At 63.4% G+C, this 56868-nt stretch carries 52 protein-coding genes, 1 pseudogene and 1 riboswitch (2 of these 54 running past the window's edge); of the genes and pseudogenes, 38 read left to right on the top strand and 15 right to left on the bottom strand.

All coding sequences use genetic code 11. The features are described from left to right. A protein-coding gene (gene rcdA / locus NKI08_RS08410) for a protease adaptor protein RcdA (protein ID WP_352450833.1) crosses the window boundary here: on the top strand, nucleotides 1-519 show its 3' portion. Its footprint begins 9 nt before the window's first position; the window shows 519 of its 528 coding nt (coding positions 10-528); its start codon lies beyond the left edge, outside the window; it ends in the stop codon at nucleotides 517-519. 38 nt (nucleotides 520-557) lie between these two features. Here rcdA and NKI08_RS08405 read toward each other — a convergent pair whose 3' ends face one another. After that, nucleotides 558-875, bottom strand: a complete 318-nt coding sequence (locus NKI08_RS08405) for a winged helix-turn-helix transcriptional regulator (RefSeq protein ID WP_352450832.1) — start codon at nucleotides 873-875, stop codon at nucleotides 558-560. 192 nt (nucleotides 876-1067) lie between these two features. Here NKI08_RS08405 and NKI08_RS08400 point away from each other — a divergent pair, with 192 nt between their 5' ends. The 16 genes from NKI08_RS08400 to ftsH all read left to right on the top strand — a co-directional run bounded on the left by NKI08_RS08400 (nucleotide 1068) and on the right by ftsH (nucleotide 15702). Beyond that, the gene (locus tag NKI08_RS08400; RefSeq protein WP_352450831.1) at nucleotides 1068-1922 is read left to right on the top strand and encodes an SDR family oxidoreductase; all 855 of its coding nucleotides are present in this window, start codon (nucleotides 1068-1070) and stop codon (nucleotides 1920-1922) included. Between the two features lie 263 nt (nucleotides 1923-2185). Next, nucleotides 2186-2698: a crossover junction endodeoxyribonuclease RuvC gene (gene ruvC, locus NKI08_RS08395; RefSeq protein WP_352450830.1), complete on the top strand. Its 513-nt coding sequence runs from the start codon at nucleotides 2186-2188 to the stop codon at nucleotides 2696-2698. A gap of 56 nt (nucleotides 2699-2754) precedes the next feature. Next, entirely contained in the window at nucleotides 2755-3024 is a 270-nt protein-coding gene (locus tag NKI08_RS08390; RefSeq protein WP_352450829.1) for an AbrB/MazE/SpoVT family DNA-binding domain-containing protein, read from the top strand. Continuing rightward, complete coding sequence (locus tag NKI08_RS08385) at nucleotides 3002-3424, top strand: type II toxin-antitoxin system VapC family toxin (protein ID WP_023678002.1); 423 nt, start codon at nucleotides 3002-3004, stop codon at nucleotides 3422-3424. Before NKI08_RS08390 ends, NKI08_RS08385 begins: the two co-directional genes overlap by 23 nt. 13 nt (nucleotides 3425-3437) lie before the next feature. After that, entirely contained in the window at nucleotides 3438-4058 is a 621-nt protein-coding gene (gene ruvA, locus NKI08_RS08380; RefSeq protein ID WP_023678001.1) for a Holliday junction branch migration protein RuvA, read from the top strand. Between the two features lie 43 nt (nucleotides 4059-4101). Then, nucleotides 4102-5142: a Holliday junction branch migration DNA helicase RuvB gene (ruvB, locus tag NKI08_RS08375; protein WP_023677999.1), complete on the top strand. Its 1041-nt coding sequence runs from the start codon at nucleotides 4102-4104 to the stop codon at nucleotides 5140-5142. Nucleotides 5143-5269: 127 nt separating this feature from the next. After that, the gene (ybgC, locus tag NKI08_RS08370; RefSeq protein ID WP_352471199.1) at nucleotides 5270-5740 is read left to right on the top strand and encodes a tol-pal system-associated acyl-CoA thioesterase; all 471 of its coding nucleotides are present in this window, start codon (nucleotides 5270-5272) and stop codon (nucleotides 5738-5740) included. Nucleotides 5741-6035: 295 nt separating this feature from the next. Then, complete coding sequence (gene tolQ / locus NKI08_RS08365) at nucleotides 6036-6746, top strand: protein TolQ (protein ID WP_023677997.1); 711 nt, start codon at nucleotides 6036-6038, stop codon at nucleotides 6744-6746. A gap of 9 nt (nucleotides 6747-6755) precedes the next feature. Then, the gene (gene tolR, locus NKI08_RS08360) at nucleotides 6756-7214 is read left to right on the top strand and encodes a protein TolR (protein ID WP_352522864.1); all 459 of its coding nucleotides are present in this window, start codon (nucleotides 6756-6758) and stop codon (nucleotides 7212-7214) included. A 7-nt stretch (nucleotides 7215-7221) separates the two neighbouring features. Beyond that, a complete protein-coding gene (gene tolA, locus NKI08_RS08355) occupies nucleotides 7222-8379 on the top strand; it encodes a cell envelope integrity protein TolA (protein WP_352768348.1) in 1158 nt (385 codons plus the stop codon). A gap of 78 nt (nucleotides 8380-8457) precedes the next feature. Further along, on the top strand, nucleotides 8458-9729 hold the full coding sequence (gene tolB, locus NKI08_RS08350; protein WP_245274748.1) for a Tol-Pal system beta propeller repeat protein TolB: 1272 nt from the start codon (nucleotides 8458-8460) through the stop codon (nucleotides 9727-9729). A 58-nt stretch (nucleotides 9730-9787) separates the two neighbouring features. Further along, a complete protein-coding gene (locus tag NKI08_RS08345) occupies nucleotides 9788-10165 on the top strand; it encodes a four helix bundle protein (RefSeq protein WP_352768345.1) in 378 nt (125 codons plus the stop codon). Nucleotides 10166-10387: 222 nt separating this feature from the next. Continuing rightward, complete coding sequence (pal, locus tag NKI08_RS08340) at nucleotides 10388-10894, top strand: peptidoglycan-associated lipoprotein Pal (RefSeq protein ID WP_023677992.1); 507 nt, start codon at nucleotides 10388-10390, stop codon at nucleotides 10892-10894. A gap of 175 nt (nucleotides 10895-11069) precedes the next feature. Continuing rightward, nucleotides 11070-12179, top strand: a complete 1110-nt coding sequence (gene ybgF, locus NKI08_RS08335; protein WP_352589950.1) for a tol-pal system protein YbgF — start codon at nucleotides 11070-11072, stop codon at nucleotides 12177-12179. 54 nt (nucleotides 12180-12233) lie between these two features. Further along, on the top strand, nucleotides 12234-13670 hold the full coding sequence (gene tilS / locus NKI08_RS08330) for a tRNA lysidine(34) synthetase TilS (protein ID WP_352768340.1): 1437 nt from the start codon (nucleotides 12234-12236) through the stop codon (nucleotides 13668-13670). Nucleotides 13671-13776: 106 nt separating this feature from the next. Then, nucleotides 13777-15702: an ATP-dependent zinc metalloprotease FtsH gene (gene ftsH / locus NKI08_RS08325; RefSeq protein WP_023677989.1), complete on the top strand. Its 1926-nt coding sequence runs from the start codon at nucleotides 13777-13779 to the stop codon at nucleotides 15700-15702. A 529-nt stretch (nucleotides 15703-16231) separates the two neighbouring features. Here ftsH and NKI08_RS08320 read toward each other — a convergent pair. After that, nucleotides 16232-16894, bottom strand: a complete 663-nt coding sequence (locus NKI08_RS08320) for a hypothetical protein (RefSeq protein WP_502899573.1) — start codon at nucleotides 16892-16894, stop codon at nucleotides 16232-16234. 873 nt (nucleotides 16895-17767) lie between these two features. Here NKI08_RS08320 and glmM point away from each other — a divergent pair. From glmM to serA, 5 genes are all read left to right on the top strand, one after another. Then, a complete protein-coding gene (gene glmM, locus NKI08_RS08315; RefSeq protein ID WP_352768334.1) occupies nucleotides 17768-19120 on the top strand; it encodes a phosphoglucosamine mutase in 1353 nt (450 codons plus the stop codon). Between the two features lie 226 nt (nucleotides 19121-19346). Beyond that, nucleotides 19347-20186, top strand: coding sequence for an outer membrane protein (locus NKI08_RS08310; protein WP_352471192.1), 840 nt, complete (start codon nucleotides 19347-19349; stop codon nucleotides 20184-20186). Between the two features lie 234 nt (nucleotides 20187-20420). Continuing rightward, on the top strand, nucleotides 20421-21170 hold the full coding sequence (locus NKI08_RS08305) for an outer membrane protein (protein ID WP_352768330.1): 750 nt from the start codon (nucleotides 20421-20423) through the stop codon (nucleotides 21168-21170). Between the two features lie 182 nt (nucleotides 21171-21352). Further along, on the top strand, nucleotides 21353-22528 hold the full coding sequence (locus tag NKI08_RS08300; protein ID WP_352768327.1) for a phosphoserine transaminase: 1176 nt from the start codon (nucleotides 21353-21355) through the stop codon (nucleotides 22526-22528). Between the two features lie 181 nt (nucleotides 22529-22709). Beyond that, nucleotides 22710-24308, top strand: coding sequence for a phosphoglycerate dehydrogenase (serA, locus tag NKI08_RS08295; protein ID WP_352450817.1), 1599 nt, complete (start codon nucleotides 22710-22712; stop codon nucleotides 24306-24308). 59 nt (nucleotides 24309-24367) lie between these two features. Here serA and NKI08_RS08290 read toward each other — a convergent pair whose 3' ends face one another. After that, a complete protein-coding gene (locus NKI08_RS08290; RefSeq protein WP_352613407.1) occupies nucleotides 24368-25270 on the bottom strand; it encodes a DMT family transporter in 903 nt (300 codons plus the stop codon). Between the two features lie 321 nt (nucleotides 25271-25591). Here NKI08_RS08290 and NKI08_RS08285 point away from each other — a divergent pair, with 321 nt between their 5' ends. Together NKI08_RS08285 and NKI08_RS08280 are read left to right on the top strand one after the other, a co-directional pair. Further along, nucleotides 25592-26890, top strand: a complete 1299-nt coding sequence (locus NKI08_RS08285; RefSeq protein WP_023680654.1) for an adenylosuccinate synthase — start codon at nucleotides 25592-25594, stop codon at nucleotides 26888-26890. Between the two features lie 73 nt (nucleotides 26891-26963). Further along, nucleotides 26964-28649, top strand: a complete 1686-nt coding sequence (locus NKI08_RS08280; protein WP_352768323.1) for a hypothetical protein — start codon at nucleotides 26964-26966, stop codon at nucleotides 28647-28649. 31 nt (nucleotides 28650-28680) lie between these two features. Here NKI08_RS08280 and NKI08_RS08275 read toward each other — a convergent pair whose 3' ends face one another. The 4 genes from NKI08_RS08275 to NKI08_RS08260 form a co-directional block, all read right to left on the bottom strand. After that, nucleotides 28681-28980 carry a CcdB family protein gene (locus NKI08_RS08275; RefSeq protein WP_352450813.1) on the bottom strand — a complete coding sequence of 100 codons (300 nt, stop codon included), beginning with the start codon at nucleotides 28978-28980 and terminating at the stop codon, nucleotides 28681-28683. Beyond that, on the bottom strand, nucleotides 28980-29222 hold the full coding sequence (locus NKI08_RS08270) for a type II toxin-antitoxin system CcdA family antitoxin (RefSeq protein WP_254816484.1): 243 nt from the start codon (nucleotides 29220-29222) through the stop codon (nucleotides 28980-28982). The genes NKI08_RS08275 and NKI08_RS08270 overlap by 1 nt, the downstream gene beginning before the upstream one ends. 76 nt (nucleotides 29223-29298) lie before the next feature. Beyond that, the gene (locus NKI08_RS08265; RefSeq protein WP_352768320.1) at nucleotides 29299-31119 is read right to left on the bottom strand and encodes an ABC-F family ATP-binding cassette domain-containing protein; all 1821 of its coding nucleotides are present in this window, start codon (nucleotides 31117-31119) and stop codon (nucleotides 29299-29301) included. A gap of 15 nt (nucleotides 31120-31134) precedes the next feature. Further along, nucleotides 31135-31779, bottom strand: coding sequence for a thiamine diphosphokinase (locus tag NKI08_RS08260; protein ID WP_352489273.1), 645 nt, complete (start codon nucleotides 31777-31779; stop codon nucleotides 31135-31137). A 127-nt stretch (nucleotides 31780-31906) separates the two neighbouring features. After that, nucleotides 31907-32021: riboswitch (TPP riboswitch) on the top strand. A 43-nt stretch (nucleotides 32022-32064) separates the two neighbouring features. Here NKI08_RS08260 and thiB point away from each other — a divergent pair. The 4 genes from thiB to NKI08_RS08240 all read left to right on the top strand — a co-directional run bounded on the left by thiB (nucleotide 32065) and on the right by NKI08_RS08240 (nucleotide 37697). Continuing rightward, nucleotides 32065-33078, top strand: coding sequence for a thiamine ABC transporter substrate binding subunit (gene thiB / locus NKI08_RS08255; RefSeq protein WP_352768316.1), 1014 nt, complete (start codon nucleotides 32065-32067; stop codon nucleotides 33076-33078). Between the two features lie 488 nt (nucleotides 33079-33566). Beyond that, nucleotides 33567-35186: a thiamine/thiamine pyrophosphate ABC transporter permease gene (thiP, locus tag NKI08_RS08250; RefSeq protein ID WP_352768313.1), complete on the top strand. Its 1620-nt coding sequence runs from the start codon at nucleotides 33567-33569 to the stop codon at nucleotides 35184-35186. Beyond that, nucleotides 35183-35974 carry a thiamine ABC transporter ATP-binding protein gene (gene thiQ / locus NKI08_RS08245; protein ID WP_352768310.1) on the top strand — a complete coding sequence of 264 codons (792 nt, stop codon included), beginning with the start codon at nucleotides 35183-35185 and terminating at the stop codon, nucleotides 35972-35974. Before thiP ends, thiQ begins: the two co-directional genes overlap by 4 nt. A 253-nt stretch (nucleotides 35975-36227) precedes the next feature. Next, nucleotides 36228-37697: a M48 family metalloprotease gene (locus NKI08_RS08240; RefSeq protein WP_352683380.1), complete on the top strand. Its 1470-nt coding sequence runs from the start codon at nucleotides 36228-36230 to the stop codon at nucleotides 37695-37697. 13 nt (nucleotides 37698-37710) lie between these two features. Here NKI08_RS08240 and NKI08_RS08235 read toward each other — a convergent pair whose 3' ends face one another. Beyond that, a complete protein-coding gene (locus tag NKI08_RS08235) occupies nucleotides 37711-38568 on the bottom strand; it encodes an RNA polymerase factor sigma-32 (RefSeq protein WP_254816490.1) in 858 nt (285 codons plus the stop codon). 324 nt (nucleotides 38569-38892) lie between these two features. Here NKI08_RS08235 and NKI08_RS08230 point away from each other — a divergent pair, with 324 nt between their 5' ends. The 3 genes from NKI08_RS08230 (at nucleotide 38893) to NKI08_RS08220 (ending at nucleotide 41236) form a co-directional block, all read left to right on the top strand. Next, on the top strand, nucleotides 38893-39666 hold the full coding sequence (locus NKI08_RS08230; RefSeq protein WP_352768306.1) for an amino acid ABC transporter substrate-binding protein: 774 nt from the start codon (nucleotides 38893-38895) through the stop codon (nucleotides 39664-39666). Nucleotides 39667-39788: 122 nt separating this feature from the next. After that, nucleotides 39789-40469 carry an ABC transporter permease subunit gene (locus NKI08_RS08225; protein ID WP_352471183.1) on the top strand — a complete coding sequence of 227 codons (681 nt, stop codon included), beginning with the start codon at nucleotides 39789-39791 and terminating at the stop codon, nucleotides 40467-40469. Next, the gene (locus tag NKI08_RS08220; RefSeq protein ID WP_352768303.1) at nucleotides 40466-41236 is read left to right on the top strand and encodes an amino acid ABC transporter ATP-binding protein; all 771 of its coding nucleotides are present in this window, start codon (nucleotides 40466-40468) and stop codon (nucleotides 41234-41236) included. Before NKI08_RS08225 ends, NKI08_RS08220 begins: the two co-directional genes overlap by 4 nt. 81 nt (nucleotides 41237-41317) lie before the next feature. Here NKI08_RS08220 and NKI08_RS08215 read toward each other — a convergent pair whose 3' ends face one another. The 6 genes from NKI08_RS08215 to NKI08_RS08190 all read right to left on the bottom strand — a co-directional run bounded on the left by NKI08_RS08215 (nucleotide 41318) and on the right by NKI08_RS08190 (nucleotide 49308). Then, a complete protein-coding gene (locus NKI08_RS08215; RefSeq protein ID WP_006327799.1) occupies nucleotides 41318-41899 on the bottom strand; it encodes a CarD family transcriptional regulator in 582 nt (193 codons plus the stop codon). A gap of 369 nt (nucleotides 41900-42268) precedes the next feature. Next, nucleotides 42269-42607: a ferredoxin FdxA gene (gene fdxA, locus NKI08_RS08210; protein ID WP_292664799.1), complete on the bottom strand. Its 339-nt coding sequence runs from the start codon at nucleotides 42605-42607 to the stop codon at nucleotides 42269-42271. 148 nt (nucleotides 42608-42755) lie between these two features. Beyond that, the gene (locus NKI08_RS08205) at nucleotides 42756-43142 is read right to left on the bottom strand and encodes an RNA-binding S4 domain-containing protein (RefSeq protein WP_352489282.1); all 387 of its coding nucleotides are present in this window, start codon (nucleotides 43140-43142) and stop codon (nucleotides 42756-42758) included. Nucleotides 43143-43154: 12 nt separating this feature from the next. Beyond that, nucleotides 43155-46562, bottom strand: a complete 3408-nt coding sequence (locus tag NKI08_RS08200; RefSeq protein WP_352489283.1) for a helicase-related protein — start codon at nucleotides 46560-46562, stop codon at nucleotides 43155-43157. Between the two features lie 731 nt (nucleotides 46563-47293). Then, nucleotides 47294-48019, bottom strand: a complete 726-nt coding sequence (gene phbB / locus NKI08_RS08195; protein ID WP_352471181.1) for an acetoacetyl-CoA reductase — start codon at nucleotides 48017-48019, stop codon at nucleotides 47294-47296. Between the two features lie 104 nt (nucleotides 48020-48123). Beyond that, nucleotides 48124-49308: an acetyl-CoA C-acetyltransferase gene (locus NKI08_RS08190; RefSeq protein ID WP_352489284.1), complete on the bottom strand. Its 1185-nt coding sequence runs from the start codon at nucleotides 49306-49308 to the stop codon at nucleotides 48124-48126. Nucleotides 49309-49586: 278 nt separating this feature from the next. Here NKI08_RS08190 and phaR point away from each other — a divergent pair, with 278 nt between their 5' ends. Continuing rightward, nucleotides 49587-50195 carry a polyhydroxyalkanoate synthesis repressor PhaR gene (phaR, locus tag NKI08_RS08185; protein ID WP_023678449.1) on the top strand — a complete coding sequence of 203 codons (609 nt, stop codon included), beginning with the start codon at nucleotides 49587-49589 and terminating at the stop codon, nucleotides 50193-50195. 73 nt (nucleotides 50196-50268) lie between these two features. Here phaR and NKI08_RS08180 read toward each other — a convergent pair. After that, a pseudogene (locus tag NKI08_RS08180) lies at nucleotides 50269-51416 on the bottom strand (citrate synthase). 92 nt (nucleotides 51417-51508) lie between these two features. On the opposite strand from NKI08_RS08180, the gene NKI08_RS08175 reads away from it, so the two are divergent. From NKI08_RS08175 to NKI08_RS08150, 6 genes are all read left to right on the top strand, one after another. Further along, a complete protein-coding gene (locus NKI08_RS08175) occupies nucleotides 51509-52597 on the top strand; it encodes a citrate synthase/methylcitrate synthase (RefSeq protein ID WP_352489285.1) in 1089 nt (362 codons plus the stop codon). A gap of 184 nt (nucleotides 52598-52781) precedes the next feature. Beyond that, nucleotides 52782-53564, top strand: coding sequence for a 3-hydroxybutyrate dehydrogenase (locus NKI08_RS08170; RefSeq protein WP_352489286.1), 783 nt, complete (start codon nucleotides 52782-52784; stop codon nucleotides 53562-53564). Between the two features lie 26 nt (nucleotides 53565-53590). Continuing rightward, nucleotides 53591-54721 (top strand): patatin-like phospholipase family protein, encoded by a 1131-nt coding sequence (locus tag NKI08_RS08165; protein WP_352489442.1) that lies wholly within the window; start codon nucleotides 53591-53593, stop codon nucleotides 54719-54721. 16 nt (nucleotides 54722-54737) lie between these two features. Next, complete coding sequence (locus NKI08_RS08160; protein ID WP_352452504.1) at nucleotides 54738-54881, top strand: hypothetical protein; 144 nt, start codon at nucleotides 54738-54740, stop codon at nucleotides 54879-54881. Nucleotides 54882-55003: 122 nt separating this feature from the next. Beyond that, nucleotides 55004-56215: an efflux RND transporter periplasmic adaptor subunit gene (locus NKI08_RS08155; protein WP_352489287.1), complete on the top strand. Its 1212-nt coding sequence runs from the start codon at nucleotides 55004-55006 to the stop codon at nucleotides 56213-56215. 2 nt (nucleotides 56216-56217) lie between these two features. After that, nucleotides 56218-56868 carry the start of an efflux RND transporter permease subunit gene (locus NKI08_RS08150; RefSeq protein ID WP_352768293.1) on the top strand. 2526 nt of this gene lie beyond the right edge of the window, so 651 of the gene's 3177 nt are visible here — the first part of the coding sequence; its start codon is at nucleotides 56218-56220; its stop codon lies off the right edge, out of view.

The following is a 56868-nucleotide window of genomic DNA, read 5'->3' as shown; positions in this document are numbered from 1 at the left end:
CCTTCGAAGGCGAGCGCGAAAACCATCAAGCTGGCGGAGCGCCGGGTTTTCTCCCAATCCTTCAAGCCGCTCTATCAGGAAGGCATGGGCCTGGTCGAGCAGGCGGCCGAATATCTCGACGGCAAGGGCCGCGCCGAGGCCAAGAAGCTGTCGAGGCTGGCGGCGACGCTTTATGCGGCCGAATCGATGCGGCTGACCACCAGGCTGATGCAGGTCGCCTCGTGGCTGCTTTTGCAGCGGGCGGCGAATTCCGGCGAGATGACCCGCGATCAAGTGGCCTCAGAAAAATCCAAGGTGCGTCTCGACACTGCCTCGGCGCATGACGAGGCGCCCGGCTGGGCCGAGCTGCCGAAGGATTTCATCGACCTCGTCAACCGTTCGCTGCGGCTGCAGGCGTTGGTGCGCCGGATGGACGAGGAGATCTATGGCGGCCTTGCCGAGGTGCCGCCGTCGAGCCGTCGCCTCAATCCGGTCTCCGACCAGATCACGCTGCTCAACACGGCTTTCGCCCGCGGCTGAGAGACCGTTTCATAATTCTACTCCGGCGGCCATCTAGACTAACCGCGAAGGGACGGGCTCGCGATCATCAGGCGGGGAGAATCACGCAGCAGCAGGCGCGATCCGACCTCCACGATAGACCTGATCGCTGGGAGCAGCTCCTGCCCCAATGACGTCAGCTCATACTCCACGGTCGGCGGCGATGTCGGCATCACGTGGCGTGCGAGGACGCCACGCTCCTCGAGATCGCGCAACCTGGCGGTCAGCACCTTCGCCGAAATGGCTGGGATATCGCGGCGCAATTCGGAGAACCGGCGCGGGCCGTCGCTCAAGGACCAGAGCACCTCGGGTGTCCAGCACCCGCCAAGCAGCGCCATGCACCTCGACATGGGGCAGCCGGGAAGCGCCTTCACCTTCGTTCGCATCCTGAGGACCATGGCGCATCTTCCATGAGAGTTTCCAGTTGGTTACCGGAAAATGATGGTAACTACAAGATACGTGGTTTCCGATGGTAACGAGAGCCGCTATCTGAGGCTCTCAATCCATCCAACCACGAAATGGACAGAACGATGTACGCAATAACTGGAGCAACAGGACAGCTTGGCCGTCTCGTGATCGACGCACTGCTGAAGACAGTTCCGGCCAGCCGGATCGTTGCGGCGGTTCGTGATCCGGCAAAGGCCCGCGATCTTGTCCAACGCGGCGTAGTCGTGCGGGAGGCGGACTATAATCGTCCCGACACGCTCCCGATGGCGCTGGCCGGCATCGATAGACTGCTGCTGATTTCCTCGACCGAAGTCAGCGGCCGCTTGCCGCAGCATCGGTCAGTGATCAAGGCCGCCCAACGGGTGGGGGTTTCGCTGATCGCTTACACAAGCATGCTGCATGCGGACACGTCTCCCGCGAGGCTCGCGGTCGAACATCGGCAGACGGAGGAGGTCATCGCGGCCTCCGGCCTACCCGCCGTCATCCTGCGCAACGGCTGGTACACCGAGAACCATCTGATGGCGCTCCCGGCGGCTCTGGAGCACGGCGCCTTCATCGGCGCCGCAAATGAGGGGCGCTTCTCGTCCGCGGCGCGGCAGGATTATGCCGAGGCCGCGGCCGTGGTGCTGACGAGCGAGGATCAAGCAGGGAGGACTTACGAGCTCGCCGCGGACCAAGCCTTCACGCTCGCCGAGCTTGCGGCGAAGGTCTCGCGGCAATCGGGCAAGGCGATCGCCTACAACGATCTTGCCGGGGCGGCCTATGAGGGTGTGTTGACAGGCGCCGGGCTGCCCGCCGATCTCGCCGCTATCCTGGCCGATGCCGACATTGCAGCCTCACGCGGAGCGTTGTTCGATGACGGCGGCGCCATGAGCCGGCTGATCGGTCGACCGACAACGCCACTGGAGAGCGTCGTTGCGGCAGCATTGCGCGGTTGAAACCGAGACGGCTGTCACATCCGCCAAAGGATCAGAGGACCGTCTGTCGCTCGCGCCAACAGTTATTCAAACGACTAGACTAGCGCAGCTTTCTGCGCTTCCGGTGCTCGCGTACTTATGTACGCTCCGCTCCGGTCTCGAAAACCACGCTATCTGTCTCGCCAGAGCGAATTCTCAAACATTCTCTAAACCAGACTCGGTTGCTGTTTCTGGTTTGTTCACATTTCGCTGGCATCGCCGCTCGCCGGGGTTAAAGTTGACGGATGGGGGAAGCGATTCGCATCATCGGCATCGATCCAGGGCTGAGGCGCACCGGCTGGGGCATAGTCGAAAGCCTCGGCAATTCGCTGCGCTTCGTCGCTTCCGGCACGGTGCGGTCCGACGACAAGGCCGCGCTGGCGGTGCGTCTTTGCCAATTGCATGACGGGCTCGCCGAGATCCTGCATGCCGCGATGCCGCACGAGGCGGCGGTCGAGCAAACTTTCGTCAACAAGGACGCGGCGGCGACGCTGAAACTCGGCCAGGCACGCGGCATCGCCATGCTGGTGCCGGCGCGTGCCGGCCTTGTCGTTGCCGAATATGCGCCAAACGCCGTCAAAAAGGCGGTGATCGGCGTCGGCCATGGCGACAAGAAGCAGATCCACATGATGGTCAAGGTGCTGATGCCGAAGGCGACTTTCGACACCGACGACGCCGCCGATGCGCTGGCCATCGCCATCTGTCACGCGCATCACCGGCAGAGCATCGCCTACAGGATGGCGGCGCTGGCCGGATAAGTATGTTCTTGACTTGTTCTCCAGTGGGCAATAGGTAATACCAACGAGGTATTACCATGCGCGTTACCACCAAGGGCCAAGTGACCATCCCGAAGGAAATACGGGATCATCTCGGTATCGGCCCGGGCTCGGAGGTGGAGTTCGTCCCCACCGAGGACGGCGCTCGTGTCATAGCCGTCGACGAAAACATGTCGGAGGAGGAAGCCTCGCGCAGATTCAGCCAGATACTCGATCGTATGGCCGGTACGCTGGATCTGGGAGGCATGACGGCGGATGAATATGTGGAATGGCTGAGGGGCCCACGTGAAGATCTCGACATTGATTGACACAAATGTCTTGATCGACGTTTGGGGTCCTGCCGGACGGGAGACGAAATGGTCGGCATCCGCGATTACCGCATGCCGGCGCGACGGCGCACTCGTAATCAATGCAATCGTCTGGTCCGAGCTCGCGCCGTTGATTGCGACCGAACAGGCTCTTCGTCAAGCAGCCGACATGCTCAAGATGGATCGCGAATTTCTGCCGTGGGAAGCAGCCTTCCTCGCTGGTGTCACGCACTCGCGCTATCGCCGCGCCGGCGGCATTCGCGAACGAACCTTGCCGGATTTCTTTATTGGAGCCCATGCGGTTGTCGCTGGGCATCGCCTGCTGACGCGCAATGCTGCGCGCTATCGCGGCTATTTCCCGGACCTCGATATCATCTCTCCGGAAACCCACCCGGCATGATCGGCACGCTCAAATGATCGGCAAGCTAAAAGGCACGCTGGATGAGATCGACGAGGATTTCTGCATCGTCGACGTGCATGGCGTCGGCTATGTCGCCTACTGCTCGGCGCGCACGCTGGCGGCATTGCCGCGGCCGGGCGAGGCGGTCGTGCTGTTCATCGAGACCTATGTGCGCGAGGACATGCTGCGGCTCTATGGGTTCCAGTCGGTGCTGGAGCGCGAATGGTTCCGGCTGTTGATGAACAATGTGCAAGGCGTCGGCGCCAAGGTGGCGCTGGCCATCCTGTCGACTCTGGCGCCGGCCGATCTCGCCAATGCGATTGCGTTGCGCGATATCGCCATGGTCAGCCGTGCGCCGGGCGTCGGCAAGAAGGTGGCGGAGCGCATCGTCACCGAATTGAAGAACAAGGCGCCTGCCTATGCGGGCACTGCCTCCGGCACCATCGGCCTGAAGCAGGAGCTCGGCGAGGGCGTCGCCTCGGCGCCGATCACCGACGCCGTCTCGGCGCTGGTCAATCTCGGCTATTCGCGCGACACCGCCGCCAATGCGGTGGCGGCGGCGCTGAAGACGGCAGGCGAGGAGGCGGACGCCTCGAAGCTGATCCGCTTCGGGCTGAAGGAGCTGGCACGGTGAGACGTTGCTTGTCCCGTCCCTTGCCATATGCAAGGAAGGCGGCATGAGCCTTTCGCCACGCCTCATTGCTCCCGACAGACGCGGCGAGGACGCCGAGCAGACCTTGCGGCCGCAGACGCTCGGCGACTTCGTCGGCCAGGCGGCGGTGCGGGCCAATCTCAAAGTGTTCATCGAGGCCGCCAAGGGCCGCAGCGAAGCGCTCGACCATGTGCTGTTCGTCGGCCCGCCCGGCCTCGGCAAGACGACGCTGGCGCAGATCATGGCGCGCGAGCTCGGCGTCAATTTCCGCTCGACCTCGGGTCCGGTCATCGCCAAGGCCGGTGATCTCGCGGCGCTGCTCACCAACCTCGAAGACCGCGACGTGCTGTTCATCGACGAGATCCACCGGCTCAACCCGGCGGTCGAGGAAATCCTCTATCCGGCGATGGAGGATTTCCAGCTCGACCTGATCATCGGCGAGGGGCCGGCGGCGCGCTCGGTCAAGATCGACCTGGCCCGCTTCACGCTTGTCGCCGCCACCACCCGGCTCGGCCTTTTGACCAACCCGCTGCGCGACCGCTTCGGCATTCCGGTGCGGCTCAATTTCTACTCGGTCGAGGAACTCGAGCAGATCGTGCGGCGTGGCGCCCGCATCCTTGCCATGCCGCTCGGCGACGACGGTGCCTTGGAGATCGCCCGGCGGGCGCGCGGCACGCCGCGTATCGCCGGCCGGCTGTTGCGCCGGGTGCGCGACTTCGCCAGCGTTGCCGGCGACGGTCATGTCGACCGCAAGGTCGCCGACGAGGCGCTGACGCGGCTGGAGGTCGACGGGCTCGGCCTCGACGCGCTCGACCGCCGTTATCTGTCGATGATCGCCCGGAATTTCGGCGGCGGGCCGGTCGGCATCGAGACCATCGCGGCCGGGCTTTCCGAGCCACGCGATGCCATCGAGGACATCATCGAACCCTTTCTGATCCAGCAAGGCTTCATCATGCGTACCCCGCGCGGCCGCGTGCTGGCGGCCAATGCCTGGCGGCATCTCGGCCTCGACGCGCCAAAGGACCTGGCGCAGCAGCAGATCAGCCTGTTCCAGGAAGAACCCTAGGTTCCGCTGCTTATGGCTTCGGTGCTGGCAGTCCCCGGCCCAGCCCTCCAGGTCTTGATCATCGCCGGTCTATGCGCAAAACAGGTGTTGCTTGAAACAGGGCCTGTCGGGCCAAAAGGACAGCGCAATGGACGATCACGGTGAATCGGCATTGTCCGCCGGACTTTCCGGCGCGCTGACGGAATTCGGCCATCGACTGATGGCGCGGGTCTATTATGCCGACACCGATTTTTCCGGCGTCGTCTACCACGCGCGCTATCTCGAATTCTTCGAGCGCGGCCGGTCCGACTATCTGCGGCTGGCCGGCGTCCACCACACCGAGCTTGCCGACGGCAAGCATGGCGAGAAAATAGTCTGGGTGGTGCGGCGCATGGAGATCGATTTCCGCGGTTCGGCCCGCATGGATGACATCCTGACCATCGATACGCGCACCGAAGACATTTCCGGCGCCCGCATCGTCATGGCGCAGCAGTTGAAACGCGGCAGCGAAGTGCTGGTCGAGGCGCGGGTCGAAGCGGCGATCGTCGGCGAGAACGGCCGGCCGCGGCGCTTTCCCAAGGATTGGGTGGCAGCCTTCATGCCCGGAACGCGCAAATAAGAGTTCAGAGGCGGAAGATCCGGAGCTCCCGGTCGAGGCGAGGATCGCCGGGCTGGTCGTCGGGGCGCGGCAATGCGCCGCGCTGTACGTCCTAACCCATCCTTAACCATAACGGTCCATGAAGGGATTGGTTAAGATTGGAAGAATCCAAGCGCCTTCCTTTCACCAATATTTGCCCCGAAAAGGCCGCCAACGGTGCATTTGGGGTTATTCCGCAAGCTTAACGCGAACGGACCACAAGGGATGCCCATGGGCCAGCCGCCAGCCACGCCCCGAAAATCTTTAAGGACGTAACATGGAAAACATCGCTCTCGCCGAACCGGGCGCGCATTTATCGATTTGGGCCTTGTTCATGCAGGCCGGTTGGGTGGTCAAGCTGGTCATGATCGGGCTGCTTGGTGCCTCGATCTGGACCTGGGCGATCATCGTCGACAAGCTCGTCGCCTATGCCCGCATGCGGCTGGCGCTCAACCGCTTCGAACAGGTGTTCTGGTCGGGGCAGTCGCTGGAAGAGCTTTACCGCACGCTCGCCGACCGCAAGACGACCGGCATGAGCGCGATCTTCGTCGCCGCCATGCGCGAATGGAAGAAGAGCTTCGAGAAGGGCGCAAAATCGCCGCTCGGCCTGCAGACCCGCATCGACAAGGCTATGGATCTGGCGCTGACCCGCGAGATGGAAAAGCTGGAAGGGCGGCTCGGCTTCCTCGCCACCACCGGCTCGGCGGCGCCCTTCATCGGCCTGTTCGGCACCGTGATCGGCATCATGACCTCGTTCCAGGCGATCGCCGCTTCGAAGAACACCAGCCTGTCGGTGGTCGCGCCCGGCATCGCCGAAGCGCTGCTGGCGACGGCCATCGGCCTGCTCGCCGCCATCCCGGCCGTCATCGCCTACAACAAGCTGTCGTCCGACGCGAGCAAGATCGCGGTGCGCATGGAAGGGTTCGCGGATGAGTTCTCCGCCATACTCTCGCGCCAAATCGATGAAAAAGTCGCGCAGAAGGCCTGAGGGACGATCATGGGAATGTCCGTAAGCGCGGGTGGCGGAGGACGCGGCGGGCGCGGCCACAGGCGGCGCGGCCGCCATCACGCCTTGATATCGGAGATCAACGTCACGCCGATGGTCGACGTGATGCTGGTGCTGCTGATCATCTTCATGGTCGCGGCGCCGTTGCTGACGGTCGGCGTGCCGATCGACCTGCCGGATACCCAGGCCAAAGCGATGAACGCCGATACGCAGCCTATAACCGTGTCCATCAACTCGGCCGGTCAGATCTACCTCCAGGAAACCGAGATCCCGATCGAGGAGCTGGTGGCAAAGCTGCAGGCGATCTCGAAGACCGGCTATGACGAGCGCATTTTCATCAGGGGTGACAAGTCCACCGACTATGGCACTGCCATGAAGGTGATGGCCCGCATCTCGGCTGCTGGCTACAAGAATATCGGCCTGGTTTCACTGCAGGAACAGGATCAGTAGACGCAAGATGAGGACCGGCCTCACTACATCGGTGATCTTGCATACGGTGGCGATCGCCTTCGGGCTGTTCACGTTGTCCTCGCCGCCCGCGATGCCTGCGTCCGATGCGGAATCGGTGTCGGTCGAGATCGTGCCGATGGAAGCGACGGCACAGGTCCTGCAAGGCGACAAGAAAGCTGTAATGCACGACAAGCCGGCGCCGGTACCGACGCAGCGTCCCGACATCGTTCCCGATGCCCAGAAAGTCGGCGATAACAGCGTCGACACCGACAAGCCGCCGACACCTGAGCCCAAGCCCCAGCCAGTCGACATGACGGCGGCTCCACCACCCGCGCCGACGCCGGTCGAAAAGCCCAAGCCCGAGGACGTGCCGAAGCCGAAGGAAGAGCCGAAGCCTATTCCTGCTACGGAGGTGGCGCCGGTGCCGCAGCCGAAGGAAGAGGTCAAGCCCGAACCTGTCAAGCAGACCGAGCCCAAGCCGACGCCGGCCAAGGAGCCGACGCCCACGCCGCCGCAGGACAAGACTGCCGCGATCGATCCGCAGCCCGAGGTCAAGCCGGATGCCGTCGCCGAGGCGATTGCCAAGCAACCGCCAACCGAGGAGGCGCAGCTTCCCGACTCGGCGCCGGCACCCGAGGCTCGGCCAAAGCCGCAGCCGGCCCAGGCCGAGAGCGCGAAGGCACCGGAGCGCAAGGACGCCGACAAGCCGGTCAAGGAAGCCTCATCCAGGCCGAAATCGGACGACAAGCAATTCAACGCCGACGAGATTTCGGCTCTGCTTGACAAGCGGAAGCCGTCCGGCGGCGGCGCCAAGCGCTCGACCCAGCAGGCATCGCTCGGCGGCGAGAAGGATCAGGGCCAGAAGCTTTCGAAATCGGAGCAGGGGGCATTGGAGGCCCAGCTTGGTGGTTGCTGGACGCTTCCGGCAGGGCTCGAGGGTTCGGAGAATTTCGTCGTCGTGGTCCGGTTTAATCTGGACGCCTCCGGCAAGCTGGATGGCCGGCCGAGCGTTGAAAAGTCGAGCGGAAACCGCCCGTTTGACGAAAGTGCAGTGCGCGCGGTTCAGAAATGCGATGTGGCCGGCTTGCAGGTTCCGGCGGGCAAGCAAGACATCTGGTCCGACGTTCGGGTCACTTTTGACCCCAGGGAGATGCTCGGTCTTTAGGCCTGGCGCTCACAGAATCAGCGAAAGAAGCGAGAAGACATGAAATCCATCCTCAAGCCGCTCCTGACGATCGCAGCGATGGCGCTGGGTATGACCGTTGCTGTCACCCTGCCGGCGCGGGCGCTCGTTGAGCTCAACGTCAATAAGGGCAATGTCGAGCCGTTGCCGATCGCCATCACGGACTTCCAGGGCGGCGATGCGCTCGGCGCCGAGATTTCTGGCATCGTCAGTGCCGACCTGAAACGCTCCGGCCTGTTCGCGCCGATCGACAAAAGCGCTTTCATCGAAAAGATCTCGAACCCGGATGCCACGCCGCGCTTCGAAGACTGGAAGGTGATCAATGCGCAGGCGCTGGTCACCGGCAGTGTCGGCAAGGAGGCTGACGGCCGCATTCGCGCCCAGTATCGGTTGTGGGACACGTTTGCCGGCCAGCAGATGTCGGGCGAGCAGTTCTTCGCCAACGACGCCAATACCAGGCGCGTCGCCCATATCATCGCCGATGCGATCTACGAGCGGCTGACCGGCGAGAAGGGTTATTTCGACACGCGCGTCGTCTTCATCGACGAGTCCGGTGCCAAGAATGCGCGCAAGAAGCGGCTAGCCATCATGGACCAGGACGGCGCCAACGTCCGCTATCTCTCGAACGGCAAATCGATCGTGCTGACGCCGCGCTTCTCGCCGAACCGGCAGGAAATCACCTACATGTCCTATGAAAGCGGTCAGCCGCGGGTGTACCTGCTGCAGATCGAGACGGGGCAGCGCGAGCTGGTCGGCAATTTCCCCGGCATGACGTTTGCGCCGCGCTTTTCGCCGGACGGCCAGAAGGTGATCATGAGCCTGCTGCGCGATGACGGCAATTCCAACATCTTCGCCATGGATCTGAGAAGCCGCTCGACGACCAGGCTCACCAATTCGACCGCCATCGACACCTCACCGTCCTACTCGCCTGACGGCAGCAAGGTGGTGTTCACCTCGGATCGCGGCGGCCGCGCGCAGATCTATGTGATGGGCGCCGACGGCTCGGGCCAGACCCGCATCTCGTTTGGCGACGGCGTCTATTCGACGCCGGTGTGGTCGCCGCGCGGCGATCTCATCGCCTTCACCAAGCAGACCGGCGGCGAATTCCAGATCGGCGTCATGCGCACCGACGGTTCGGGTGAGCGCATCCTGTCCACCGGCTTTCAGCAGGAAGGGCCGACCTGGGCGCCCAACGGCCGGGTGCTGATGTTCTTCCGCGATTCCAATGGTGGACCAAAACTTGTTTCGGTCGATCTCACCGGCCGCAACGAACAGTCGATCCCGACGGCGAACTTCGCCTCGGATCCGGCCTGGTCGCCGCTGCTGGAGTGATGGAAGAAGAACTGAGGAATTGAAGAACTGACGAGTTGACGAGTTGAAGAACTGAAGAATGGAGAAGGCAGGGGTCTACATCGAGCACGCGAGGGATTTAGAAGTCTATAAGCGTGCCTATGCGGTTTCCCTTGGGGTACACAGAGCCACGCTTGCTTTTCCGAAAATGGAGCAATACGCGCTCGCCGATCAACTACGTCGTTCCAGCAAGGCGATCTGCGCCAATTTCGCCGAAGGCTTTGCCAAACAGACTCACTCCAAGCCCGAATTCGCACGCTTCATTTCGATGGCCATAGGATCATACAGTGAGGTGGAGACCTGGATTTCGTATGCGTTCGACCTCGAGTACATCACACAGGCGCAACGCGACGATTGGTTGCAATCCTATGCCCGCATCTACGGAATGCTGGTCAATCTCATAGAGAAGCTGAGGTGATCTCTTTCCTCAATTCCTCAGTTCTTCAGTTTCCTCAATTCCCTCTTTTTCATGTTTTGGCCGCATTTCCGCCTACGGTCCGCGCTCATTGTCGCCCCTCGGCAGAACGGTTGCGGACGGCAGCCGAAACCAAATTTTAACCGTGTTTCTTGAGCGTCGGTTAACCCAAACGTGGTTACTGGACGATCAATGAAATCACTCGAATTGCGAAGGAGAGGCGGCATGGGCCGTATCGCAGCACTTACCACAAACCCGGTCATGATCGCGCTGGTCGCGATGCTCGCGATCACCGGTTGCGCCTCGAAGAAGACGCCGAACAGCGCCGCCGATCTCGGCCTCAACGGCGCCGGCGCGGCAACGCCCGGATCGGCCCAGGACTTTACCGTCAACATCGGCGACCGCATCTTCTTCGACACCGATTCGTCCTCGATCCGCGCCGATGCGCAGACGACGCTGTCGCGCCAGGCGCAGTGGCTGAACCAGTACAAGCAGTATGCCATCGTCATCGAAGGCCATGCCGACGAGCGCGGCACGCGCGAATACAATCTGGCGCTCGGCGCCCGCCGTGCTGCCGCCACACGCGACTTCCTGGTCGCCAAGGGTGTTTCGGCGCAGCGCCTGAAGACCATTTCCTACGGCAAGGAGCGTCCGGTCGCGGTTTGCGACGACATCTCCTGCTGGTCGCAGAACCGCCGCGCCGTAACCACGCTGGGCGGCGCCGGTTCTTGATCGGCATAAATGCAACACTTGGTGCGAAAGGCGGCCAAAAGGCCGCCTTTTTCATATCTGCCCGCTCCAAACAAAATTTGGCCGAAGTCTCACGTCCTGTTAAGAGCCGAGGGCGCCTGGCAACTTCGGTTGGAAAGGGCGCGCAACAGGCTAACGGTTTCACGGCGAGAGGCACATGCATTTCAGATCGGTCTTGAGCGGCACGCTTGCGCTGCTGCTCGTATCAAGTATCGCGGCACTTGCTGACGGGGCAAACGGCACCGGGCAGTCATCGGAAAGCGGTTTTTCCTTCCACCTGCCGACGATCAAACTGCCCGGCATTTTCGGCGAAAAGAAAAAGCCGGATCAGGTTCAATTCGCGCAACAGGATGGTACCGGCACTCCGGCGCTGGAGGAACAGCTCCGGCAGATGAATGGCAAGATCGAGGAACTCAATTTCCAGGTCCTGCAGATGCAGGAGCAGATCCGCAAGCAGCAGGAAGACAACGAATTCCGCTTCCAGCAGCTGGAAGGCGGTCCGCAAGGCGCGCAGCAGCCGGCCGAGCAGAAGAAGTCCGAGGCCGCGCCCAGCAGCGACAGCCCCAACGGCGACAGTAACGTGGCGGAGGCGCCGGGGACGCCGGCTCCGGCCGATGCGGGCAAGGCGGCAGACGGCGACAAGAGCGTCGAGGACGTCATCGTCGAATCGCCCAACGGCGATCCCGGCAAGCTGATCCCCGGCGCGCCGCCCAAGACGTTCGGCACCATCACCGTCGACAAAAACGGCAATGTCGTCGAAGCCGATGGCAATGCGCAAGCGAATGCGCCGCAGCAGAATACGGCCCCAGCCAACGGCGCCAGCGCAGCCGGCAACAAGGCCGGTAAATCCGACGATACGGTGGTTGCGGCACTCCCGTCGACCAACGATCCGGAGGAGCTTTACCGCAACTCTTACCAGTTCATCCTGTCGGGCGACTACAGCACCGCCGAACAGGGCTTCCGCGACCATATCGCCCGTTTTCCCAAGGACGCCAAAGCAGCGGACGCGCATTACTGGCTTGGTGAATCGCTGCTCGGCCAGCAGAAATACCGCGATGCGGCCGAGACTTTCCTCGCTGCCAGCAAGGACTATCCCAAGGCCAAGAAGGCGCCAGACATGCTGCTGAAGCTCGGCGTTTCACTGGTCGGGCTGAAGCAGCGCGACGTGGCCTGTGCCACTTTCAGCGAGATCGGCAAGCGCTACCCCGATATTTCCGGCGCGCTCAAGGAGCGGGTCAAGCAGGAAAGGGCACTCGCGGCGTGCTAGTTTTTCCGTTGCGTGTCGTTGCCGCAAAACCAGGCCCACGCTTGGGCGACATGCATGACGCTCGACAGCGAGCCTGACCTTTCGGATTTTTCGCGGATCGACTTTTCCAACGGCGCTGTTGCGGCCGTGTCCGGCGGCAGCGACTCGACCGCCCTTCTCCTCCTCCTCAAAGCCCATCTCGATCGTAACGCCCCGGCAACGAAATTGCTGGCGGTAACGATCGATCATCAATTGCGGCCGCAAGCGGCAGCGGAAGCGCAAGCCGTGGCCAGGCTGTGCGCGGCGCGCGGCATTGCCCATCGCATCCTCGCCTGGTCGGGGCACAAACCATCGACCGGCCTGCCCGCCGCCGCGCGCGAGGCGCGCTACCGGCTGCTCGCCGAGGCCGCCGAAGCGGCAGGCATCGGCCTGATCCTGACCGGCCACACCGCCGACGACCAGGCCGAGACCGTGCTGATGCGGCAAGCACGTGACGACGGGCCAGGTGAGGAAAGGCCGCGCGACGAAGCGCGGGGCCTTGCCGGCATGGCGCCGGCAACCCTCTACGAGTGGCGGCACTGGATCGTGCGGCCGCTGCTCGGCGTAAGGCGTGCTGAGCTGCGCGAATTCCTGCGGCGTGAACAGGTTGCCTGGATCGAAGATCCGACCAATGCCGACACCGCTTTCGAGCGGCCGCGCGTCCGCGCAGCACTTGTTGAAGGCGACGATGCGCCTCGCATGGCTGAAGCTATGGCGCTGGCCAGAAAGGCGGCGGTCGAGCGTGAGCAGCTGGGACATCGCGCGGCCATGCTGATCCGCAGCTTGGCCTCCAGGCCGGCCGCCGGCCTCGTCCGGCTCGATCGGGATTTTGCGACGGCCGCCGACAGCCGGTCGGCCATTTATGCGCTGCGCATCCTGCTGGCGGCGACCGGCGGCACCGCCTTCCTTCCCGACCAGGCCCGCAGCGAAGCCCTTTTCGGCCGGTTCCGCACCGGGCCGCTTTGTGCCACATTGTCGCGGACCGTGGTCGATGCCCGGCGTACCGGCATCTTTCTGCACCGCGAATTGCGCGATCTGCCGCCCGCTGTTGCGGTTTCCGGCAATGCCCTGTGGGACGGCCGCAGACGGATCACATTGGGCGACAGTCCCGGTGCATTGTTGATGATCGCGCCGCTGTTGATAGCACCGCTCGGGGCGGCTCTTGCCGCAAAGCGGGCAATTGCCGGGCATGGCACGCCGGCAAGCCTTGTGCGTGCCGCCTTGGCCGCCGAGCCGGCGCTCTGGCGGGACGGCGAATGCCTCGGTTTGCTCGGGGAAGGCCGGGGTTTGCCCGGGGAAGGCCCGATGCCGGCGGCTGTCGCCGCATATCCGGCAGTCGCGCCCTTCGCCCGTTTCCTGCCGTCCTTCGATCTGGCGCCGGCCGATGCCGTCGCCGCGTTGCTTGGCGCGGCGCCCGTTCCAGCCGTGCCGTTCGGCGGCCACAATGCCGGCCTACCACGGGCGAAAGCTTAACCGAGACCTGCTGTTATGCTTGGCAATGGGAGACGCTCTCCCTATGTTAGGGCCAAGTTTCCTCTCACGACGCGTGTCCGCCCAGCGGGCGCCAACGGGACAATTGATGAATCCGAATTATCGCAACCTCGCGCTCTGGGCGATCATAGCGGTCCTGCTCATCGCTCTCTTCAATCTTTTCCAGACGCCGCAGACGCGTGGAGCCTCGAGCGATGTTCCCTATTCGCAGTTCCTGCAGGAAGTCGCGGCGGGACGGATCAAGTCGGTGACCATCGCCGGCGCCCGTATCTCCGGCAATTACACGGACAGTTCCAACGGCTTCCAGACCTATTCGCCTGGGGACCCGTCACTGGTTTCGCGCCTGCAGGACAAGAACGTCACCATCAATGCGCGTCCTGAATCCGACGGCTCCAATTCGCTGTTCGGCACCCTGATCTCCTGGCTGCCGATGATCCTCATCCTCGGCGTCTGGATATTCTTCATGCGCCAGATGCAGTCCGGTTCCGGCCGCGCCATGGGCTTCGGCAAGTCGAAGGCCAAGCTTTTGACCGAAGCACATGGCCGCGTCACCTTCCAGGACGTCGCCGGCGTCGACGAAGCCAAGGAAGATCTGGAAGAGATCGTCGAGTTCCTGCGCGACCCGCAGAAATTCCAGCGGCTCGGCGGCAAGATCCCGCGCGGTGTGCTGCTCGTCGGTCCTCCCGGAACCGGCAAGACGCTGCTCGCCCGCTCGGTCGCGGGTGAAGCCAACGTGCCGTTCTTCACCATTTCGGGCTCGGACTTCGTCGAGATGTTCGTCGGCGTCGGCGCAAGCCGCGTCCGCGACATGTTCGACCAGGCCAAGAAGAACGCGCCTTGCATCATCTTCATCGACGAAATCGACGCGGTCGGCCGCCATCGCGGCGCCGGCCTGGGCGGCGGCAATGATGAACGCGAGCAGACGCTGAACCAGTTGCTGGTCGAGATGGATGGCTTCGAATCCAACGAAAGCATCATCCTGATCGCCGCCACCAACCGGCCAGACGTGCTCGATCCGGCGCTGCTGAGGCCGGGCCGCTTCGACCGCCAGGTGGTGGTGCCGAACCCCGACATAGTCGGCCGCGAGAAGATCCTGAAGGTGCATGTGCGCAACGTGCCGCTGGCGCCCAATGTCGACCTCAAGGTGATCGCGCGCGGCACGCCGGGCTTTTCCGGCGCCGATCTGATGAACCTGGTCAACGAGTCCGCCCTGATGGCGGCGCGGCGCAACAAGCGCCTCGTCACCATGGCCGAATTCGAGGACGCCAAGGACAAGATCATGATGGGCGCCGAGCGCCGCTCGTCGGCGATGACACAGGCCGAGAAGGAACTGACCGCCTATCACGAGGCTGGTCATGCCATCCTGGCGCTCAACGTGCCGTCGGCCGATCCGCTGCACAAGGCGACCATCATTCCGCGCGGCCGGGCACTCGGCATGGTCATGCAGCTGCCGGAAGGCGACCGCTATTCGATGAGCTACAAATACATGATCTCGCGCCTCGCCATCATGATGGGCGGCCGTGTCGCCGAGGAGTTCAAGTTCGGCAAGGAGAACATCACCTCCGGCGCCTCCTCCGATATCGAGCAGGCGACCAAGCTGGCGCGTGCCATGGTGACGCGCTGGGGCTTCTCCGACAAGCTCGGCCATGTCGCCTATGGCGACAACCAGGAGGAGGTGTTCCTCGGCCATTCGGTGGCGCGCACGCAGAACATCTCGGAAGAGACGGCGCAAATCATCGACGCCGAAGTGCGCCGGCTGATCGACGAGGCCTATTCGACGGCAAGGTCTATCCTGACCAAGAAAAAGAAGGAATGGATCGCGCTGGCGCAGGGCCTGCTCGAATACGAGACGCTGTCCGGCGAGGAGATCAAGCAGCTGATCGCCGGCAATAAGCCCGCGCGCGACCTTGGCGACGACACGCCGCCGAGCCGCGGCTCGGCCGTGCCGAAGTCCGGCCGCCGCAAGAAAGGCCCCGAGCCCGAAGGCGGCATGGAACCTCAGCCGTCAAGCTAGGCTCCGGCCCGGCACAGATCGACTTCGAAACGCCGCGGCTCTAACCGCGGCGTTTTCTCTTGGGGAATGCGACCCTTCCTGCATCGCAGGAAATTGGCGAAAGTGACGATGACGGCCAATCTCCCGCCTCGCGGGGGGATGTCCGGCAGGACAGAGAGAGGCGCGAAGGAATGGAGCCTTCTATCGGCCTCGTTGACTACTTCGGGAAGATCGACAAAGCGCGCCGGAGAATGAAGCTCGCATTTTTTGCCGGCGGCGCCACATTTTGTTCTTGCTTTGTGCCGGCAGCTATGCTATCAATTTGGGTGTGGTGCCAATTGGCGCTGAATGACCCGCCCGCCGAGGCGGGTTTTCTGCTTCTGGCTATGAGAGTTCCGGTGGTGCCGAGATCGATGTCGGCCGGACAGAGCCAAGAAACACGATCTGACAGTTGGTTCGACCTCGGAAGGCCCTCTCACTTGTTCGGCAGCAACAAAAAGCCCGCGAACCTTGCGGCTCGCGGGCTCATGTCGTCGGATGGTGGCGCCGGTCAGCTCTTCAGCTTGGCGTTGCAGAGGCTGTAGAAGCCGCCGCCCTTCTGGATCCACCTGAGGCCGCCCAGCGTGTTGGCGTCCTTGTTGGCGTAGTAGAGGTCGAGACAGGTGTGCATGCGGCCCTTGGCCGGGGTCTCGGTTGCATACTTCTTGGAGATCCCCGTCGGGAATTTCACGCCCTGGGGGGCGGTGATGGTCGGCGGTTGCGGATCACCGGTGTATTTGGCATCGGGAGCCGGCAGGGTGTCGTCGTCGGCTGCGCCGGCGCCGCATTGGCTCTTGCGGAAGTCGTTCCACTTCATGCCATTCAGCGTGTTGCCGGCCTTGGCAGCCTGATATTTGGCGCTGCAATCCGCCATGCTGAGGCCTTTGCCGGTATCGGTCGCGGCGGCTGTCGTCGCCTTGGCAGGTGCCGCGGCGGGTTGTGCAGCTGCACTTGCGCCGGCGGCGCATTCACTCTTGCGGAAGTCGTTCCATTTCATGCCGTTGAGCGTGCCGGCAGCCTTGGCGGCCTGGTATTTGGTGCTGCACTCCTTGGCCGTCAGCCCAGGCGCTGCGTCATCGCTGCTGGCCGCCGCTGCTTTGGTCGTGGCGGCGGGTTGTGCGGCTGCCGTCGCGCCGGCGGCGCACTGGGTCTTGCGGAAGTCGTTCCACTTCATGCCGTTGAGCGTGCCGGCAGCCTTGGCGGCCTGGTATTTGGTGCTGCACTCCTTCGCCGTCAGGCCCGGCGCCGCATCGTCGGCGGCGGCTGCCTTGGTCGTGTCGGCGGCCTTGGCCGTGGCTTTGGCTGGCGCGGGTTCGGTTGCAGCGGCGGAAGCATCGGTGCCGCATTGGGCCTTGCGGAACTGGTTCCAGTTCTGCCCGCCAAGCGTTCCCGCGTCCTTGGCCGCATTATACTTGGTGCTGCACTCGGCCATGGTCAGCGCGCTGGCAGGCGCCGCCAGGAATAAGGTCGCGACGGCAAGACCCGTCAAAGTGGCAAGTCGGTGGATGAGCATGCGTTTTCTCCCTGCGGCGGTTCATGATATGTCCCAGTGCAGCAATAGCGCTCAACGGCTGGTTGCGCCAGATGCTAAGTAGCGTAGAGACAAATTTAGAAGTGCATTCTTTTCTTTAAGGTGATGAATTCGTTGCCGGGACCGTCTCCCCGCCAAGTTCGTCCGGGTGCATTGCACGGAGCGCGCGCCTATGGCTGGTTCCCAGCGAGGACACTGCGTCGAATGACAGCCAGTCAAATCGGCGGCTGCGGCGGACCTGAGCCACCGCTGTCTGGAGCAGCACGATGCGGATTCGGGTTCAAGGCCACACTGCCACAGCCAAAAGGATCCAGATGAGGTTTGAGTTGACGTTTCTGATGCTGCTGCCGCAACAAGGGCTCGGAACTTGAAAATCAACACACTAGCGTGACGTAAAACACACAAAACAACAATTTTCTAAGGATTGGTCGTCCATAATCATACAATGTGATGACGGGGCTTGGGCCATTTTATGGCATGAGATGCTCGGAAAGAACCATCGGGAAGCTGGCGAACATGGCAGGACATTATTTCGGTACGGACGGCATTCGTGGGCGCGCCAACAAGTTTCCAATGACGGCGGAGGTCGCCATGCGGGTCGGCATGGCCGCCGGCCTCTCGTTCCAGCGCGGCAGCCACCGCCACCGCGTCGTGCTCGGCAAGGATACCAGGCTTTCCGGCTACATGATCGAGAACGCCATGGTGTCCGGCCTGTGCGCCGCCGGCATGGATGTCTTCCTGCTCGGCCCGATCCCGACGCCGGCTGTTGCCATGCTGGTGCGCTCGCTGCGCGCCGATATCGGCGTGATGATCTCTGCCTCGCACAACCCCTATTACGACAACGGCATCAAGCTGTTCGGCCCCGATGGCTACAAGCTGTCCGATGAGATCGAGGAGCGTATCGAGGGGATGCTCGACAAGGATATCGAACTGGCGCTCGCCGATTCCGATGGGCTCGGCCGCGCCAAACGCGTCGACGGCGTGCATGACCGCTATATCGAATTCGCCAAGCGCACGCTGCCGCGCTCGATGTCGCTGTCGGGCCTGCGCATCGTCGTCGATTGCGCCAATGGCGCCGCCTACAAGGTGGCGCCCGACGCGCTGTGGGAACTCGGCGCCGAGGTCGTTGCCATCAATGTCGAGCCGAACGGCTTCAACATCAACAAGGAATGCGGCTCGACTCATCCGGCCGGTCTGCAAAAGAAGGTGCACGAGGTGCGCGCCGATATCGGCATTGCGCTCGACGGCGATGCCGACCGTGTCGTCATTGTCGACGAGAACGGAGCGATCGTCGATGGCGACCAGATCATGGCGCTGATCGCCGAATCCTGGCAGCAGAGCGGACGGCTGGCCGGCGGCGGCGTCGTCTCGACGGTGATGTCCAATCTCGGCCTCGAACGCTTCCTCGGCGACATGAACCTGCAGTTGCATCGCACCAAGGTCGGTGACCGCTATGTCGTCGAGCACATGCGTGCCCATGGACTCAATGTCGGCGGCGAACAGTCGGGCCACATCGTGCTGTCCGATTTCTCGACCACCGGCGACGGCCTCGTCTCGGCGCTCCAAGTGCTCGCCTGCATCAAGCGGCATAACCGACCGGTCAGCGAACTGTCGAAGAAATTCGAGCCGGTGCCGCAGCTTTTGAAGAATGTGCATATTTCCGGCGGCAAGCCGCTGGAGGAGGCGCCGGTCAAGGTGGCGATCGAAGATGCGCGCAATCGCCTCGGCAAGGCCGGGCGCCTGGTCATCCGGCCATCCGGCACGGAGCCGCTCATCCGCGTCATGGCGGAGGGCGACGACCCGCAGCTTGTCGAGTCCGTGGTCAACGACATCGTCGAGGTCATTTCGGAAACGCGCAGCGCCGCCTGATCTCCCTCCAACATCGGTTCAAAAGCCCGCCTTGCCGGCGGGCTTTTTTATTGGGTCGCGGCCAGCTCCGCCTGCAGCAACGGCCGCCAGATTGCTCGACTTTTAGAGATTCGTGGTTAATCAATACGGTTAAACGCCTTTTAACCTTTCCGATTCATTATCCACAACTGAGGTCAATCACATTTCGGGCGCGTTCGCCGTTCGAGGGTTCTCAGGGGTGATAAGCATGTTCAACACAGCTAGAATGGCTCTTCTGGCCGCGCTGTTTGCCGGCGTCGGACCGGCATTCGCCGCCGATTTCGTCGAGCCGCCCGTCGTCGAGGAGGCACCGCCACCGGTTGCCTATGAGCAGCCGGCCGAATTCGGCGGCTGGTATATCCGCGGCGACATCGACTATCACTGGTCGAGGTTTCGTGGTGGCGACTACATCACCTACGGTGTGGCGCCCCAGAATCCCGGCAAGTTCGATACAGGCAAGCTGGATGGCGCCTTCTCGGCCGGCGGCGGTGTTGGTTACCAGATCGACGAGCATTTCCGCACCGATCTCACCCTGGACTGGATGAGCAAGTCCAAATTCCGCGGCTCGACCAACGGCTTCTGCGGCCCACAGCAAACGCCTTGCACGTCCGTCGATACCTCGTCCTATTCGGCGCTGCTGCTCTTGGCCAACGCCTATGTCGATATCGGCACCTGGCATGGGATCACGCCTTACGTCGGCGCCGGCATCGGCGGTGCCTGGGTCAAGTGGGATGAACTGCACAACGTGGACAGCGACGGTTCATTTGATCATGCCGGTGGCAAGGGCTGGCGGTTTGCCTATGCTGCCATGGCGGGCGCATCCTACTGCTTGACTGACCGCGTCAAACTAGATGTCGGCTACCGCTTCAGCCACATCAACGGCGGTAAGATGTTCGACTATGCCTCCCTCCCCAATGTCGGCCCCGGCTATGACAAAGGTATCAACGTTCACGAAGTGCGCGGCGGCCTGCGCTACCAGTTCGGCAGGTCGGACTGTGCGCCGCCGGAGCCTTACGTCCCGGAACCCGAGCCCGTCTACACGAAGTAGTCGCTTCGAAATCGAGGAATTCGTCGACCGCCCGGCTGATGCCGGGCAGTTTCGTTTGGCTGCCTAAAGATGCTGCGTTGCCCTGTAACACCGTCCGGCTCGAGGAGCGAAAACGGATCAAATCAATTGCTAACGCCTTGTTATCCTTAACCCGCACTTAACCACTATGGTTAACAATGCTGTCTGAAACGGCGCGCGCGATCGCGAATGCGCCAAGTTCGGGAGCCGAGGACCATGACATTCAAATCGCCTATAGCACTGGCGCTTGCAGCAGTCGTCCTGGTGCCGCTGACGCCGGCGCTTGGCGCCGATTACGAACCGCCGGTCTATGTCGACCAGGCGCCCGACTATGTACCGGTCGAGGTTGGCTCGGGATGGTATCTGCGCGGCGATGTCTCCTATCTGGTGCAGAAGAGCTTCAAGGATGAGCATTTCGCCTTTACACCCGCGAGCTTCGACGAAAAGGAAGATCCCATCTTCGCCAGCATCGGCTTCGGCTACCATTTCAACGACTATCTGCGCGCCGATCTCAATGTCGGCTATCTTCCCGGCAACAAGATCGACGTCGGCTATAACGACGGAACGACCGTGGCATCGGCGACCCTGAAGAACTATGCCTTCTCAGGCATACTCAACGGCTATGTCGACCTTGGCACCTATGTCGGAATCACACCTTATCTCGGCGCCGGTGTCGGTATCCTGCAGAGCAAGCGTCGCCTGTCGGCGAGCTACTTCACCGACAACGCCGACCCCACCGACGATTTCGTCCGGCATGACAACAAGACCCAGTACTCCTTCGCCTACACGCTGAATGCCGGGCTTGCGTACCAAGTGTCCAAGAACGTCTCGGTCGATCTGGGCTATCAGTATTTTTCCGCGCCAGACGCCGAATATGTGACTGCCGAGAGTCTGACTTCTTTTCCGATCCGCAAAGGGATCAACAATCATCAAGTCAAAGTCGGACTACGCTACGATCTGTGGTAGGCTCGATCGAAGCCGAGGCGTTGACAATGGTGGGTCGCAGGCCCGCTGTTTGCGTTTCGCCCCCGGCAATATCCCGACAGCGACAAAAACTTTCCCCTTGACGCCGAAAGCCTGAACGCATATCGCCATCCGTGGGCCACCCCTCCCCAACGAGGGGCCACTATCTGGAAGGATAGACCACGATGACCACGCATACCAAGCCCGGATTCCGTCCGGCAAATCCCAATTTTTCCTCAGGTCCCTGTGCAAAACGCCCCGGCTGGTCGGTCGAGGCGCTCAAAAATGCCGCGCTCGGGCGCTCGCACCGCGCCAAGATCGGCAAGACCAAGCTCGAACAAGCGATCGAGCTGACCCGGGAAATCCTCCAGGTTCCGGCGGACTACCGCATCGGCATCGTGCCGGCCTCGGATACCGGCGCGGTCGAAATGGCGCTATGGTCGCTGCTCGGCGAACGCGGCGTCGACATGGTCGCCTGGGAGAGCTTCGGCTCCGGCTGGGTCACCGATGTGGTCAAGCAGCTGAGGCTCGCCGATGTTCGCAGGTTAGAGGCGGACTACGGCGCACTGCCGGACCTGACCAAAATCGACTTCGACCGCGACGTGGTCTTCACCTGGAACGGCACGACGTCGGGTGTGCGCGTGCCGAACGGCGATTTCATCCCGGCCACCCGCAAGGGCCTGACCATCTGCGACGCGACTTCGGCGGCCTTTGCGCAACAGCTCGATTTTCAGAAACTCGACGTCGTCACCTTCTCCTGGCAGAAGGTGCTGGGCGGTGAGGGCGCGCACGGCATGCTGATCCTCAGCCCGCGCGCCGTCGAACGCCTGGAAAGCTACAAGCCAGCCTGGCCGTTGCCGAAAATCTTCCGCCTCATCTCGGGCGGCAAGCTGATCGAAGGCATCTTCAAGGGCGAGACTATCAACACGCCGTCGATGCTGTGCGTCGAGGACTATCTCGACGCGCTGCGTTGGGCGAAGTCGATCGGCGGCCTCGACGCGCTGGTCACCAGAGCGGATGCCAATGCCGCCGTTCTCGATCGCTTTGTCCGGAAATCTTCCTGGCTCGGCCATCTTGCCGTAGACCCGGCGACGCGTTCGAACACGTCGGTCTGCCTTTCCTTCACCGATCCGGAGGTCGCTGCACTCGACGCCGACGGACAGGCTGCATTCGCCAAGGCAATTGTCTCGGCGCTCGACAAGGAAGGCGTCGCCTACGACATTGGTGCCTACCGCGATGCACCGCCCGGCCTGCGCATCTGGTGCGGGGCGACAGTCGAGACCTCCGATCTCGAAGCGCTGCTGCCCTGGCTCGACTGGGCCTTTGCCGCGCAAAAGGCGTCGCTCAAAGCGGCGGCCTGACTCCCTCCCCCTCGAGGGGAGGGTGGCCCGAAGGGCCGGGTGGTCGCCTCCACCCGTTCAACGATCCGCCATCCAGAAAGAAAAAGATTTGGCCGCATCCGGCCGCAACGACCCCAGCCCGGCGCTTCGCGCCGACCCTCCCCTCAAGGGGGAGGGACGCCAATCGCAAAGGACCAAGCCAATGCCCCGCGTTCTCGTCTCAGACAAACTTTCCACCACCGCCGTGCAGATCTTCAGGGATCGCGGCATCGAGGTCGACTATTTGCCGGATCTCGGCAAGGACAAGGAAAAACTGCTCGAAGTGATCGGCCAGTATGATGGGCTGGCCATCCGCTCGGCGACAAAGGTCACGGAGAAGCTGATCAATGCCGCGACCAGGCTGAAGGTCGTGGGCCGCGCCGGCATCGGCGTCGACAATGTCGACATACCGGCGGCGAGCCGCAAGGGCATCATCGTGATGAACACGCCCTTCGGCAATTCGATCACCACCGCCGAGCATGCCGTCGCCATGATCTTCGCGCTGGCCCGCCAGATACCGGAGGCCAACGCCTCGACGCATGCCGGCAAATGGGAAAAGAACCGCTTCATGGGTGTCGAGATCACCGGCAAGACGCTGGGCATCATCGGCTGCGGCAATATCGGTTCGATCGTCGCTACGCGCGGCGTCGGCCTGAAGATGCACGTCATCGCCTTCGATCCATTCCTGTCGGACAGCCGCGCCGAGGAGCTCGGCGTCGAAAAGGTCGAGCTCGACGAGCTGTTCGCCCGCGCCGATTTCATCACGCTGCACACGCCGCTTACCGACAAGACGCGCAACATCATCGACGCCGCGGCGATCGCCAAGATGAAGACCGGCGTGCGTATCATCAACTGCGCCCGTGGCGGGCTGATCGTCGAGGCCGACCTGATCGCGGCGCTGAAGAGCGGCAAGGTGGCCGGCGCCGGCATCGACGTGTTCGAGGTCGAACCGGCGGACAACAACGCACTGTTCGGCATGGAGAATGTCGTGGCGACGCCGCATCTCGGCGCGTCGACCACCGAAGCGCAGGAGAATGTCGCCCTGCATGTCGCCGAGCAGATGTCCGACTATTTGATCAAGGGCGCCGTTTCCAACGCCATCAACATGCCGTCGATCACCGCCGAAGAGGCGCCGCGGCTGAAACCTTTCGTCAAGCTTGCCGAAGTGCTCGGCGCCTTTGTCGGACAGGTCACCGAGGATCCGATCAAGGAGGTCGAGATACTGTTCGACGGCTCGACCGCGACGATGAACACGCGCGCGCTGATCAGTGCCACCCTTGCCGGGCTGATCCGGCCGCAGGTCTCCGACGTCAACATGGTGTCGGCGCCGATCATGGTGAAGGAGCGCGGCATCATCGTCGCCGAGGTCAAGCGCGACAAGTCGGGCGTGTTCGACGGCTATATCAAGCTGACGGTCAAGACCGAGCACAGGACGCGCTCGATCGCCGGCACCTGTTTTTCGGACGGCAAGCCGCGCTTCATCCAGATCAAGGGCATCAATCTCGACGCCGAGGTCGGCCAGCACATGCTCTACACGACCAATGCCGACGCGCCCGGCATCATCGGTCTGCTCGGCACGGTGTGCGGCGAGAACGGCGTCAACATCGCCAACTTCCAGCTCGGCCGCAACCGGCCGGGCGGCGATGCCATCGCATTGCTCTATCTCGATGCGCCATTCCCGGAAAACGTGTTGGCGCAGGTACGCTCGCACAAGTCGATCGACTCCGCCAAGCGGCTGCATTTCGATGTTGGGATAGCCTGAAATTCGGTCGCCCCGTGTGCAGCAGCACGCGGGGCGGTGGAACGTCGCGGCAAGCGACTTCATTCAGCAGCGGATGCCGCCATCTTCCGTCCGCTGTATTCCGCGAGGCTGATGCCACCGAGCACCAGCGCGAGAGCCAGCGCCTGATAGAGCTGGAATGTCTCGCCGACAATCAGCACCGATAGCAGCGTACCGAAGATCGGCACCAGATTGATGAACAGGCCGGCGCGGTTGGCGCCGATCAGCTCGTTGCCCCTGATGTAGAAGATTTGCGAGATGACCGAAGCACCGATGGCGGTATAGAACGCGACCGCCCAGCCGCGGGCATCGGGGACGATGACTTTGCCGGCGGCAATCTCCCACAGGAAGAAAGGCAGCGATGTGACGAGTGCGGCAACCGACAGCGCCAGCATCAGGCTCTGCCAGCGGATTATCGGCTTCAGCCGCAACCCCACCGAATAGAAGGAGTAGCAAAGCACGGCGACCAGCATGATCGCGTCGCCAAAGTTGAGATCCAGCTTGAGAAGCTGGCGCAGGTCGCCATGGCTCGCCGTCACCGCGACGCCAATGATGGTCAGCACGACGCCAGCGATCTGCACCCGGTTCACCCGCAGGCGAAACAGCAGGAAATTGGCGATGATGATCACGATCGGTATCGCCGCCTGCTCGATCGAGACGTTGATCGCCGTCGTGTAGTTGAGCGCCGTGTAGAAGATCGTGTTGAAGAAGGCGAAGCCGCAAGCGCCGAGCCCGCCAAGCAGCAACCAATGCCTGCGCACCACCGGCCAGTCTTGGCGTAGCGTTCCCCAGCCGATCGGCAGCAGAATCAGAACCGCCAGCAGCCAACGCAGGAAGACCAGCGTCATCGGCGAGATATGACCGACCGCCAGCTTTCCCGCCACGGAGTTGCCGCCCCACAGCAAGGTGGTGAACAGCAGGAACAGATAGGCGGCTCGATGCATCGTGAACTCCCGGCCAGGCAGAGGGAATTTGACGGTCGGTGTGGGCCTATTGCGACCGCCAGCCCAAGTAAATGATGTCAAAGGCGAAAATTGTTGTGCCTCGGAGCGTTTTGGGCGGCAAAGAGTGGTCGCGCTCGCCGGGTCTTGACGCTATAGAACGACGTGCGTGCAATTGGACGCTACAAAGTACGCGTCGGAAGGCTTTAATCCTCGCGTCGTGCTTTCCGAAAATCGATTCCGATTTTGGGGGCCGATGCGATAGAGGCCTGTCGTTTCGAACTGTTTCAAGCTGCTCGTGCGGCGTCTCAAGGGAAAAGAAATATGGCCAATGTGGTGGTCGTCGGCTCGCAATGGGGCGATGAGGGCAAAGGCAAGATCGTAGACTGGCTGTCGGAGCGCGCCGATGTTGTCGTGCGCTTCCAGGGCGGCCACAATGCCGGCCATACGCTGGTCGTCGACGGCAAGGTCTACAAGCTGTCGCTGCTGCCGTCCGGCGTGGTGCGGCAAGGCAAGCTGTCCATCATCGGCAATGGCGTCGTCTTCGATCCGCACGCTTTCGTCGCGGAGGTTGCGAAATTGAAGGCGCAGGGCGTCGAGGTGACGCCAGACCGCCTGAAAATAGCCGAAAACACCGCGCTTATCCTGTCCTTGCACCGGGAGCTGGACGGATTTCGCGAGGACGCCGCTTCCAATTCCGGAACGAAGATCGGCACGACCCGTCGCGGCATCGGTCCCGCCTATGAAGACAAGGTGGGCCGGCGCGCGGTCAGGGTGATGGATTTGGCGGATTTGGAAACGCTGCCCTTGAAGGTCGACAGGCTGCTGACGCACCACAATGCGCTGCGGCGCGGGCTCGGCCATGCCGAGGTCACGCACGAGGCGATCATGAGCGAGCTGATCTCGGTGGCCGACGAGATCCTGCCCTATATGGACCGCGTCTGGAAAATCCTCGACGACAAGCGCCGCGCCGGCGAGCGCATCCTGTTCGAGGGCGCGCAAGGCACGTTGCTCGACATCGATCACGGCACCTATCCGTTCGTCACCTCGTCCAATACGGTTGCCGGTCAGGCCGCCGCAGGCTCCGGTGTCGGCCCGGGCGCCATCGGCTATGTGCTCGGCATCACCAAGGCCTATACGACGCGCGTCGGCGAAGGCCCGTTTCCAACCGAACAGAAGAACGAGATCGGCGAGTTCCTGGGCACGCGCGGCCATGAATTCGGCGTCGTCACCGGCCGTAAGCGCCGCTGCGGCTGGTTCGATGCCGTGCTGGTCCGCCAGGCCGTCGCCGTCAACGGCATCAAGGGCATTGCGCTGACCAAGCTCGATGTGCTCGATGGGCTGGACGAGATCAAGGTCTGTACCGGCTACCGACTCGACGGCGAGGCGATCGATTACCTGCCGGCCAGCCAGGGTGCGCAGGCCCGCGTCGAACCGGTCTACGAGACGCTGGAGGGGTGGAAAGGCACCACTGCCGGCGCGCGCAGCTGGAACGACCTGCCGGCCCAGGCGGTGAAGTACGTCCGCTACATCGAGGAGCTGATCGGCGCGCCGGTCGCACTCCTTTCCACCAGCCCTGAGCGGGACGACACGATACTTGTGACCGATCCGTTTCAAGACTAGTTTCTCAGCCTTTCCGGGCATTGCGGCTGATTTGCGGGGGCCGGCCCAGAAACAAATGCAGGTCGACTGACGTATGGTAGATTTTGTTCCTATTCTGAAAAAGGCGCTCGATAAACTCGGTGAGCCGTCGGCGGAAGTGCGCGCCAGGGTCTATGACAGGGCCCGTTCGTCAATCGCGAAACAACTCGCAGAGAAGGCCACGATGACGCCTTCCGATGTCGACCGGCAGATGCGTGCACTGGAAGACGCCATCGCCAAAGTCGAGCGGGACTATGCCAAGCCTGCGCCGCCACCCGACCCGCTGGCGGAACTGGAGGACATCTTCTCCTCCATCGACCGCAACAAGAACCAGTCCAGCCATATCCGACAGCCGGCAAAGACGGAGCCGGCATGGCAGCCGGCCAAGACCGAGCCGGCAAAGACGGAGCCAGCAAAGACTGGGCCGGCCTGGCAGCCCACGCCCGCCAAGGCGGCGCCGAACTGGCAAAAGCCGCAGCCCGTCGCTCTTTCTCAGGAGCGCGCTGGTCCGCCGCCGTCCGATATGGAACTTCCGACGGCTGACGGCCAAGACGGCGTTTTTCCGGGCGACGACTTTTCCAACGACGGCGGCCCCGCGGAGGACAGGTTCCAGCGGCTCTATCCTGCGGAGCGCAGGCGCAGCTATGGCGGTGTGATCGCCGCCGCCATTGCTTTGCTCGTCATTGCCGGTGGTGGCTATGGCATCTGGCTGAACAAGGATGCGTTCGGCAGCATGCTCGGCCTCGACTCGACCACAGCCGTCGCCACCGAACCGCTGGTAAAACCAGCCCCGGCCAAGCCGGTGGCCGATGCGGCCGTACCGGCCGCCGCGCCTCCGACGGATTCCGGCGAGGGCGCGAAGTTCACGCAGCGCCTGACGCCCGAGGGCCACGAAGTCGATCCCGGCCCCGCGGCCGGGCAGGCGGGCATCGGCGAAGGCGAATCCGTCGCCGCACTGACCACGCCGCCATCGGCCGCACAAGCGCCGACCACCCCGGCACCGGCCGCGCCGGCTCCGGCCGCACCCGCCGACACGCAAGCCACGGCCAATGCTCCAGCAGTCGATGGGTCCGCTGCACCAACTCCCGCAACGCCGCCCGCCAACGGGGCAGCAGCGCCTGCAGCGGCCGCCCCGCCGCCAGCACCGGCAGCGGCACCAACGGCAGTTCCGCCGCAAGCCACGTTGGCCGTCGGCCAGAAGGCGATCTTCTATGAGGAGCGCACCAGCACCGCTCAAGGCTCGGCCGAGCCCGGCAATATCGTCTGGTCGCTGGTGCAGGAATCGCCCGGCGGCGACCTGCCGCCCGAGCCGGCGATCCGCGCCGAGGCGACCATTCCAGGCAAGGATATCCAGTTGCGCATGACGATCCGTCGCAACACCGACCAGACGCTGCCGGCCAGCCATATTATCGAGATGATCTTCCTGACGCCTGACGGCTTCGAGGGCGGCGGCGTCGACAACATCCTGCGTGTCGCCATGAAGGGCTCCGAGCAGGATGCCGGAAGCCCGCTGATCGGCATCCCGGCCAAGATCGCCGACGGTTTCTTCCTGGTTGCGCTCAACGATACCAAGGCGGATGAAGACGCCAATCTGACCTTGCTCAGAGGTCAGGACTGGATCGACGTGCCGGTCGTCTACAAGACCGGGCGGCGGGCGCTGCTCACCATGGAAAAGGGCATTCCAGGCGAGAAGGTGTTCGACGAGGCGCTAAAGGCCTGGCAGACAAAGACGGCGGGGTGAGGTCGGCTCACCAGCCCAACGCCTCTCTGGCTCAGAAGCCCTGGAACAGCATATCGAGCGCGGCCACGATCTCGTCGTGATGCCTCGTCAGATTCAGTCGGCTCTCGCCCAGTTCCGTCGCCGCAACCGTGGCGATCAAATGGGTGGCCATGACCAATTTCCGACCATTGATCTCGAAAATCGGATGGAGCTTTCGCATTGGTGATGGCGCCATCGCAGCCGGCAGAAGCGGGACGACCACCCGGGTCTTGAAATGGTCTAGCAGATCGGCCTGGACGTCGAGGAGATAGCCGCCTTCGATGCTACCCGCGAAGACGTCGTAGCGCGCCATCAGAATTGCCGATGTTCTGCCAGCGGAATACCGTGTTTTTCGACATATTCGTTCCACGCATCTATCGTCGCGCGGTTCTCAAGCTTCCACAGCCGCGTCTTTTCGGCGGCCACGGCCTCGGCGATGCCGGCTTCAGCGGCGCGCGAGACATTCACATCGAGCCCCTTGGCTTCCTTCATGAGCTTTGAGTCGATCGACAGATTTGCCGGCTGGCGAACCGCATTCACAGCTATCTTGCGCATGATCACCTCCACACTATGCGCATAACATATGCGCATTCCTCTCTAGTCGCAATGACAAGGTGCTTGAACTCGCGAATTACCCCTCCATCTCCTCGCGCAGCATTTCCAGTTCCAGCCATTCCTCCTCGAGCGCTGCCAGTGTGACGCGCTCCTTGTCGAGCGCGGCAATCGTCTTCTGGAACGAGGCCGGGTCGCGCTCGTAATAGGCCGGATCGGCGATGTTGTTCTCCAGCCGCGAGATCGAGGCCGACACCGCCTCGATCTTCTTGGGTAAGGTTTCCAGCGCGAATTTCTGCTTGAACGACAGTTTCTTGGCCGGGCCCTTCGTTGCGGCCGCTTCGTTCCTGCTTGCCGCCGTCGCGTCGCCCGTCTCGGCCTTTGGTCGCGCCTTGCGGTCGTCCAGCCTGGTGCCGCCGCGCTGCGCCAGCATGTCGGAATAGCCGCCGGCATATTCGATCCAGCGGCCGTCACCATCCGGCGCGATGATGCTGGTCACGGTGCGGTCGAGGAAATCGCGATCGTGGCTGACCAGGATCACCGTGCCGGCAAAGCCGGCGACCAATTCCTGCAGCAGCTCCAGCGTCTCCATGTCGAGGTCGTTGGTCGGCTCGTCGAGCACAAGCAGGTTTGCCGGCCGCGCCAAAACGCGGGCGAGGATCAGCCGCGCCCGCTCGCCGCCCGAAAGCTCGCGCACCGGCGTGCGCGCCTGTTCCGGCTTGAACAGGAAGTCTTTCATGTAAGAGACGACGTGGCGCTGCTCGCCATTGATGACGAGGTTCTCGCCGCGCCCGTCGGTGAGATACTGCGCCAATGTCTCCTGCGGGTCGACGGCTTCGCGCTTCTGGTCGAGCGTGGCGATCTCCAGATTTGTGCCGAGCCGCACCGTGCCCGCGTCCGGCTTCAATTCGCCGGTCAGCATCTTCAACAGCGTCGTCTTGCCGGCGCCGTTCGGCCCGACCAGACCGACGCGATCGCCGCGCTGGATTCGGGTCGAGAATCCCTTGACCACGGTCAGATCGCCAAAGGTCTTCTCGATGTTCTTGGCTTCGATCACCAGCTTGCCGGATTCGGCGGCGTCGCTGGCTGTCATCGTCGCCGCACCCTCGGCGCCGCGATGACCACGAAAGCGCTGGCGCATGGTCTGCAACTCACCGAGCCGGCGCATGTTGCGCTTGCGCCGCGCTGTCACGCCATAGCGCAGCCAGTGCTCCTCGCGCACGATCTGGCGACCGAGCTTGTGCTGCTCGCGCTCTTCCTCCTCCAGCACCGTGTCGCGCCATTCCTCGAAATAGCCAAAGCCCTTGTCGAGACGGCGGGTCTGGCCGCGGTCGAGCCAGATTGTGGCGCGTGACACGCGCTCGAGAAAACGGCGGTCATGCGAGATGACGACCAGTGCCGAGGAGGTGCGGGCAAGCTCCTCCTCCAGCCATTCGATGACCGAAAGGTCAAGATGATTGGTCGGCTCATCGAGGAGGAGAATGTCGGGCTCCGGCGCCATGACGCGGGCGAGGGCGGCGCGCCGCGCCTCGCCGCCGGAAAGGTCGTTCGGCCGTTCCTCGCCGGTCAGGCCGAGATGCTCCATCAGATAGGTGGCGCGGTAGGGATCGTCGGCGGGCCCGAGCCCCGCCTCGACATAGGCGCGGACGGTCGCAAAACCGTCCATGTCGGGCATTTGCGGCAAGTAGCGCACGGTTGCCGAGGGCTGGCGGAAGACTTCGCCATCCTGCGGTTCGATCAGCCCGGCGGCGATCTTGAGGAGCGTCGACTTACCAGAGCCGTTGCGGCCGACCAGGGCGATCTTGTCGCCAGCCGAGGCCGTCAGGGCGGCACCGTCGAGCAACGGCGTGCCGCCAAAGGTCAGCTTTATCCCGTCGAGATTGAGAAGTGGCGGCGCCATATCAGCTTTCTGGGCTCAGCTTTCCGGAAGAGGGTAGGGATGCGCGAGCAGCAGCGCGCGGCCGCTGGCCAGCGCGATTTCGAGCCGGCCATTGACCTCGTTGGAAATGGTCAGCGACGAGCCGAACGCAACCTCGACATGGTCGAGCGGCCATTTGGCGCCGGTGACGCTCAGGCCGGCGAGATCGGAGAAGCCGAGCACCGAAAACAGCGTGCCGTCGGCATAGTCGAAGCCAGTCTTTCCCGGCAGCAAGGGAATGCCTTCCTGTGCGCCGCTGGTCAAAAGCACTTCCGTCCCGCCTTCCGCCAGCCGGACGCTCAGCGCCAGATGCAGGAAGATGTGGTCGGTACGTTTGCCGCCGAAGGCGCCTGCGAGCACAAGGCTGGTCGCACCGCGTTCGAGCGCGGCGGCGATAGCGAGTTCACCGTCGGTCTTGTCTTTTTCGGCAGGAAACACCTGCCGTGGCACGGCGGCCAGATCCTCCGGCAACTCGGCAGGCACCGAATCGAAATCGCCGACCCAGAGTTCCGGCCTCAGGCCCAGCATACGGGCATGGCCGATGCCGGCGTCGGCGGCGATGACGCGCGAGCCTTCGACCTGGCGGTCGAGCAGCGGCGTGCGGATGAGATCGCCGCCAAGCAGGATGGTGAATGTGCTCATATCTCGTGGCCCTTACCAGCCCTGCCCCGGAAACGGAAGATGAAACGGCAGACGAAACGGAAGGCTGGGCTTTGGATGTCCGGCAAACTTCCGCTTGCGCAGCACTTCGGCCGGGCCTATGTGTCGCAACGCTCTAACGGGGTGCCGGACGCGATCTTCGCGGACCGGCTGAGAGGCAAGACTGCCAACCCGCTGAACCTGATCCGGTTTGTACCGGCGGAGGGATTAGACGTTTCGGACAGCCCGACGCCTCAATTCCTTTCAACGCGAACGAAGGAGGCGCCGATGCGCAGTTTTTTCCACTCTCTTGTCTCAATTGTCCTGGTTGCGGCATCCGCGCTCGCCCTGCCAGGGCAGGCATCGGCACAGGATAGACTGACGGTCTATACCTATGAAAGCTTCACCGCCGATTGGGGTCCGGGACCGGCAGTGAAGAAGGCCTTCGAGGCCGAATGCAGTTGCGTCGTCGAATTCGTCTCGGTCGCCGACGGCGTGGCGCTGCTCAACCGTGTGAAGCTGGAAGGCGCCGCGACCAAGGCCGATATCGTACTTGGCCTCGATACCAACTTAACCGCCGACGCCAAGGCAACCGGCCTGTTTTCGCCGCACGGCGCCGTCTCGGGCGTCAATGTACCGGGCGGCTGGAGCGACGATATTTTCGTGCCGTTCGACTATGGCTATTTCGCCGTCGTCTACGACACCGAAAAACTGAAGAGCCCGCCGAAGAGCCTCAGGGAATTGGTCGAGGGCGATGCCGGAGAGAAGATCGTCATCCAGGATCCGCGCACCTCGACGCCGGGCCTTGGCCTGCTGCTGTGGGTCAAGTCGGTCTATGGCGACAAGGCGCCGGAAGCCTGGGCCAAACTCAAGGCGAAGGTGCTGACGGTAACGCCGGGCTGGAGCGAGGCCTACGGCCTGTTCACCAAGGGCGAGGCGCCGATGGTGCTGTCCTACACCACCTCGCCGGCCTACCACATGGTCGCCGAAAACACCGAGCGCTACCAGGCGGCGTCCTTCGAGGAGGGCGAATATCTGCAGATCGAGGTTGCGGGGATCACCACCAAGGGCGCGAAGAACCCGCTGGCGGAAAAGTTCATTGCCTTCATGACCGGACCGAAATTCCAGGATGTCATTCCCGAAACCAACTGGATGTTCCCGGCCGGCAAAACCGACAAGCCGCTCAACCCGGCGTTCGACAAGCTGGTCAAGCCGACCAAGACCTTGCTGTTCAGCCCGGAAGACGTCGCGGCCAACCGCAAGGCCTGGGTCGATGAGTGGCTTGCGGCGATGAGCAGGTAGGGCTCAAGCCTCGTCGGATGTTTGCGCCAAGCCACCCCCCTCCGGCCTGCCGGCCATCTCCCCCTCAAGGGCACGGCTATCGCAGATGGAACGCCGAGGCTTTCGCTCTACGACGTACCCCCACCCCTAACCCCTCCCCACAAGGGGGAGGGAGACTTCCGTTGGCACTGACCTCGGCAAATTGTCTGCCTTTCGGCGCCAAAAGGGGAAGTAAGGGCATGCGGCAGCGTTCCCTCCCCCTTGTGGGGAGGGTTAGGGTGGGGGTCCAACTTCGTAAGAATCCAAATGCGATAGCCCTGCCCTCAAGGGGGAGATCGGCAGCTTTGTCGCCTCTCCTCGTCCTGCCACTTGTGAGATTGGCGAAGGCGGCTGAGTGCGCAATCTCCCCCCTTGAGGGGGAGATGGCCGGCAGGCCAGAGAGGGGTGGGCTCGGCCTTTGCCAGGTATTTCCTTCGATCTACGCCTGTCGTAGTGTCGGGTAGCGCGACATGCCTACGCGTCATCCGGCCGATCCCCGCGTCACTGCCGGCATCGTCGCGCTCGCCGCCATCGCGCTGCTGATCGGCGGTGCATTCGCCGGGCTCGTCGTCGAAGCCACACGCGACCTGTCCGGCGCCGCCTCCGCTTTCGATTCCTATCTCTTGCGCGTCGTCCGTTTCACGCTCTGGCAGGCTCTGCTGTCGACCCTGCTCTCCGTTGCACCGGCGCTGTTCGTCGCGCGCGCCCTGTCGCGGCATCCGCGTTTTTTCGGGCGAGGCTTCATCCTCCAGCTTTTCGCCGTGCCACTGGCGCTGCCGGCCATTGTTGCCGCACTCGGTGTCTTGGCGCTCTATGGCCGCGCCGGCTATTTTGCCGGCACGCTGGGCGCGCTAGGCGGCCAGAGCTGGCCCGGCATCTATGGCCTGTCGGGCATACTCGTTGCCCATGTCTTCTTCAACCTGCCGCTGGCGACGCGGCTGTTCCTGGAGGCGTTGCAGACCGTGCCGGCTAACCAATGGCGGCTGGCGAGCCAGCTTGGCATGGGGGCTGCGCCGGCCTTCCGGCTGATCGAATGGCCGCCGTTGCGTGCGGCCCTGCCGGGCGTTGCCGGGCTCGTTTTCATGCTGTGCATCACCTCCTTCACCATCGTGCTTACGCTCGGCGGCGGGCCGCGCGCGACGACGCTGGAGGTTGCCATCTACCAGGCGCTGCGTTTCGACTTCGACCCGGCGCGGGCGGTGACGCTGACCTTGCTGCAGATTGCCCTGACCTTCGTCGTCGTGCTGGCCTTGACGCGGCTTGGCGCCAATATGACCGGCGACGCCAATCTGCCGGTGGCGCCGCGCCGGTATTTTTCAGCCGGTGCGGCCGAGACCGTGCTGAACGCGCTGGCGATCGGGCTCGCACTGCTGTTTGTCGCCGGGCCGATGGCGGCCACGCTGGCAGCCGGGCTTGGCGCCGATCTCGGCCGCCTGGCCGGCGAGAGCGCGGTGCGGCAAGCGACGGCGACCAGTGCCGTGCTCTCCCTCCTGTCGGCGCTGCTCTCTGTGGCGTTGTCGCTGTCGCTGGTGATGGCGCGCCGGGCGCTGGCGCTCACCCGGCGGAGCGGCAGGAGGACGCTGCTCGAACACCTGGCCGACACCGGTGCGGGGTTCGTCCTGGTGGTGCCGCCCATCGTCATCGGTGCCGGCTGGTTCTTGCTCCTGCGCACCGTCGGCGATGTCTTTGCGATCGCCCCTGTCATGGTCGTTGCGGTCAATGCAGTGATGGCGATGCCGTTCGCCATCCGCGCCATCCGCCCTGCCTATGACGCGGCGAGCGAACGCCACGAACGGCTCTGCGCACAGCTTGGCATCTCGGGCTGGAACCGGTTGCGGCTGGTCGACTGGCCGTCGCTGCGGCGGCCGCTCGCCACCGGCTTCGCGTTCGCCATGGCGCTGTCGCTCGGCGATCTCGGCGTCATTGCGCTGTTCGGCAGCGATTCCGTGCAGACCTTGCCCTATCTGCTGCTGGCGCGCATGGGCAGTTACCGCACCGAGGATGCCGCCGGCCTGGCGCTGCTGCTCGGCCTTGTCTGCCTGGCGCTGGTGTTGGCCGCGGACTGGCTGGGAAGGAGGGAGAAATCATGATGCCGATCAGCCCGGAACGGTCCATTTCGGTGGAAAAAGGCGCGGCCGTGCGGCTCGATAATGTCTCGTTCAGCTATGGTGAAACGCCGCTTATATTCGATGTCGATTTCCCGGCGTCGGAAATCACCGCCATCATGGGGCCGAGCGGTTCGGGAAAGTCGACGCTGCTCAATCTGGTGGCCGGCTTCGAGACGCCGCGGTCGGGCCGCGTGCTGATCGGCGGCGCCGACGTCAGCACTGCGCCGCCATCAGCGCGGCCGGTATCGATGGTGTTCCAGGAAAACAACCTGTTTGCCCATCTGTCCCTCGAGCAGAATGTCGGGCTCGGCCGCTCGCCTTCGCTCAGGCTGAGCGAGGCTGACCGCGCCGCAATCACCGCAGCGCTGAAGCGCGTCGGCCTTGCCGGCAAGGAAAGCCGGCTGCCGCGCGAACTCTCCGGCGGCGAGCGGCAGCGCGTCGCGCTCGCCCGGGTCCTGGTGCGCGACCGGCCGGTGCTGTTGCTCGACGAGCCGTTCGCTTCGCTCGGACCGGCACTGCGCGACGACATGCTCGACCTGGTGGCCGACGTCCATTCGGAGCAGCGCATGACGGTCTTATTCGTCACGCACCAGCCGGACGATGCGCGCCGTATCGGCCAAAACATGGTTTTCCTGGATGGTGGCACGGTTGCCGCGACGGGCACCGCGGCCGATTTTTTCGTCGGGGCTGGACCGGAGGCATTCCGACGCTATATCGGCTCGGGTCCGTTTGCGGCTGGATCACGAGATGTTGCCCGGAAGCGGACATAATTTATGGTCAAACCGGCGGAAGGCGAAGCGGCGCTTGCTTGCCATGGTCGAGGTAGTGTGGCTAGGTCCGCCAGGAGCTGGTCCGGCCTAGACCGTGATTTGCCCTTGCTGCCTCGTATCTGTCGGACGCACGAAGGACGCCGTAGCACTTGATTTGCGCGTGATGCTTTCCGGAAATCGCGCCCGATTTTCGCGGTCACGTGCCAGGACTTGAAAGGAAGCCGATCTGCCGACCGGCATCGACAATCGGAGGGTGAAACCGCTGGCGCGCTTTCTGGCGCTGGCCGGTCTTGCCGTGGCGCTGGCAAGCTGCCAGATGTTCACGCCTCCCGACGTGCAGGAATCAGGCTTTCAGCCCTCAGACAAGCCGATCACGGTCGACAATGTCGCCGCCAACGGCAAGCTCGCCCAACTGGCGAAGGCGCAGCACCCGCGCATCCTCGCCACCTATGGCGGCGAGTATTCCGACCCCAAGCTCGAGCGCATGGTGGCCAAGATCGTCGGCAGACTGACCGTGGTGTCGGCCAACCCAACCCAGACCTACCGCATCACCATCCTCAACTCGCCCAACGTCAATGCCTTCGCGCTGCCGGGCGGCTATCTCTACATCACCCGCGGGCTGCTGGCGCTGGCCAACGATTCCGCCGAGCTGGCCGCCGTCATCGCGCATGAGATGGGCCACGTTACGGCCAACCACGGCCTGCAGCGCCAGCAGCTGGAAGCCGAAGAGGGGTTGGCGACCAAGGTCGTTTCGGACGTGCTCGGCGACAACCCGACGGCCAAGGCGGCGCTGATCCGCGGCAAGCTGAGGCTGGCCCAGTTCTCGCGCAATCAGGAGCTGGAGGCCGATGCCATCGGCATCAAGTCGATCGGCGAAGCCGGTTTCGACCCCTACGCCGCCGGCCGCTTCCTGCAGTCGATGTCGGCCTATACCGATTTTCGCTCGATCAGCGGCGCCACCGACGCCAGCCTCGACTTCCTGGCGACGCACCCCAACACGCCGCAGCGTATCGATCTCGCGCAGCGCCACGCCCGCCAGTTCGGCGCGCCTGGTGTCGGGTCGCGCGACCGCGATTCATTTCTTGCCGGCGTAGACGGGCTGCTTTACGGCGACACGCCGGAGGAAGGCTATGTGCGCGGCGAAACCTTCCTGCACCCTGGCCTCGGTGTGTCGTTCTCGGTGCCCAACGGTTTCGTCATCGACAATTCGGCGGCGGCGGTGACCGCCACAGGCCCGGGCGACATGGCAATCCGCTTCGATGGCGTTTCGATCGACAAGGACCGCTCGCTGACCGACTACATCCGCAGCGGCTGGGTTGCCGGCCTCGACGACAGCAGCGTGCGCCAGGAGACGATCAACGGCAACGAAGCGGCAACCGCGCATGCCGGCGCCGATGGCTGGCAATTCGACATTGCGGTGATCCGCGCCGGCGGCCAGGTCTACCGCTTGCTGACTGCTGCGCCGTCGGCCAGCACCTCGCTGAGCACGGTGGCGCGCTCGGTCAGCGGCTCGTTCCGCATCCTGAGTGCTGCCGAGAAGGCAGCACTGAAGCCACTGCGTATCCGCATCGTCACGGTGCAGCCCGGCCAGACGATGGGCTCCCTGGCCGCACAGATGGTCGGCGTCGACCGCAAGCTGGATTTGTTCAGGGTGCTCAACGCGCTGTCGCCGGGTGCCGCGGTTTCGGCCGGCGACAAGGTGAAGATCGTCACCGACAAATAGCAGGCGACGCGATTCAGGCTGCGAGAAATTCCGGATTCTGCTTTACCAGCGCCGCCTTGAGCTTTTCCATGGCGCGCGCCTCGATCTGCCGGACACGTTCCTTGGAGATGCCGAGCGTCTCGCCGAGCGCTTCGAGCGTCGCGCCCTCGTCGCTCAGCCGGCGTTCCTCGATAATCCTGAGCTCGCGCGCATTGAGAGCGCCGAGTGCCGTCTTCAGCCACACCGAGCGGCGTTCGACGTCGATCGTATCGCCGACGACCTCATCGGGCAGCGGGTCATCCGAAACCAGGAACTCCATCCGCTCGGTTGCGCCCGCATCGTCGGCTAGCGGCGTGTTGAGCGAGCTGTCCGGCGCCGAAAGGCGGGAATCCATCATCGCCACATCGGCTTCCGATACCCCGAGAGCCGCCGACACTTCGCGGTAGAGGGTGGCATTCGACGTCTGCTCGGCGCCGTTTGCCAGGCGGGCGCGCAGACGCCGCAGGTTGAAGAACAGCGCCTTTTGCGCCGAGCTGGTGCCGCCGCGCACGATCGACCAGTTGCGCAGGATATAGTCCTGCATCGAGGCGCGAATCCACCAAGTCGCGTAGGTCGAGAACCGCACCTCGCGCTCGGGTTCGAAACGGGCCGCGGCCTCCAGCAGCCCGACATGGCCTTCCTGGATCAGGTCGCCCAGCGGAAGGCCGTAGTGGCGAAACCGCGACGCCATGGAAATGACCAGCCGCATATGCGCGACGGTGATGCGGTGCAGCGCGTGCTGGTCATTGTTTTCCTTCCAGCGCAGCGCCAGGAGATGCTCTTCGTCACGTTCCAGATAAGGGGCTTTCATCGCCGCGCGAACCATGGTCCGTCCTGCACTGTCTTCCATCATGCCGCGCTCCTGCTTCAGGCGTTGCGGTGCGATCGAATCGTGAGTTGGCGCCGATGGTTGAAATGGCGGCGCCGCGCCCTACAACAGCGAAGAACGTGCCATGCGGGGGAATGTTCCCCCGGACTGTCATGTCGATTGCGCTGTTCCAGGCGATTCGCCGCCGGCCTTGACTCAGCCGGATGGCGCCGGGAGATGCTGGTTGAGAATTGGATTTCAAGGGCGCGGGATTTTTGAAATTCAGTTTCTTATTCTGGCATCGCGCATCTGTCATTTTCCGGCACTCGCAATGACGCCGGACACCGGCCAAGGACGGATCACAGAAAAATGAAATGGCTCAAATCGCTCATCATCGCCGGAACGCTGCAGGTTCTGGCCATCGCCGCCGGTCACGCCGGCGCCAATCTCGACCAGATCAAGCAGTCCGGCGTCTTCAAGGTCGGCACAGAAGGAACCTATGCGCCCTTCACCTATCATGATGCTTCCGGCGCGCTGGTCGGCTTCGACGTCGAGATCGCGCGCGCCATCGCCGAGCGCCTCGGCGTCAAAGCCCAGTTCCTCGAAGGCAAATGGGACGGGCTGATCGCCGGTCTCGACGCCAACCGCTACGATGCCGTCATCAACGAGGTCGGCATCACCGAGGCGCGCAAGGCCAAATATGCTTTCTCCGATCCCTACATCGCCTCCAAGGCGGTGCTGATCGTGCGCGGCGACAACACCGACATCAAGGGTTTCGCCGATCTCAAGGGCAAGAAGGCGGCGCAATCGCTGACCTCGAATTTCGGCAAGCTGGCTGAAACCAATGGCGCCGAGCTCGTCGGCACCGACGGCTTCGACCAGTCGATCCAGCTGCTTCTTACGGGCCGCGCCGACGCCACCATCAATGACAGCCTGTCCTTCCTCGACTTCAAGAAGCACAAGCCCGACGCCAATGTGAAGATTGCCGCCCAGGAAGAAAACGCCGACTATTCCGGCGTCATCGTGCGCAAGGGCGATCCGGAACTGGTGGCCGCCATCAATAAGGCGCTGGCCGACATCAAGGCCGACGGCACCTACAAGAAAATCGCCGACACCTATTTCGGCCAGGACGTTTCGAAGTAAAACGGCTTTCTCGTGTGGGCCGAACGCAGGCCCACGTCGTTCATATCGCGGCGAGCTGTCTTTTGACGGCCCGCCGCTTTCGCGTGATATGAGCGACGGCAATCTGGCAAGGAGGAGCCTTCGTGCCGCACTGGCTGCAATTGATGCTGGAATCCCTGCCTACGCTGCTATGGGCTGCACTGATCTTCACCGTGCCGCTGACGCTGCTGTCGTTTGCATTCGGTCTTGTCCTAGGCCTGGTTGTGGCGCTTGTCCGGCTGTTCGGTCCCAAACCGCTGGTCGCCGTGGTCCGCTTCTACGTCTGGATATTCCGCGGCACGCCGCTTCTCGTGCAACTGTTCCTTATCTTCTACGGCCTGCCATCGGTCGGCATCCTGCTCGACGCCTTTCCGGCAGCACTGATCGGCTTCACCTTGAACATCGGTGCTTATTCATCGGAAATCATCCGCGCCGTCATCGGTTCGGTGCCCAAGGGCCAGTGGGAAGCGGCCTATTCGATCGGCATGACCTGGGCCCAGGCAATGCGGCGCACCATTCTTCCACAGGCGGGGCGCGTCGCCGTGCCGCCGCTGTCCAACACCTTCATCTCGCTGGTCAAGGACACTTCGCTCGCCGCCGCCATCACCGTGCCGGAGATGTTCCAGGCAGCGCAGCGCATCGTCGCCACCACCTATGAGCCGCTGATCCTCTATGTCGAGGCAGCGGCCCTCTATCTGATCATGAGCTCCGTGCTGTCGGCCTTGCAGGCGCGGCTGGAAACGCGGCTCAACCGTTATGGCGGCTTCCTGGAGGCGCGCGCATGATCGGCCTCACCAACATTGAAAAGCGTTTCGGCGACAATCTTGTGCTGAAGGGCGTGACCGTCACCATCGAGGAAGGCAGCGTTACGGCGCTTGTCGGACCGTCGGGCGGAGGGAAGAGCACGCTTTTGCGCTGCATCAACCTGCTCGAGCTGCCGACTTCAGGCACGGTACGGATCGGCGACGATGCACTCGAATTCCGCCCCGGCGGCAGGGTCTCGACCAGGGATATCCAGCGGCTGCGGCTGCAGACCGGCATGGTGTTCCAGAATTTCCAGCTGTTTCCGCATCGCACCGCGATCGAGAACATCATGGAGGGGCTGGTGACGGTGCTGAAATGGCCCAAGGAGAGGGCGCGCGAACGGGCGCTGGCCCTGCTCGAAAAGGTCGGCATGGCGCACAAGGCCGATGCCTGGCCGGCGACGCTGTCAGGTGGCCAGCAGCAGCGCGTGGCGATTGCCCGGGCGCTGGCGCCTTCGCCGAAAGTCCTGCTCTGCGACGAGCCGACCTCGGCACTCGATCCGGAACTGGCGCAGGAGGTGGTCGATGTGCTCGGCAAGCTCGCCAGCGAGGGCACGACCATGGTGATGGCGACGCATGATCTGCGGCTCGCCTCCAAGATCGCGCGGGAAGTGGTGTTCCTCGATGCCGGCAACATCGTCGAACAAGGCCCGGCCGCGGTGCTGTTCAGCAACCCGGAGCGCCAGCGGACCAAGCGGTTCATCGCCACGCTGAAGCACGAGGCGGAAAGGGAGGGCGGCGAAGGTTAGGTATGCCTCGTCGCCGGTCAGCTAAGACAAAAAAACCCGGCGCAAGGCCGGGTTTTTTGTGAATTCGAAGACGAGAAAAACTCAGGCAGCTTCTTCCTGCTCGGCTTCCTCGTTGTCGGCCTTGGCGCCGCGCTTGGGACCCTTGTTGAGGTTCACCTCGATGAGGCGGACCGCTTCGGTCTCCGACATGCGGTTGACGGCCGCGATCTCGCGGGCCATGCGGTCGAGGGCCGCCTCGTAGAGCTGGCGCTCGGAATAGGACTGCTCCGGCTGGTTATCGGCGCGGTAAAGGTCGCGCACCACTTCCGAGATCGAGATCAGATCGCCGGAGTTGATCTTGGCATCATATTCCTGGGCACGGCGTGACCACATGGTGCGCTTGACGCGGGCGCGGCCCTGCACGACCTTCAGCGCGCGCTCGACATAATCCTCTTCCGACAGCTTGCGCATGCCGATCGAGGTCGCCTTGGCGACCGGCACCTTGAGGCGCATCTTGTCCTTCTGGAAGTCGATGACGAACAGCTCCAGCTTGTGGCCCGCGACTTCCTGCTCATCAATCGAGACGATCTGGCCGACACCATGCGCCGGATAAACGATGTATTCGCCGGTCTTGAAACCGTGGCGCGCTGCGGTGGACTTCTTCTGCGGGGTGATCGTTGCCATTACGCCCTGAACTCCTTGTTGTGGTACCGGCATCGTGCCGGCCCGAACTCGTGCGACCGGGGTGACCGGTCCTTAGCCACACAACGATGAACTCACCGGAAAGGCCAGGACCGGCAAATCGCAACATTGCGACCGCCTGCCCCAGATCGCTCTGGTCCGGATTGAGAAATTCACCTTTCAGTGATTTTGGGGCGTTTGCGCCATAAATCGACGTTGTGTCACCGGCATGTTTGGCTCATATAACACAAAAAGTCGGAAGAATCAAGGTTTTGCTGCACGCGCGAAGGCCGCGCGCCGTCGCCGCCTGTCAAGGCAGTTAATGTATCACGTCTGTTACGCGGCGTCAGGCCGCCGCAGCCGGCAGGCTCGTCAGTCGCCTTCGCCGGGCTCCGGGGAGAAATATTTCTCGAACTTGCCAGTTTCGCCATCGAAATTTTTAGCGTCGGCCGGCGGCTCCTTCTTGGCGGTGATGTTGGGCCATTTCTCGGCATATTCGGTGTTGATCTGCAGCCATTTGTCGAGACCCGATTCGGTGTCGGGCTTGATTGCGTCGGCCGGGCATTCCGGTTCGCAGACGCCGCAATCGATGCACTCGTCCGGGTGGATGACGAGCATGTTCTCACCTTCGTAGAAGCAGTCGACCGGACAGACCTCGATGCAGTCCATGTATTTGCATTTTATGCAATTGTCGGTCACGACATAGGTCATTGGTCGGCTCCGGGACGTCCCATTTTGTTGGGCTTTTTTGGTGAGGTAACGCCTTTGTCCGCCGGTGGCAAGGGCGGCCCCTGCCAGCGGTGCCGCGGCTTCCGGAATGGAATTCCGGAAGGCCGGCAAAGCGGGCGTTCGACCTTGCTCAATCGTCGCCGAGCAGGTGGTCGGTCTGGCGGCGTTCCTTCTTCGTCGGGCGACCGCTGCCGGCCTCGCGCAACGGCGGCACCGCATCCGGGAGCGCCTCGCCCTTGGGCGCGGGGGGCGGCGACATGTCCTCGTAGAGCAGGCGGGCCTCTTCGGCCGGGCCACGCCGTACGCCGGTGCCAAGGACTTTCCAGACGAAGATCCGCCGCTCCAGCGTGATGGTCAAAACGTCGCCCGGCCGGACCGTGTCGGAGGCCTGCGCTGCTTTGTCGCGATTGATGCGGACGCGTCCGGCGACGACCAGCCTGGCTGCCAGCGTGCGCGATTTTACCGCGCGCGAGAAGAACAACCACTTGTCGATGCGCTGGCGGGCATCAGTGACCATTGGACGAGCAGCTTACTTCTTCAGCTGGTCGCGCAACGCGGCGAGCTTGGCGAACGGCGAGTCCGGGTCGAAGCGGACCGGGCGTTCCTCACGCGGCTTTGGCTGGAAGGCGGGTTTTGCGCCTTGGGCGCCGCCTTTGCCGTCCTGCCGGCCAGCCTTCCAGTCGGGCCGGTTTTCGCGCCGGTCCGGGCGTTCACCTTGCGGCTTGCCGGCGCGCTGCTCTGCCGCCTCGCCTTGCGGCCTGGGCTTGAACTTGCTGCGATCGAAGCGTGGCTTGCCGGCGCCGTCGCGCTGGTCGTGGCGCCCCTGACGGGCGGGCCGGTCGCCCGGCGTCGCTTGCCCGCCGGCATCTGTCGGCGCATCGCTGCGGCTGTCCGGCGCAGCTTGACCACTGCGCGCGCGATTGTCCCGATGATTGTCCCGGGGGCGGTTGTCATGCTGGCGATGACGCGGGCGCTGGTCGAAACGACCCTGCCGCCACAACAGGATGGGTTTTGGCTCCTCGGCTTCTGGAGCAGCTTCGCCGGCGATGGCTCCTGCCGTCGCTGCAGGTTCGGCCGGCGATGCTTCCGTAGTGTCGGAAACCGGCGGCTCTGCCGGTGCCGCAGCCTCAGTTTCCGCCCCAAGTTCCGCCGTTGGCTCGGCCGCTGGTTCCGCAGGCGCTTCAGCAGTCGCCTCCGCGGCGGGCCGGGTCTCTTGCGTGACTTCTGCCGCAGCTTCAGGGGCTGGAGCTTCCGCGACAGGCTCTGCCGTCGCTTCGGTCACAGCTTCGGCCGCCGCCTCCGCAACAGGAGCCGCATCCGACACAGGTTCCGAAGCCTCCGCCGGCGGCTCTGCCGCGGCAGATGCTTCCGCCATCCTCGCCTGCTCGACGCGCGCAGTCTCTTCCGCCGCCTGCTTTGCAGCGGCAGCTTCACGCGCGGCATTGTCCTGTGCTTCGAGCCGCGCCTTGACCTCGGCCGCCGGTTTGGCATCGGCGCGATAGCCGAGTCCCTTCAGGATTTCTTCCATGTCGTCGGCGGTGGCGCCGAGAATCGACATCATCGGCGGCGTCACCATGAAGGACTGGCCGTCATAGGCGCCGTCGGGGCGAGGGCCGAGGCCCGGCTTCCAGTTGGTCGCCGGCCGGATCAGGTCGGCCAGCCGTTCGAGAATATCGACGCGTACAGCACGCCGGCCAAGATTGCGGTAGCCGGCAAGCTTGTAGAAGGTCTTGTCGAAGGTCGGATCGATGACCACCGAGGTGCGGCCGGAGGCCAGTGCGTGAACGACATCGCCGAAGCCGGGCTTGTCCTTGCCGTCGTTTCTCAGCGCCCACAGCAGCGTTATCAGCCCGGCCGGCGCCGGTTTGATCAGCGCCGGCACGAAGACATGGTAGGCGCCGAAGCGCACTCCGAGACGGCGAAGCGCCGCGCGGCCTTCCTGGTCGAGCGACTTCATCTCGTCGGCGATGTCGCGACGGTTGATGAGGCCGAAATGCTCGACAAGCTGGAAAGCGATGCCGCGGCCGATGCCGGTGATCTGCTCGGCATTCTTGAGATCGACCAGCGGCTTCAGCAGGGATTCGATCTGGAAGTTTACGAAGCGCTCGGCGCGCGCCGCAACCTTGTCGCGTGCCGGGCCGGTGAGTTGCTCGTCGGCCAGCAGAACCAGACGCGGCTTCAAAGCGTCTTCGCCGGCGACCAGCGTGCCGATCGGCGCGCCGATCCAGCGCAGCGTGCCATCCGAACCCAGCGCGATGTCGCCATTGGCCGAGGCGCCGAAGCGCTCGGCCCGCGCCTCGAACTCGGCGGCAAGCGCCTTCTGCGCCGCCGCCCGCACCGCCTTGGCGTCTTCGCCGCCGGCGCTCTGGTCGGCGGTGAAGCGGAAACCTTGCAACTCGCCGACGTGATGGCCTTCGACGAGGACGGTTCCGGTTGGGCTGATTTCGGCTTCAGGCATCGTGTTTTCTCTAAGGCGCCGCATGAGGACGGAAGTCCTGCGGTCTACAAAACGTTTCGTCAACCGCTCATGCAGCGCATCCGACAATCTGTCTTCGATTTCGCGCGTCTTTTCCTGCCAGTGTGCCCGATCGGCCAGCCAGCCGGGCCGGTTGGAAACGAAGGTCCATGTGCGGATCTGGGCAATCCTGTGCGATAGCGTGTCGATATCGCCTTCGGTGGTGTCGGCACGGCGCACCTGCTCGGCCATGTAGTTCTCGTCGACATGGCCATGCCTGGCAAGGTCCATGTAAATGGAGGCGATCAAGTCGGCGTGCTGGGCCGGCGCGATCTTCCTGTAGTCGGGCAGGGCGCAGGCTTCCCACAGCAGCGCCACGCGCCTGGCATCGGTGGTGAGTGCCCGGATGTCCTCGTCGCGCGACAGATGCTCGAGCGCCTGCGCGTCCACGGCCGGCAGCGCGCGCGTCAGGCCTTCGACCGGGGCGTTGGTCTCGATCGAGCGCTTCAGCGCATCGAGGCTGGCGAAATCGAAATGCGCGGTACGCCACTGCAGCACTTTCACCGGATCGAAATCATGCGCCTCGATCTTGTTGACCAGTTCATCATCCAGCGGATCGACCTGGCCGGTGACGCCGAAGGTGCCATCGCGCAGATGCCGGCCGGCGCGGCCGGCAATCTGGCCGAGCTCGGCCGCCGTCAGGTTGCGGTACTGGTAGCCGTCGAATTTTCGATTCTGGGCGAAGGCGACGTGGTCGAGGTCGAGGTTGAGGCCCATGCCGATGGCGTCGGTGGCGACGAGGTAGTCGACGTCGCCCGACTGGAACAGCGCCACCTGGGCGTTGCGCGTGCGCGGGCTGAGCGCGCCGAGCACGACGGCGGCACCGCCCTGCTGGCGGCGGATCAGCTCGGCGATGGCATAGACCTCGTCGGCCGAGAAGGCGACGATCGCCGTGCGCCGCGGCAGGCGGGTCAGCTTCTTCGAGCCGACATAGGCAAGATGCGAGAGGCGTGGCCGGGTCACCACCGACACGCCCCGCAGCAGGCGCTGCAGGATGCCGTGCATGGTGGCCGCGCCCAGCAGCAGCGTCTCCTGCCGGCCGCGCAGATGTAGGATGCGATCGGTAAAGATGTGTCCGCGTTCGAGATCGCCGGCGAGCTGGACCTCGTCGATGGCAACGAAGGCGGCGTCGGTCTCGCGCGGCATCGCTTCCACGGTGCAGACCGAGTATTTCGCGCCCGCCGGCTGGATCTTTTCCTCGCCGGTGATGAGCGCCACCTTATGGGCGCCGACCTTCTCGCAGACGCGCGTATAGACCTCGCGGGCAAGCAGCCTGAGCGGCAGGCCGATGACGCCGCTTTCGTGCGCCACCATGCGTTCGATGGCGAGATGGGTCTTGCCGGTGTTGGTCGGGCCGAGCACGGCCGTCACGTCTCGACCCGACAGGATCAGCGGTTCAGTGTGTTTCGGATGGATGTTCATCGGCCTGGAAATAAGGCTCTCTGCCTCGCATTGTCGGGAGCGCGCCCATATTGGCCGCGTATGACAGGCGACACATAGGGATTTCGGGCGCGAAGCGAAAGCGGAATATGCCGAGGGCAGGCCGATTGGTTGGTTCGAAGCCAGAAAATCTGTTCCCGATTAACAGTTGGAACGAGTCTGGAACGAATCAGCGACGAATCACTGACTCGCGCTGATTCAGGGTTTGTTCACGGCTACATCTGGGTTTTCTGTCGGCGTACCTCACCACATGCTGAATCACGGAAACTGGCCCGATTTATGCAAGCGGCATCCAAGCGAGCACTGCGGTTAACCTTTGCCGGCGAATGGTCGTGGCCGGCCAATCTGCTTCGCACAACATTATGAAATTATTGATGTTTCCTAATGCGTTTTAATCATTTCGCGGGTGTTTTCAGCTCTCGCCGTTAACGTTCCGCTCAAAGCCGGAACGAATCGGCGACGAATCAGAGATAGCCGAAGTTTCTTGGTTTGTTCACCGCAACATGTTGTGTTGTGAACAGCTTTTCCACCGAGAATCCACAGGCTGCCGGGCGGCTTTTGCACAAGCTGCGAGTTTGCCGTTAACCTTTGCGTGCCGGATTGGGGCAGCGTGCTGCATCGAGATCTTGCAACGGGAAGACCGCTATAGAAACGGGCCGTTTTGCAGGCCCGTTCGTCCAAGTGCGTATCTGTCTCAACGTAAAGATAAACGATCAGGCGACGTACTGGCCGCCATTGGCTGATATGGTCGAGCCGGTGATGAAACCGGCATCGTCGGAAGCGAGAAAGACGACGCAGCGCGCGATCTCCTCCGGCTCGCCGAGACGGCCGACCGGGATGTGCGGGATGACGCGCTCGTTGAGGACCTTCTCGTCCATTGCCTTGACCATCTCGGTGGCGATGTAGCCGGGGCAAATGACGTTGACGGTGATGCCGGCGCGCGCGCCTTCCTGGGCCAGTGCCTTGGTGAAGCCGATATCGCCGGCCTTCGAGGCCGAATAATTGACCTGGCCGACCTGGCCTTTCTGACCGTTGATCGAGGAGATGGTGATGATGCGACCGAACTTGCGGTCGCGCATGCCGCCCCACAATGGATGCGTCATGTTGAAGACGCCGGAAAGGTTGGTGTCGAGGACCTCCTTCCATTGCTCGCGCGTCATCTTGTGGAACATCGCGTCGCGAGTGATGCCGGCATTGTTGACCAGCACCGAGACGGGACCGAGATCGGCTTCGATCTGTTTGATGCCGGCGGCGCAGGCCTCGTAGTCGGCGACCGACCATTTATAGACCGGGATGCCGGTCGCGGCGTTGAACTTTGCCGCCGCTTCTTCATTGCCGGCGTAGTTTGCGGCGACCGAATAGCCGGCGCTTTTCAAGGCGACCGATATCGCCGCGCCGATGCCGCGCGACCCGCCTGTGACGATTGCAACCTTTGTCATATGTCCTCCCGGGAAATGCAGATGACTGAGCGTTGAAGCGGTGGGTTTTGCCCTCTATTCCCTACTCGCTTTGCGCCAGCATCCTATTCGTATCGCTTATCTCATCACAATGCTTCCACGCACATGGCAACACCCATGCCGCCGCCGATGCACAGCGTGGCAAGGCCTTTCTTGGCACTTCTGCGGCGCATCTCGTAGACCAGCGTGTTGAAGATGCGGGCGCCCGAGGCGCCGACCGGATGGCCGATGGCGATGGCGCCGCCATTGACGTTGACGATGGCCGGATCCCAGCCCATGTCCTTGTTGACGGCGCAGGCCTGCGCGGCAAAGGCTTCGTTGGCTTCGACCAGATCGAGGTCGCCAACCGACCAGCCGGCCTTGGCCAGCGCCTTGCGCGAGGAGGGGATCGGTCCCGTCCCCATGATCTGCGGGTCGACACCGGCGGTCGCCCAGGAAACAATACGCACCAGCGGTGTGATGCCGCGCCTTGCGGCTTCCGCTTCGGTCATCAGCACCACGGCGGCGGCGCCGTCGTTGATGCCGGAAGCATTGGCAGCAGTCACCGTGCCTTCCTTGTCGAAGGCGGGCTTGAGCTTGGTCATGGCATCGATTGTCGCGCCGTGGCGGATGTATTCATCCTGGTCGACTACGGTGTCGCCCTTCCTGCCCTTGACTGTAAAGGCAACGATCTCGTCCTTGAATTTCCCGGCTTTCTGCGAGGCCTCGGCCTTGTTCTGGGAAGCCAGTGCGAACTGGTCCTGGTCGTCGCGGGTGATCTGGAACTGGCGGGCGACGTTCTCAGCGGTGTTGCCCATATGATAGCCATAGAAGGCATCGGTCAGGCCGTCCTTGATCATGGTATCGATCAGCTTGAAATCGCCCATCTTGACGCCACCGCGCAGATGCTGTGCATGCGGAGCCATCGACATCGATTCCTGGCCGCCGGCAACGATGATTTTTGCATCGCCCTGGGCGATCTGCTGCATGCCGAGCGCGATGGCGCGCAAGCCCGAGCCGCAGAGCTGGTTCAGGCCCCAGGAGGTCGCCTCCTGCGGTACGCCGGCAGCCATTGCCGCCTGCCGCGCCGGGTTCTGCCCTTGAGCCGCGGTCAGAATCTGGCCGAGAATGACCTCGTCCACCTCCTTGCCGTCGACGCCGGCACGGACCAGCGCTTCCCTGACGGCGACGGCACCCAATTCATGGGCTGGGGTGTTGGCGAAGGCGCCGTTGAAGGAGCCGACGGGCGTGCGCGCTGCACTGGCGACAACGATGGCGTTGGAAGCGGACATGTTCTTCTCCAGGCTTTCGGGGAACGATCTCGGGTGTCGTCGGGGACTTTTCTTGCCCTTTCCACAACCCGAGTCAAACCCGAAATGGGCATGGCGTCCCACTCCCGCAAGCATGCCGCCCGTCGCTGCGACGGCGGCCCGTCCGTGCTGCGCAGCATAAAATGTTCCCGCACTGCACAAACTGCTTGGATTCATGGCGCTTTTGCGCATATCCTTTAAAAAGGCGCAATCGTTACCGGCGGCTTACTTAAGCTGCCCGGTGTCCGGGGAGGATGCAGATGGCCGCAAAAGACGAACCTATTGTTATCAAGAAATATGCCAATCGCCGTCTCTACAATACGGGCACCAGCACCTATGTGACGCTCGAGGATCTCGCTGAAATGGTCAAAAGAGGCGAGGACTTTACTGTCCAGGACGCCAAGACCGGTGACGACATCACGCATCCGGTACTGACCCAGATCATCTTCGAGCTGGAGAACAAGGACGGGCAGAACATGCTGCCGATCCCGTTCCTGCGTCAGCTCATCGCCTATTATGGCGACCAGATGCAGATGATCGTGCCGAGCTTTCTCGAGCAGTCGATGCTGGCCTTCTCGAAGGAGCAGGAGCGCTTTCGCGAGCAGATGAAAGATGCCCTCGGCAAGTCGCCGATGGACATGATGAAGATCGCGACACCAATCAAGGTGCTGGAGGAGCAGACGCGGCGCAACATGGAAATGTTCCAGAACGCCATGCGGCTGTTCACGCCGTTCCCGCCCGCGGGCTCGGCGCCGGCAGCAGCGCCGGCCGAACCGGCCAGGAAGGAAACACCGGAAAAACCCGACGACCTCCAGGAGCTGAAGGAGCAGATCGCCGCGATGCAGCGCAAGCTCGACACGATGTCCTGACTGCCGGCTGGCGAAGTGCAGCGTCGGAACTTCCTTCAGGTGCTGCTGAGACTTCGCAAGCAGCGCGGCTAGACTAGAGCTGCTCCGGCAGCGGTCCCTGGTAGCGGGCGCGTGGCCGGATCAGGCCGTTGCTCGTCACCTGCTCCACGGCATGCGCGGCCCAGCCGACGCTGCGGCCGAGCGCGAACAAGCGGAACGGCGCATCGGACGGCAAACGGAGACCGCGCGTCAGCGCGGCCAAAGCGAAATCGACGTTCGGGCGCATGCCCGTTGCCGCAAAGGCCGCATCGCAAAGCCGTAACAGCCCATCATCGACATCTATCGCGGCCAGCAACGGTTCCGCACGCGGATCGCCGTCGGGATAAAGCGGATGGCCAAATCCGGGCAGCGGCCTGTCGTGACCGAGCCAGCGTCCGACAGCCGCGTCCGGCCCCAATCTCTGCGCATCTTCCGCCAGCATCATGACCGCCTCTGCGGCGCCGCCATGACGCGGCCCGGAGAGCGTGGCGAGGCCGGCAAGCAGGCAGGCCGAAACAGGTGCGCCGGTGGACGCGGCGACCCGTGCGGCGAAGGTCGATGCGTTCGATTCGTGATCGGCCAACAGTACCAGTGAGCGGCGGATCAAGTCTGCGCCGGCCGCATCGAGCGACCATCCCCGCGCCAGCCTTTCGTGCACGGCACCAGTTCCGGGAATCGCGCCGAGCGCCTGGGCCAAAGCGGTGATGGCGCCGGCCGCATCGTGGTTGAGCGAAGCCGATCTTCGGCCGAGCGAAGGCCGGCCGTTGGCCGTCAACGCGGCCAATTCCGCGAAGGCAGCCGGCCGGCCAGTTGCGCCGTTGCCATGGCGGCTCGCCGAGACGAACGACACCGGTGCGTCAGATGCCCAAAGCAGGTTTGCCGTCTGCTCCAGCGTGGCAGCCTCGCAGAGAGCAACCGCATCCTGGCCGCGATAGACAAGGCGACCATGCAAAACGGTCGAGATCGTGGTGGCGATCGCCGGCTCACCCCAAGCAATTGCACTTTCGGCGATTGCCTGCGGATTTCGGCCACGAGCCCGCCGCTCGCCAGCGCCGCGATGTCGTCGGCGCGATACTGGCTGCGGCGTGGATCCGCCCGGTCCGGCCGCACGCCGATGCGCCCGCGGCTGACATAGGCATAGAGGGTCTGGGCTCGCACCTTGAGACACTCCAGGGCTTCGTCCCGCGTCAGCCACTCCGTCATGTCAGCCTTGTCATGTTGATTCCATTGATCAAGATTGATGGTCCAGTCACCAACCCTTATCTACCACCCGGAAAGGGTCAAGGAGAAAACCGATGGCGAATGGGCTCGATGATGTTGTGGCGGCGGAAACGGTGCTCTCCGATGTCGACGGTCTTGGTGGCCGCCTGACCATCCGGGGCCATTCGTTGCCCGAACTGGCAGGTCGCTGGAAATACGCCGAGGTGGTTCATCTGCTGTTCGACGGCTTTTTCGACGATCTTCCCGACGGCAGGGAGCTGGCGAACGCGATCGGTCGGGCGCGCAGCGAAGTGTTCGAGCAGATCAAACCCTTGCTGCCGTTTCTCACATCCGTCGATATCTACAGCGCGATGCGCGCCGGTATTGCCCTGCTGCCGGATGGTGACAAATTGTCGGACGCGCTGCGGCTGGTTGCGGCACCTGCCGTGCTGACGCCGGCCTTGCTGCGCTTGCAGCGCGGCGAACGCCCGATTGCGCCCGATAGCAAGGCCGATCACGCCGCCGACATGCTGCGGATGCTGACCGGCATTGCGGCCTCGCCTAAATTGGCGAAGGCGCTCGATGCCTATCTCGTGACGGTTTGCGACCACGGCCTCAACGCATCGACCTTCGCCGCGCGCGTGGTCTCTTCGACGCAGGCCGGGCTTACTTCGGCGGTGCTGGCCGGGCTCGGAGCGCTCAAGGGGCCGCTGCATGGCGGCGCGCCAGGTCCGGTGATCGAGATGCTGGATGCGATCGAGGCGCATGGCGACGCCGCCGGCTGGCTGCGTAGCGAGATCGCGCGTGGCCGCCGCATCATGGGCTTCGGCCATCGCATCTATCGCGTGCGCGATCCGCGTGCCGACGTGCTGAAAGCGGTGGTGCGCCAGCTCGGCGCCAAGGGCGAAGCCGGCCACCGGCTGGCCTTTGCCGAAAGCGTGGAGCAAGCGGCGCTCGAAGTGCTCCGCATCGCCAAGCCGTCGCGCTCGCTCCAGACCAACGTCGAGTTCTTCACAGCGCTCCTGCTGGAAGCGGCGGGCTTTCCGAAAGAGGCGTTCACCAACGTCTTTGCTGCCGGGCGCGTCGCCGGCTGGATTGCCCATGCGCGCGAGCAGCAAACGAGCGGACGGCTGATCCGGCCGCAGTCGCGCTATATCGGGACGGTGCCGGACCTCGTCGCCTGACGAGCTTTCAGCGCATGCTTTGCGAAACGAGGCAACGACCTCTCTTAGGGGACGAGAGCGGTCTACATGACAAAAATTTCATGTCATTGCTCCACACATCCGCTGTTCTTGGGTGACAGAGAGCCTATATGTTGCAGTGCAGCATGGTTCCACGGGAGCCCGCCTCGAAAGGAATAAAGCCGCCTTGACCGCCAGAAAAACCGCCATCGTCACCGGTTCCACCTCGGGCATCGGCCTGGCCATTGCCCACGCGCTCGCGGCCGAAGGCTGCAACGTTGTCGTCAATTCCTTTTCCGACACCGCCGACGATCACGCCATCGCCGACGCGATCGCGAAGCACCACGAGGTGAAGACCGTCTACGTCAAGGCCGACATGTCGAAGCCGGCCGAGTGCCGGGCTTTGGTGGCGAAGGCAGCCGAGGCATTCGGCTCGGTCGACATCCTGGTCAACAACGCCGGCATCCAGCATGTCGCGCCGGTCGAAAGCTTCCCGATCGAGAAATGGGATGCGATCATCGCCATCAACCTGTCATCGGCCTTCCACACCATCGCAGCCGCCATCCCGTTGATGAAACAGGCCGGTGGCGGCCGGATCGTCAACGTCGCCTCGGCCCACGGCCTTGTCGCTTCGCCGTTCAAGTCGGCCTATGTCTCGGCCAAGCATGGCATTATGGGCTTGACCAAGACTGTCGCCCTGGAGCTGGCGCGCGACAAGATCACCTGTAATGCCATTTGTCCGGGCTATGTGCTGACGCCGCTGGTCGAGGCGCAGATCCCCGACCAGATGAAGGCCAACAAGATGGACCGCGAGACGGTGGTCCGTGAGGTCATGCTCGACAGGCAGCCTACCAAGGAGTTCGTCACCGTCGAGCAGGTTGCGGCGGCCGCGGTGTTCCTATGCTCGGATGCGGCGGCGCAGATCAACGGCACGCACATCTCTGTCGACGGCGGCTGGACCGCTCAGTGAGCCTTCCAGCGGTCAAGGGCCACGCCATGCCGAAAAACGGCAAGGCGGAAGAGCCAAAGAAGATCAATGTCGCGCTGCAAGGCGGCGGCTCGCACGGGGCGTTTTCCTGGGGCGTGCTCGATCGGCTGCTCGAGGACGGGCGCCTCGACATAACGGCGGTTTCGGGCACCAGCGCCGGCGCCATGAATGCCGTGGCGCTGGCCGATGGCTTTGTCCGCGGCGGTGTCGACGGCGCGCGGCGGAAGCTCGACGATTTCTGGCGTGCGGTGGCGGCAAAGGGCCGCTTCAGCCCGGTACAGCGCATGCCCTGGGACGTCGCCTGGGGCAATTGGTCGATCGAGAACACGCCCGGCTATTTCCTGTTCGATACGATGTCTCGGGTATTTTCGCCCTATGTCGCCAATCCGCTCGCCATCAATCCGCTGCGCGACGTGGTCGAACGTGAGATCGATTTCGACAATGTGCGCGCCTGCAAGTCGATGGAACTGTTCATTTCCGCTACCAATGTCGAGACCGGCCAGTTGCGCGTCTTCTCGGACGGCGAGATCGACCTCGACACGGTGATGGCGTCGGCCTGCTTGCCGCAATTGTTCCGTGCCGTCGAGATCAAGGGCGTGCCCTATTGGGATGGCGGTTATGGCGGCAACCCGGCATTGTTCCCGTTCTTCAAGACGGCGGCCACCGAGGACGTGCTTTTGGTGCAGATCAATCCGGTGGTCCGCGAGGGAACGCCGAAGAGCGCCAATGAGATCCAGAACCGCATCGACGAGATCACCTTCAATGCCGGGCTGTTGCGCGAATTCCGCTCGATCGCCTTCGTCAAGGAACTGATTGCCGCCGGCCGATTGCCGCCCGGCGAATATCGCGACATCCGCATGCACCGCATCGATGCCGACGAAGCGTTCAAGGATCTGTCGGCATCGTCCAAGGTCAATGCCGAATGGGCGTTCCTTGCCTATCTGCGCGACCTCGGCCGCACCGCAGCCAGTGATTGGCTGGAAGAAAATTATGACGCCGTCGGCAAGCGGCCGACGATCGATCTGTCCGGCGAACTCGACGACGGCTTGAAGCCGGTGCGCGGGCCGGCGCCGGGCCGGCGGGTCAAGGAATTTCTTGCGGCGCGCAAGCAGCCCGAGGCCGCCCGCCGTCCGGCCTAGCTGCTTCGCAAAGCAGATGGCATTCGCAATCTGTCCAATCATCCTGACACTTGCTGCCATGCCGCTGTTTTGGCAATCAACAGCCGATGCTGCGGCCGCATCTTTGCGGACAAAGCAACAATCCATCAACTTTTCTGACTATATTGCGATGCAACTTTGAGGTAGAAGCGCGCTTCGCCGATCACGGCAATTTGAATACGGCCTCGCGCGCACCCATATCGGCGACGCGCCCCAAGTAGAAGATGCGGCCTGGCCGAACCCCGCGCACTGGAAAAAATGACGATGCCGAAATTCAGGTTTCACAAGCTTGCAGCCATTGTTGTGCTCATCGGGTTCGCTGGCTGGATGGCGACAGGCGAGTTCTCGTCCGTCGGCAGCGCGTCCGCCGACAACAAGCCCAAGGCAGGAGAGGTCGAGCAGCCCAAGGCAGCCGACGCAGGCAAGCCCCAAACTGGTAAACAGGGGGCTGCCAAGCCGGGGACTGCCGAGGCGGAACAGCCCAAGGCGCCGTTACGCACGGTCGCGATCATAACCCCGCCGCGGCGCACCTATGCACGCGCTATCCGCATTTCCGGACTGACCGAAGCCGACAAGCGCGCCGTCCTGGCGACACGCGTCGCCGGCGTCATCGACAAGCTGCCGGTCAAGCAGGGTCAGCACGTCAAGACCGGCGACCTGATCCTGATGCTTGCCGCCGAGGAAAAAATCTCGGCGGTCGACAACGCCAAGCAGCTTGTCGTGCAACGTGAGGCAGAGCTGGCAGCTGCCCTGCGGCTGATGAAAACCGGCAATCTGCCCAAGCTGCAGCTCGACACGGCCCGCTCCAACCTGACGCTGGCCAAGTCGCAACTGGAGGCCGTGCAAGCCGAGCTCGACCGCAACGAGGTGAAGGCGCCCTTCGACGGCGTCATCGACCGGGTGCCAGTGGAGCTTGGCAGTTCCGTCATGCAGGGCGGCGAAGTGGCGACCATTCTGAAGCTCGATCCGGTGATCGCCCGCGGCGAAGTCAGCGAACGCGATCTGGGCTATCTGAAGATCGGCGACAAGGCAAATGTGCGTCTGGTCAGCGGCCAGAATGTCGAGGGCACGGTGCGCTACATCAGCCGCGATGCATCTTCGGCAACCCGTACCTTCCGCGTCGAAGTCGCCATCCCCAACGCCGATGGTTCCGTACCGGCCGGCATGACGGCAGAAATTGCGCTCAGCGCCCAGCCGACCGACGCCGTCATGCTGCCGCGCTCGGTGGTGACGCTCGGCGATAAGGGCGATCTCGGCATTCGCGCCGTCGACAAGGACGACAAGGTCGTGTTCTTCCCGATCGACCTGGTCGACGACACGCCGACCGGCCTGGTGCTCGGCGGCATTCCGGCCGACGCCCGCATCATCGTCGCCGGCCAGGAGCTGGTGAAGGAAGGCGAAGTGGTCAAGCCGGTCGAAGCCGACCAGGCGACCATTCAAAAGCTGTTGGGCGAAGCGACGACCGGGACGCAGTAATCATGGACATCGTCAAACTTGCAATCAGCAATGCCCGGCTGACCATTTCGGTCCTGGTCTTTCTCATCCTTGCTGGTGCGGTCGCTTACCAGTCGACGCCGAAGGAAGCGGAACCCGACGTTCCGATTCCGATGATGTATGTCAGTCTGATCTACCAGGGCATCTCGCCGGAAGACTCCGAGCGCCTCCTGCTGCGGCCGATGGAAGCCAAGCTGAAGAGCCTGAAAGGCCTCAAGGAGATGCGCTCGGCCGCCTTCCAGGGCGGCGGTTATGTGCTGGTCGAATTCCAGCCACAGACGGATCTCGCCACGGCGCTGCAGGACACGCGCAGCAAGGTGCAGGACGGCAAGGCCGACCTGCCGCAAGCGGCTGAGGAGCCCGTGGTCTCCGAGGTCAACATCTCCGAGTTCCCCGTCCTGGTCGTGACGCTGTCGGGCGAGGTGCCCGAGCGTGTGCTGACGGCGGCGGCGCGCGAGCTGCGCGACCGCATCGAGGAAGTGCCGGGCGTGCTCGAGGGCTCGCTGCAGGGTGCGCGCGACGACCTCGTCGAAGTGGTCATCGATCCGATGAAGCTGTCTTCCTACGGGCTGCAGCTCGACCAGTTGATCGGTGCGGTCGGCGCTTCCAACAGTCTTGTCGCCGCCGGCAACATC

This window comes from Mesorhizobium sp. M0768 (genome assembly GCF_040320195.1).
Taxonomy (GTDB): Bacteria; Pseudomonadota; Alphaproteobacteria; order Rhizobiales; family Rhizobiaceae; genus Mesorhizobium.
Note: the sequence above shows the minus strand (reverse complement) of the source record. Positions and strands in the feature narration are given on the sequence as shown.

Bases quoted from the DNA above. Each gene is read 5' to 3' on its own strand.
- ruvC (WP_352450830.1), top strand. From the start codon at position 2,186: ATGGGGGAAGCGATTCGCATCATCGGCATCGATCCAGGGCTGAGGCGC.
- NKI08_RS08190 (WP_352489284.1), bottom strand. From the start codon at position 49,308: ATGTCCGCTTCCAACGCCATCGTTGTCGCCAGTGCAGCGCGCACGCCC.
- NKI08_RS08285 (WP_023680654.1), top strand. From the start codon at position 25,592: ATGGCCAATGTGGTGGTCGTCGGCTCGCAATGGGGCGATGAGGGCAAA.
- ruvB (WP_023677999.1), top strand. From the start codon at position 4,102: ATGAGCCTTTCGCCACGCCTCATTGCTCCCGACAGACGCGGCGAGGAC.
- NKI08_RS08215 (WP_006327799.1), bottom strand. From the start codon at position 41,899: ATGGCAACGATCACCCCGCAGAAGAAGTCCACCGCAGCGCGCCACGGT.
- ruvA (WP_023678001.1), top strand. From the start codon at position 3,438: ATGATCGGCAAGCTAAAAGGCACGCTGGATGAGATCGACGAGGATTTC.
- serA (WP_352450817.1), top strand. From the start codon at position 22,710: ATGCCCCGCGTTCTCGTCTCAGACAAACTTTCCACCACCGCCGTGCAG.
- NKI08_RS08400 (WP_352450831.1), top strand. From the start codon at position 1,068: ATGTACGCAATAACTGGAGCAACAGGACAGCTTGGCCGTCTCGTGATC.
- NKI08_RS08175 (WP_352489285.1), top strand. From the start codon at position 51,509: ATGGCGAATGGGCTCGATGATGTTGTGGCGGCGGAAACGGTGCTCTCC.
- NKI08_RS08390 (WP_352450829.1), top strand. From the start codon at position 2,755: ATGCGCGTTACCACCAAGGGCCAAGTGACCATCCCGAAGGAAATACGG.
- ybgF (WP_352589950.1), top strand. From the start codon at position 11,070: ATGCATTTCAGATCGGTCTTGAGCGGCACGCTTGCGCTGCTGCTCGTA.
- thiQ (WP_352768310.1), top strand. From the start codon at position 35,183: ATGATGCCGATCAGCCCGGAACGGTCCATTTCGGTGGAAAAAGGCGCG.
- NKI08_RS08165 (WP_352489442.1), top strand. From the start codon at position 53,591: ATGCCGAAAAACGGCAAGGCGGAAGAGCCAAAGAAGATCAATGTCGCG.
- NKI08_RS08220 (WP_352768303.1), top strand. From the start codon at position 40,466: ATGATCGGCCTCACCAACATTGAAAAGCGTTTCGGCGACAATCTTGTG.
- NKI08_RS08345 (WP_352768345.1), top strand. From the start codon at position 9,788: ATGGAGAAGGCAGGGGTCTACATCGAGCACGCGAGGGATTTAGAAGTC.
- ybgC (WP_352471199.1), top strand. From the start codon at position 5,270: ATGGACGATCACGGTGAATCGGCATTGTCCGCCGGACTTTCCGGCGCG.
- NKI08_RS08200 (WP_352489283.1), bottom strand. From the start codon at position 46,562: ATGAACATCCATCCGAAACACACTGAACCGCTGATCCTGTCGGGTCGA.
- NKI08_RS08300 (WP_352768327.1), top strand. From the start codon at position 21,353: ATGACCACGCATACCAAGCCCGGATTCCGTCCGGCAAATCCCAATTTT.
- thiB (WP_352768316.1), top strand. From the start codon at position 32,065: ATGCGCAGTTTTTTCCACTCTCTTGTCTCAATTGTCCTGGTTGCGGCA.
- NKI08_RS08265 (WP_352768320.1), bottom strand. From the start codon at position 31,119: ATGGCGCCGCCACTTCTCAATCTCGACGGGATAAAGCTGACCTTTGGC.
- NKI08_RS08290 (WP_352613407.1), bottom strand. From the start codon at position 25,270: ATGCATCGAGCCGCCTATCTGTTCCTGCTGTTCACCACCTTGCTGTGG.
- ftsH (WP_023677989.1), top strand. From the start codon at position 13,777: ATGAATCCGAATTATCGCAACCTCGCGCTCTGGGCGATCATAGCGGTC.
- NKI08_RS08270 (WP_254816484.1), bottom strand. From the start codon at position 29,222: ATGCGCAAGATAGCTGTGAATGCGGTTCGCCAGCCGGCAAATCTGTCG.
- NKI08_RS08160 (WP_352452504.1), top strand. From the start codon at position 54,738: ATGGCATTCGCAATCTGTCCAATCATCCTGACACTTGCTGCCATGCCG.
- phbB (WP_352471181.1), bottom strand. From the start codon at position 48,019: ATGACAAAGGTTGCAATCGTCACAGGCGGGTCGCGCGGCATCGGCGCG.
- tolR (WP_352522864.1), top strand. From the start codon at position 6,756: ATGGGAATGTCCGTAAGCGCGGGTGGCGGAGGACGCGGCGGGCGCGGC.
- thiP (WP_352768313.1), top strand. From the start codon at position 33,567: ATGCCTACGCGTCATCCGGCCGATCCCCGCGTCACTGCCGGCATCGTC.
- tolB (WP_245274748.1), top strand. From the start codon at position 8,458: ATGGCGCTGGGTATGACCGTTGCTGTCACCCTGCCGGCGCGGGCGCTC.
- NKI08_RS08230 (WP_352768306.1), top strand. From the start codon at position 38,893: ATGAAATGGCTCAAATCGCTCATCATCGCCGGAACGCTGCAGGTTCTG.
- phaR (WP_023678449.1), top strand. From the start codon at position 49,587: ATGGCCGCAAAAGACGAACCTATTGTTATCAAGAAATATGCCAATCGC.
- pal (WP_023677992.1), top strand. From the start codon at position 10,388: ATGGGCCGTATCGCAGCACTTACCACAAACCCGGTCATGATCGCGCTG.
- NKI08_RS08280 (WP_352768323.1), top strand. From the start codon at position 26,964: ATGGTAGATTTTGTTCCTATTCTGAAAAAGGCGCTCGATAAACTCGGT.
- tilS (WP_352768340.1), top strand. From the start codon at position 12,234: ATGACGCTCGACAGCGAGCCTGACCTTTCGGATTTTTCGCGGATCGAC.
- fdxA (WP_292664799.1), bottom strand. From the start codon at position 42,607: ATGACCTATGTCGTGACCGACAATTGCATAAAATGCAAATACATGGAC.
- NKI08_RS08275 (WP_352450813.1), bottom strand. From the start codon at position 28,980: ATGGCGCGCTACGACGTCTTCGCGGGTAGCATCGAAGGCGGCTATCTC.
- glmM (WP_352768334.1), top strand. From the start codon at position 17,768: ATGGCAGGACATTATTTCGGTACGGACGGCATTCGTGGGCGCGCCAAC.
- tolA (WP_352768348.1), top strand. From the start codon at position 7,222: ATGAGGACCGGCCTCACTACATCGGTGATCTTGCATACGGTGGCGATC.
- NKI08_RS08155 (WP_352489287.1), top strand. From the start codon at position 55,004: ATGCCGAAATTCAGGTTTCACAAGCTTGCAGCCATTGTTGTGCTCATC.
- NKI08_RS08260 (WP_352489273.1), bottom strand. From the start codon at position 31,779: ATGAGCACATTCACCATCCTGCTTGGCGGCGATCTCATCCGCACGCCG.
- NKI08_RS08235 (WP_254816490.1), bottom strand. From the start codon at position 38,568: ATGATGGAAGACAGTGCAGGACGGACCATGGTTCGCGCGGCGATGAAA.
- NKI08_RS08320 (WP_502899573.1), bottom strand. From the start codon at position 16,894: ATGAAGTGGAACGACTTCCGCAAGACCCAGTGCGCCGCCGGCGCGACG.
- NKI08_RS08305 (WP_352768330.1), top strand. From the start codon at position 20,421: ATGACATTCAAATCGCCTATAGCACTGGCGCTTGCAGCAGTCGTCCTG.
- tolQ (WP_023677997.1), top strand. From the start codon at position 6,036: ATGGAAAACATCGCTCTCGCCGAACCGGGCGCGCATTTATCGATTTGG.
- NKI08_RS08405 (WP_352450832.1), bottom strand. From the start codon at position 875: ATGGCGCTGCTTGGCGGGTGCTGGACACCCGAGGTGCTCTGGTCCTTG.
- NKI08_RS08205 (WP_352489282.1), bottom strand. From the start codon at position 43,142: ATGGTCACTGATGCCCGCCAGCGCATCGACAAGTGGTTGTTCTTCTCG.
- NKI08_RS08310 (WP_352471192.1), top strand. From the start codon at position 19,347: ATGTTCAACACAGCTAGAATGGCTCTTCTGGCCGCGCTGTTTGCCGGC.